Here is a 45,338-nt window from a genome sequence, read left to right as displayed (position 1 = left end):
GCCGTTTGAACGACTGCCGCCGTGGAATTGATGGCCAGCGGCAACGACGCGCTTTTTGGTTACTTTTTGTCGCTCGGACAAAAAGTGACTCGCCGGCTACGCCGGCGAAACGGCGGCGCTGGCCAAAAGCGATATCCGGATCTCAACCAAAACCCGCCGGCTACGCCGGCGAAACAGCAGCGCCCGCCAAGAACGACACCCCCAAATTCGTCGAAGAACCCTTTTTAAGTGCAACATTCCGCTGCTGCGACAAAACGCAACACCATCGTCAGAATCCCCTCAGACCCCCCAGAGTACGTCCACCCCTTCGCGCTGCGAGGCGCGCAGCATGTCAAGGAACGGATAGGCGCGCTGGCCGAGATGCAGCGGCTCTTCTTCGTCTTCGTCGTGCTTGCCGTCGACGGCGGCTTCGGCCGGGTGAGTGCGCTTGGCGTCGGAGACCGCGGCTTCGAGTTTCTGGATCGCGCGCGGCAGTTCTTCCACTGTGATCACCCCTCGCTCTCCAAGATGCTTGCCGATGATGCCCATGAGCGTCACGGCCAGATCTCGCATCATGATCAGGTCCTGCGCGGCGTGGGATTTGAAGGTGATCAGCATGATGTTGTTTCCTTTCACGGACATGCAGAAGGCGGTTTCCCGGGGCGGGGCAACCGCTCGGATTGTGGCTCTTGCGAGCCGCGCGCATGATGTCAGCATAGCACCTGATAAAATTCCGCGTTTCCGAATTCCATTGCCGGTCACGCGGCGCGGCGCGCACTTGCGCACCGCCTTCGGCGTTCCGCACGTGCTGTCTGCCGGTCATTGCCGGCGTGGCCGCCCGGGCCCAACGCACCGCCTGCCCGACTACCGCCCACCAGGGCCTCGACACCCATGCTGCCTGTTCAGACCTCCAATCTTGCCGCTGCGTTCACTGATGCTGTGCGCGCGCTCGCGCCGGCCGATGCGGCCCTGCCCGCCGTGACCTTCGAGCGGCCGAAGGCCGCCGCCCACGGCGACCTGGCGTGCAACATCGCCATGCAGGTGGCGCGCGCGCTCAAGAGCAATCCGCGCGAACTGGCCCAGCGCATCGTCGCGGCGGTGCAGGCCGATCCGCGTGCGGCGGACCTGGTCGCGGGCATGGAAATCGCCGGCCCGGGCTTTATCAACCTGCGCCTGACGCCGGCCGCCAAGGCCGACGTGCTGCGCGCGGTGCTGAGCGAGGGCGATCGCTACGGCGCGCAGGAGCGCGGCATGCACGGCAACGTGCTGGTCGAGTTCGTCTCGGCCAACCCGACGGGCCCGCTGCACGTCGGCCACGGCCGCCAGGCGGCGCTTGGCGACGCGCTGGCCAACCTGCTGTCGTGGCAGGGCTATGACGTGCACCGCGAGTTCTACTACAACGACGCCGGCGTGCAGATCCAGAACCTGGCCGTGTCGGTCCAGGCGCGCGCGCGCGGCTTCAAGCCCGGCGACGCCAACTGGCCCGAAGCCGCCTACAACGGCGACTACATCGGCGACATCGCCGCCGACTTCCTGGCCGGCAAGACCGTGAGCGCGTCCGATGGCGAGCCGGTGACCGCGTCGGGCAACCCCGAAGATGTCGATTCGATCCGCAAGTTCGCGGTGACCTACCTGCGCAACGAGCAGGACATCGACCTGCAGGCCTTCGGCGTCAAGTTCGACCGCTACTACCTGGAATCGTCGCTGTACACCGACGGCCGCGTCGAAGCCGCCGTGCAGGGCCTGGTCGGCAAGGGCAAGACCTACGAGAGCGAAGGCGCGCTGTGGCTGCGCACCACCGACGACGGCGACGACAAGGACCGGGTCATGAAGAAGACCGACGGTACCTACACCTACTTCGTGCCGGACGTTGCCTACCACACCACCAAGTGGGAGCGCGGCTTCACCAAGGTCATCAACGTGCAGGGCAGCGACCACCACGGCACCATCGCGCGCGTGCGCGCCGGGCTGCAGGGGCTGGATATTGGCATCCCCAAGGGCTACCCCGACTACGTGCTGCACAAGATGGTCACCGTGATGAAGAACGGCGAGGAGGTGAAGATCTCCAAGCGCGCCGGCTCCTACGTGACCGTGCGTGACCTGATCGAGTGGTCCAACGGCGGCGATGAAACCATCCGCGGCTGCCTGGACGCCGGCGTGGCCGACTGGCCCGAGCACTTCACGCGCGGGCGCGACGCCGTGCGCTTCTTCCTGCTGTCGCGCAAGGCCGACACCGAGTTCGTGTTCGACGTGGACCTGGCGCTCAAGCAGAACGACGAGAATCCGGTGTACTACGTGCAGTACGCCCACGCGCGCATCTGCTCGATCTTCGAATCGTGGGGTGGCGCCGACTGGGAAAGCCGCCTGTCCGAACTGGCCGGCACCGACCTGGCCGCAGTGACCGGCGCCGACGTCAGCCCGCAGGCACTGGCACTGGGCCAGCGCCTGGCCGAGTTCCCCGAGATGCTGGCGGCCGCTGCCGGCGAACTGGCGCCGCACGCCGTCGCGTTCTACCTGCGCGACCTGGCTGGCGATTTCCACGCGTTCTACAACGCCGACCGCGTGCTGGTCGACGACGAAGCCGTCAAGCGTGCCCGCCTGGCACTGCTGGCTGCCACGCGCCAGGTGCTGCGCAACGGCCTGGCGGTGATCGGCGTCTCGGCGCCGCGCCGCATGTAAGCACGGAAGTCAAGGCACCAGCGTGCGATCGGGCTGGCCGGCGGGGCAGTGTTGCTCCGCAATGTGGCCGGCGCCGCCGCGCGCGGCGCTGGCACTATAATCTCCCGGCAACACCTAAGAGGACTTATGCAACAGCAACGCAAGCGCGACGCGCGCAGTGCCCGCCGCAGCCAGCAGCGCGGGGGAACGTTCCTGGGCCTGGTGCTCGGGCTGATCGTCGGCCTGGCCATTGCCGTGGTGGTCGCCCTGTACATCACCAAGTCGCCGGCGCCGTTCCAGCAGAAGAACGCGCCGCCCCGGCCCAGCGAACCCGGCAACGTAACCAGCAACCTGCCGAGCCCCACGCAATCGCAGTCCCAGCAGGAAGGCCCGACCGACCCGAACAAGCCGCTGTGGAGCAAGACGCCGGCCAAGCCGGTCGGCCAGCCCGCGCCTGAAGCGCAGCCGCAGCAACAGCCGCCCGTGGCCACGGCACCGGAAAGCCGCAGCGGCAATGGCAATAGCAACGGAAACGGCAACGGCGACCGCCAGCCGCCCGTAGCGGTTGCGCGCCCGGCGGAAAAGCCTGCCGAGAAGCCGGTTGAAAAGCCAGCCGACAGGACCGTGGCCAACAACAAGCCAGCCGAGAAGCCGGTGTCGGACCCGATTGCCGAGATCGCCCAGGCGGATGCCAACAAGGTGGGCTACCTGCTGCAGGTCGGTGCGTTCCGCTCGTCGGACGACGCCGACCGCCAGAAGGCCAACCTGGCGATGCAGGGTTTCGAAGCCCGGATTACCGACCGTGACGTCAACGGCGTGAAGATGTACCGCGTCCGCATCGGCCCCTATGCCCGCATCGAGGACATGAACAAGGCGCGCGACCGGTTGCAGTCGGCCGGGTTCGATGCCTCCGTGATCCGCTTCACCAAGCAGTAACGCGCTGTAACCACGAAGCCGGCGGCCCGCTGAACCGGATGCCGCCGCCGCTGTCATACGCTCATCGCCCAAAACATCGCCCAAACCGGAAGGCCGTTCCAAGATGAAGAAACTTGCCGCACTGATTGCTACGTTCGCCGCTGTCGGCAGCCTGTTGATGACTGCCCCCGCCCACGCGGCGCCCGCCGAAGGCAAGGAATACCAGGTGCTGAAGGCGCCGCAGCCTGTGCCGGCGGGCAAGATCGAAGTCACCGAGTTCTTCTGGTACGGCTGCCCGCACTGCTTCGATTTCGAGCCCGAACTCGAAGCGTGGGTCAAGAAGCAGGGCAAGGACGTGGTCTTCAAGCGCGTGCCCGTGGCCTTCCGTGACGACCTGCTGCCGCACACGAAGATCTTCTATGCGCTGGAGTCCATCGGCAAGCTGGACGCCATGCACACCAAGGTCTTCAACGCGATCCACGTCGACCGCAAGCGCATGCTGGACCCGAACGAGATCGCCGATTTCATGGCCAAGAACGGCATCGACCGCAAGGCGTTCCTCGATGCCTATAACTCGTTCTCGGTGACGACCAACGCGCAGCGCGCGAACAAGATCGCCGACGCGTACAAGATCGACGGCGTGCCGACCGTGGTGGTCCAGGGCAAGTACGTGACTTCGCCATCCATCGCCGGCACCAAGACCAGCGCGATCCAGGCCATGGATTACCTGGTGACCCAGGTCCGCGACAAGAAGCTCTGAACGCGATTTCCCGAAGGCCGGTACGATGTCGTACCGGCCTTTTTTCATTTGAGCTTCCGGTAGACCGATGCGCCCCCTGAAAGTCTTCCTCACCGGCGCCTCCAGCGGCCTCGGCCAGGCGCTGGCGCGCGAATATGCGCAGCAAGGCGCCATCCTCGGACTCGTCGCGCGGCGTGAAGATGCCCTGCGCGATCTTGCCCAAAGCCTGCCCAATCCTGGCGCCGTGCACGTCTATGCTGCCGATGTGCGCGATGCCGACGCCATGGCGAAGGCCGCGCAGGACTTCCTGAGCCGCTACGGCGTGCCCGACGTGGTCATCGCCAACGCCGGCGTGTCGGTCGGCACGGTGGCCAGCGAGCGCGAGGACCTCGAAGCCTTCCGCATGGTCATGGATACCAACTGGTTCGGCGTGCTGACCACCTTCCAGCCCTTCCTGCAGCCCATGCGTGACCGGGACCCCGGTGCCGGCGGCTGGCGCGGCACGCTGGTCGGCATTGCCAGCGTGGCCGGTGTGCGCGGGCTGCCGGGCGGCGGCGCGTACAGCGCGTCCAAGTCCGCGGTGATCAAGCTGCTGGAAAGCCTGCGGCTGGAAGAGCGCCGCCATGGCATCCGCGTGGTGACCATCGCTCCCGGCTATATCCGTACGCCGATGACCGCGCACAACCCGTACCGCATGCCGTTCCTGACCGATGCCGACGTGTTCGCACGCAAGGCCGCCAAGGCCATCGGCGCCGGCAGCCGCTTCAAGGTGATCCCGTGGCAGATGGGCGTGGTCGCATCGCTGATGCACGTGATGCCGCGCTGGCTCTACGATGCGCTCGCGGCAAGCGCCCCGCGCAAGCCGCGCGGCGGCGAAGGGGACTGACCATGTGGCGCGACGCCATCGGCCAGCAGCATGCCGCGGCCAGCGGCGATGTGCGCATCGCCTCCCTGGTGCCATCGGTGACGGAGCTGCTGTTTTCGCTGGAACTGGGCGAGCAGATGGTCGCGCGCACGGGTTTCTGCATTCATCCGGAACCGGCCGTGCGTGCCGTGGCCAAGGTGGGCGGTACCAAGGACGTGAAGCTGGACCGCCTGCGCGATCTGGCGCCCACGCACGTGGTGGTCAATATCGACGAGAACCGCCGCGAGACCGTGGAGGAGATCCGCGCCTTCGTGCCCAACGTGATCGTCACGCATCCGTGCGCGCCGGAAGACAATTTCGAGCTGTACCGGCTGCTCGGCGGCATCTTCGGGCGCCAGCCGCAGGCCGAGCGCCTGTGCGCCGCGCTGCAGGCGGAATTGGATGCCATCCGCGAGCGTGCATGGCCTGCGCGCAAGGTGCTCTACGCAATCTGGCAGGATCCGTGGATGACCGTGTCGCGCAACACCTATATCAGCCGCATGCTGGCGCTGGTGAACTGGCAGACCTGGCCCGACGATACGCCGCAGGCTTGCGCGGACGGCGACTGCAGCCGGCCGAACGCGGCGGGAGAGCGCTATCCGAGCTTCCGCTGGAACGACGCGCTGGTGCGCGGGCTCGACGAGGTGCTGCTATCCACCGAGCCCTACCGCTTTACCGAAGACCATGCCGACGCACTCGAGCGCCAGCTCGGCAAGCCGGTGCAGCTGGTCGATGGCGAGATGCTGTCGTGGTACGGCAGCCGGGCCATCGAAGGGGTGCGTTATTTGGCGCGGCTGGCCAGTGGTGGCTGATTGATACTGAGGGCTTCAACTTCGCCCTGGTTTTCTCCCCTCTCCCGCGCGCGGGAGAGGGGCGGGGGAGAGGGCCGGAGTCTCCACGAAGCGAGGCGTCATCATGCTTGCCATGCGCCTGCCCTCTCCCCCAACCCCTCTCCCGCAGGCGGGAGAGGGGAGAAAACAGAATGGTGTCCGGCGCTCAAGCCGCCCGGAAGCGGATCACACCGTCATCACCGATTTCCCGCACCAGCTCGCCCCGATGCCACAGCGCATGCAGGTGTGCGAGCGACTCGCCCATCGCGAACGTCATCTGGTGGATGTCGAACTGGCGCTTGAAGATCACGCTGACGATATCGTGCGCGCAGCACGGCTTTTCGCGGCACGCTTCGAGCGTTTCGGCCAGCCGATCCACATGGTGTTCGCGCAACTGGGCGATGCGCGTGTGCAGGTTGCGGAAGGGGCGGCCGTGCGACGGCAGGATCAGCACGTCTTCGGGCAGGCCTTCGTACTTGCTGAGCGAATCGAGATAGAGCTGCAGCGAGTTGGCCTCGGGCTCCATATCGAACACGCTGACATTGGTCGAGATGCGCGGCAGCACCATGTCGCCGGAGATCAGCACGTTGGTCGCGGCGTTGTACAGCGCCACATGCTCGGGCGAGTGGCCGAAACCGGTGATCACGCGCCAGCCGGAAGTCGCCGGATCGGTGCCGATGGCAACGGTATCGCCCTCCATCAGGCGGCGATACTGCGTCGGCAGGTCAGGCACCAGCGACGGGTAGTAGGTCTTGCGCGCGCGCAGCTTTTCCTGGCTGTCCGGGTCGGTCAGGCCGTGGCGCGCGAAGTGCTCGGCCGCCAGCTCGCCGCCGGCGCTGGAGCCCGCGCCGGTGCCGCTGCCCATCACGCGCGCGCTCATGTAGTCGCCCAGGCTCATCCACAGCCGCACATCGAAGCGCTTGCACAGCCAGTGCGCCAGACCGACGTGGTCGGGGTGGCTGTGCGTGACCAGCACGCGCAACACCGGCAGCCCTTCGAGTTCGTTGGCGAAGATGGTTTCCCAGTGCGCCTTGATGGTGTCGTTGGTGATGCCGCAGTCGATGATGGTCCAGCCGTCTTTGCCGTCCTGGCGGTCGCGCAGCAGCCACAGGTTGATGTGGTCGAGCGCGAAGGGCAGGGGCATGCGCAGCCAGTAGACGCCGGGCGCCACTTCCTGCTTGGCGCCGGGCTCGGGCATGGTGTCCGCGAACGGGTATTGGAGCTGGTGTTCGAGTGCGTTCATGAGGAGTCTCGTGATCGAAGCCCTGCGCCGTGTCGCGCGATGTCACGCTATTTCACGCCCGGGGCAGGCGGGGCTTTCTTGTCTTTGCCGTCACGCGGGCCATGTCGGCCACGCATGCAGGCGCCGGTTGCCAGCCGCAGGCGTTGACGCTAACGTAAACGTCAATTCGTGCGACTCGTCTCCATCTTAAGCCAAAAGTTGACTTCGCAACGAACGACCGTTCACTTACTTTGGGCGCACCATGGCAGCCACACACGTTTCCGGATCCCCCGCCAGCCCGGTCACCTATACGATCACCGACCTTGCGCGCGAGTTCGACGTCACGCCGCGCACGATCCGGTTTTATGAAGACCAGGGCCTGCTCTCGCCCGAGCGCGCCGGGCCTGGCGGTCGCACGCGCGTATTCAACGGGCGCGAACGTACCCGCCTGAAGCTCGCGCTGCGGGGCAAAAGGTTGGGGCTTACTCTCAATGAGATCCGCGAAATCCTGGATCTCTACGAGTCGCCGCGGAACACCGCGCCGCAGCTCGAACGCTTCCTCGATGCGCTGGCCGGGCACCGCGCCGCACTCGAAAGCCAGCTCGAAGACCTGCAGGCGCAGCTCGCCGAGATCGATCAGCATGAGAAGCAGTGCAAGGCTCTGCTCGACGCCCAGCGGGCCCACGGCAATGCTCCGGCCAAGCATGAGCCTGCCTGATGCTGCACTTGTGGCGCGTCGGCGCACCATTACTGATTGACGTTTACGTAAACGTCAATAGAATACTCCGGACAACCTCACTAGGGAGCCGCCATGACGCAGGACCTTGAAGCCGCAGCTGTCCCAGCCCAGCCCGAGCAGTTGTCGGCGGCTCGGGCGGACACCATTGCCACCAGCTTTGCCCGCCAGGGCCTGATGACGACCTTCGGTGCAAGTCTGGCCCGCGTCGAACGCGGCGAGGTCGAGATCGCCATGCCCTGGTCCGAAGGCGTGACCCAGCAGCATGGCTTCTTCCACGGCGGCGTGGTTGGCGCGCTGGCCGACAGCGCGTGCGGCTATGCGGCGCTGAGCCTGGTCGCTGACGGCGAGGCGGGCCTGACCGCCGAATACAAGATCAACCTGCTGTCCCCGGCTCAGGGCGAACGCCTGATAGCCGTGGGGCGGGTGCTCAAGCCCGGCCGCACGCTGATCGTGGCCCAGGGCGATGTCTTCGTCGAACAGCAGGGGCGCCGCAAGCTCGTGGCGACCATGCTGATGACCCTTTGCGTCGTGCGTACGCTCGGACACGTCTGACGCGCACCGCACCGCTGCCAACAAGATCCCAAGGAGACCACCATGACCGAACTGCCTGGCCTGAGATTTGACCTGGGCGATGACATCGAGATGCTGCGCGGTGCCGTGCGCGACTGGGCGCAGGCGGAGCTGGCGCCGCGTGCGGGCGAAATCGACCGCACCGACCAGTTCCCGATGGACGCCTGGAAGAAGATGGGCGACCTCGGCGTGCTTGGCATCACCGTGGCCGAAGAATACGGCGGCGCCAACATGGGCTACCTGGCCCACATGGTGGCGATGGAGGAAATCAGCCGCGCCTCGGCATCGGTCGGACTGTCCTATGGCGCGCACTCGAACCTGTGCGTGAATCAGATCCACCGCAACGGCAGCGCTGCGCAGAAGGCGAAGTACCTGCCGAAGCTGGTGTCGGGCGAATGGATCGGCGCGCTGGCAATGAGCGAGCCCAATGCCGGCTCCGACGTGGTCAGCATGAAGCTGCGCGCCGATTTCAAGGGCGACCGCTTCGTGCTCAACGGCACCAAGATGTGGATCACCAACGGCCCGGACTGCGATGTGCTCGTGGTCTACGCCAAGACCGAACCGGACCTCGGCGCGCGCGGCATGACCGCCTTTATCGTCGAAAAAGGCATGAAGGGCTTCTCGGTCGCGCAGAAGCTGGACAAGCTCGGCATGCGCGGCTCGCATACGGGCGAACTGGTGTTCGAGGACGTGGAGGTGCCGGTCGAGAACATCCTCGGCGGCGAGAACAGCGGCGCCAAGGTGCTGATGAGCGGGCTGGACTACGAACGCGCGGTGCTGTCGGGCGGCCCGGTCGGCATCATGCAGGCTTGCATGGATGTGGTCACGCCGTACATCCACGACCGCAAGCAGTTCGGCCAGAGCATCGGTGAATTCCAGCTCATCCAGGGCAAGGTCGCCGACATGTACACCACGCTGCAAGCGGCGCGCAGCTACCTGTACACGGTTGGCAAGAACCTGGATTCGCTGGGCAGCGACCACGTGCGCCAGGTGCGCAAGGATTGCGCGGCGGTCATCCTGTACACGGCCGAGAAGGCGACCTGGATGGCGGGCGAGACTGTGCAGATCCTGGGCGGCAACGGCTACATCAACGAATACCCGGCCGGGCGGCTGTGGCGCGATGCCAAGCTGTATGAGATTGGGGCGGGGACTTCGGAGATTCGCCGGATGCTGATCGGGCGGGAGTTGTTTGCCGAGACGATGTGATTCTGACGGCGCCTGTCTTGTCGCCCCTGGTTTTTTCCCCCTCCCGCGAAGTGGGGGAGGGGCCGGGGGGGAGGGCAGGAGTTGCCGCAGGGTGAAGGCCGTCATTCTGGCTGGCGCCTGCCCTCTCTCCCAACCCCTCTCCCGCACACGGGAGAGGGGAGCAAATCACCGGCAAGTCGAAAGGTATTCGCAACACCGCACCCCAAATCAAGCCCCGAAACCCCTTTACAATCTCGATAGCCCCCGCCCACCGCCCGACCGTCCACCCGTCCCATGTCCCATTTCCCCAAACTGCTCTCTTCGCAGATTGCCTTCGACGTGGCGCGGACCATGCTGGACGGGTTCGACAAGCATTACCGGCTGTTCCGCGAGGTCAGTCACCAGGCCAAGGTGAAGTTCGAGGCCGGCGACTGGCATAGCCTGCAGCAGATGCAGCGCGACCGCATCGCGTTCTACAACGAGCGCGTGCGCGAAACCAGCGTGATCCTCGAAGACGAGTACGACGCCGAGAATATCGAGGACGAGATCTGGCAGCAGGTCAAGCTGCACTACATCGGCCTCTTGACCAATCACCACCAGCCGGAGCTGGCCGAGACGTTCTTCAATTCGGTCTGCACGCGCCTGCTGCACCGCTCGTACTTCAACAACGATTTCATCTTCGTGCGTCCGGCGATCTCGACCGAGTACATCGAGAACGAGGAGTCGCCGACCAAGCCCACGTTCCGCGCCTACTACCCCGGCAGCCGGCAGGGCATGGCCGAGTGCTTCGAGCGGATCGTGCACAACTTCCAGCTCGAAACGCCGTTCGAGGACCTGCGCCGCGACGTCGCCCATGTCGTGCGCGGCGTGGAGGAGCACTTCGGCGACTTCCGCATCGCGCCGAATTTCCAGATCCACGTGCTGTCGTCGCTGTTCTTCCGCAACAAGACAGCCTTCATCATCGGCCGCATCGTGAACGGCGATCGTACGTACCCGCTTGCAATTCCGATCGTGCATGGGCCGTCGGGCAACCTGACGCTGGACGCAGTGCTGCTCAAGAAGGTGCAGGTGCTGATCCTGTTCTCGTTCACGCACTCGTACTTCATGGTCGACATGGAAATCCCGTCGGCCTACGTGACCTTCCTGCGCGACATCATGCCGCGCAAGCCGCGCGCGGAAATCTATACCTCGCTGGGTTTGCAGAAGCAGGGAAAGAACCTGTTCTACCGCGACTTCCTGCACCACCTGCAGCATTCGTCGGACAAGTTCATCAGCGCGCCGGGCATCAAGGGGCTGGTGATGCTGGTGTTCACGCTGCCGTCGTACCCGTACGTGTTCAAGGTGATCAAGGACTTCTACCCGGCGCCCAAGGAGACCACGCGCGAGCTGATCAAGTCCAAGTACCAGCTCGTCAAGCAGCACGACCGCGTCGGCCGCATGGCCGACACGCTGGAATATTCCAACGTGGCCTTCCCGCTGTCGCGCTTCGACGAGGGCCTCGTGCGCGAGCTGGAACACCACGCGCCGTCGATGATCGAATACCAGCGCGGCAAGGACGGCGGCGAGGAAATCGTGGTGCGCCACGTCTACATCGAGCGCCGCATGACGCCACTGAACATCTTGCTGCAGGAGGGCACCGACGAGCAGCTCGAGCACGGCATCATCGAATACGGCAATGCCATCAAGGAGCTGATCGCCGCGAACATCTTCCCGGGCGACATGCTGTACAAGAACTTCGGCGTGACGCGCCACGGCCGCGTGGTGTTCTACGACTACGACGAGATCGAGTATTTCACCGACTGCAATGTGCGCCGCGTGCCGGAGCCGCGCAATGAAGAGGAAGAAATGTCGGGCGATATCTGGTACACCGTGCGCCCCCACGACATCTTTCCGGAGACGTTCCGTACCTTCCTGCTCGGGAACCCGCGCGTGCGCGAGGCGTTCCTGCGCCATCACGAAGATTTATTCGACCCTGCCATGTGGCAGAGCCATAAAGACCGGCTGCTGGCCGGACATGTTCATGACTTCTTTGCCTATCCCATTTCTGAACGCTTCATCAACCGCTACGGCACGGCCGCGCATGGCACGCCCGTCGCCAGTTTCGCAAGGAGAGTCGCATGAGTGACGCTATCGCCCAGCTGTTCCGCAACAACCGCGAATGGGTCGACCGCGTCAACGCGGAAGATCCGGACTTCTTCATGCGCCTGGCCAACCAGCAGGCGCCCGAATACCTGTGGATCGGCTGCTCCGATTCGCGCGTGCCCGCCAACCAGATCCTGGGCCTGGCGCCGGGCGAGGTCTTCGTCCACCGCAATATCGCCAACGTGATCGCGCACAGCGACCTGAACGCGCTGTCGGTGATCCAGTTCGCCGTGGAAGTGCTCAAGGTGCGCCACATCACCGTGGTCGGCCACTACGGCTGCGGCGGCGTGAAGGTCGCGCTCAAGCGCGAGCGCATCGGCCTGGCCGACAACTGGCTGCGCCATGTGCGCGATGTGGCCGACAAGCACGAGGCCTATCTCGGCACCATCCTGCGCGAGGAAGATGCGCATACGCGCCTGTGCGAGCTCAATGTGATCGAGCAGGTCAGCAACATCTGCCAGACCACCGTGCTGCAGGACGCGTGGGCGCGCGGACAGGCTGTGACGGTGCACGGCTGGATCTATGGCGTCTCCGACGGCCTGCTGCGCGACCTGGGCATGGCCGCAAGCAACAACGACGAGCTGCACGAGCAGCTCGCCGCGGCCTACCGCCAGTTCGGCGATCCGCCGCAGGCTTCGATCCGCTGAACGTGCGCGGCATCGTGTAGTCATCCAGTCAAACACCGTCGTTTCCGTGCCCGTGCGGAACGACGGTGGTGAAGCATACCGATATCAGGAGAACAGACATGCAAGACCCGATCGTCATCGTTTCCGCCGCCCGCACCCCCATGGCAGCCTTTCAGGGTGAATTCGCGTCGCTGACCGCGCCGCAGCTCGGCGCCGCGGCCATCCGCGCGGCGGTGGAGCGCGCCGGCATCAAGCCCGAACAGGTCGAGGAAGTAGTGTTCGGCTGCGTGCTGCCGGCCGGCCAGGGCCAGGCACCGGCACGACAGGCCGCGCTCGGCGCGGGTCTGCCGCTCAGCGTCGGCTGTACCACGGTCAACAAGATGTGCGGCTCGGGCATGCGTGCAGCCATGAACGTCTATGACGGCCTGGTGGCGGGCTCGTTCGACATCGCCGTTGCCGGCGGCATGGAGAGCATGACCAACGCGCCGTACCTGATCCCGAAAGGCCGCGGCGGCTACCGCATCGGCCACGGCATGATCTATGACCACATGATGCTCGACGGCCTCGAAGACGCGTACGACAAGGGCCGCGCGATGGGTACCTTCGGCGAGGACTGCGCCGCCAAGTACGGCTTCACGCGCGAGCAGCAGGACACCTTCGCGATCGAAAGCGTGCGCCGCGCGCAGCAGGCCACCGAGTCCGGCGACTTCCGCTGGGAAATCGCACCGGTGACCGTATCGGGCAAGGGCGGCGACACCGTCATCGACACCGATGAAGGCCCGCGCCGCATCAAGACCGACAAGATCCCGTCGCTGAAGCCGGCGTTCGCCAAGGACGGCACCATCACCGCCGCGTCGTCGTCCTCGATCAACGACGGTGCCTCGGCGCTGGTGATGATGCGCGAATCGACCGCGAAGAAGCTGGGGCTGCAACCGATCGCACGCATGCTCGGCCACACCACCCACGCGCAGGCACCGGGCTGGTTCACCACCGCACCGGTCGAAGCCATGGCCAAACTGTATCGCAAGCTCGACTGGACTACCGACAGCGTCGACCTGTTCGAGATCAACGAGGCTTTCGCCGTGGTGCCGATGGCCGCCATGCACGACCTCAAGATCCCGCGCGACAAGGTGAACATCCACGGCGGCGCGTGTGCGCTGGGCCATCCGATCGGCGCCTCGGGCGCACGCATCATGACCACGCTGATCGGCGCGCTGCGCAAGACCGGTGGCAAGCGTGGCGTCGCCAGCCTGTGCATTGGTGGGGGCGAGGCGACGGCGGTTGGTATCGAGATCGTCTAATCCGATCCTCCATGTTTCTCCCCTCTCCCGCTTGCGGGAGAGGGGCCGGGCGAGAGGGCAGGAGCTGCCACGAAGTTGCCGTCCTGCGCATCGAGACACGCCGGCCCTCTCCCCCAACCCCTCTCCCATAAATGGGAGAGGGCGCCAGACACCCCGATCAGTTGAACCTTGCCTTAGGAGCCCACCCTTGCCAACCGCACTCATCCTCGGTGCCTCGCGCGGCATCGGCCTTGAATTCGTACGCCAGTACCGAGCCGATGGCTGGCGCGTCATCGCGGCGGCGCGTACGCCCGAAGGCGTCGCGGCGCTGAAGGCGCTCGGCGCCGAAGCGCACCAGGCCGACCTGACCGACCCCGGTGCTGTGGCCGGCCTGGGCTGGAAGCTCGACGGCGAGTCGCTCGATGTCGCCATCTACAACGCCGGCGTGCTCGGCCCGCGCACCGAAGGCGCGCAACCGGTCACGCGCGAAGATTTCGACCGCGTAATGCACGTGAACGTGCTCGGCCCGATGATGGCGCTGCCGCTGGTGCTGCCCTACGTCGAAACCGGACAGGGCGGCCATGGTGGCGTGCTGGCGGTACTGTCGTCGCGCATGGGCAGCATCAGCTCCATGGACAGCAACGGCAGCTGGCTGTATCGCGTGAGCAAGGCCGGCGTCAACGCGGCGCTCAAGTCGGTGGCGCTCGACGCGCGCCATGCTACGTGCGTGGCGCTGCATCCGGGCTGGGTGCAGACCGACATGGGTGGCAAGGGCGCCGACATCACGCCGCAGCAGAGCGTGAAGGGCCTGCGCCAGGTGCTGGCGGGCGCCAAGCACCGGGACAACGGCAGCTTCTTCAATTACGACGGCACCCCGATCCCCTGGTAAGCGCGGGCCGGACTCACCTGACAAAGACACGACATGCTGCTGACATCCGAACAGGAAATGATTCGCGACGCCGTGCGCCAGTTCGCGCAGGAAGTGATCGCGCCGCAGGCCGCGCAGTGGGACCGCGACAAGACCTTCCCGAAAGACGTGCACCGCGAGCTGGCCGGGCTCGGCGCCTACGGCGTGGCCGTGCCGGAAGCCTACGGTGGCGCCGGGCTGGACTATCTCTCTCTGGCGCTGATCCTCGAAGAGATCGCAGCGGGCGATGGCGGCACGTCGACCGTCATCAGCGTCAACAACTGCCCCGTGTGCAGCATGATGATGGCGTTCGCCAATGAAGCGCAGAAGCAGCAGTGGCTGGTGCCGCTCGCGCGCGGCGAGATGCTCGGCGCGTTCTGCCTGACCGAGCCGCATGTGGGCTCGGATGCCTCGGCATTGCGCACGACCGCCGTGCGCGATGGCGACCAATACGTGCTCAACGGTGTGAAGCAGTTCATCACCAGTGGCCAGCACGCCGACGTGGCCATCGTCATGGCGGTGACCGACAAGGCCGCCGGCAAGCGCGGCATCAGCGCGTTCCTGGTGCCGACGAATACGCCCGGCTACATCGTCGCGCGCCTGGAGGACAAGCTCGGCCAGCATTCGTCGGATACCGCGCAGATCGTGTTCGAGGATTGCCGCATACCGGCTGCCAACATGCTCGGCGACGAGGGCGCGGGCTACAAGATGGCGCTGTCGGGGCTCGAAGGCGGGCGCATCGGCATTGCCTCGCAAAGTATCGGCATGGCGCGTGCGGCGTTCGACGCGGCGCTGGCCTACGCCAAGGAGCGCGAGAGCTTTGGCCAGCCGCTGTTCCAGCATCAGGCCGTGCAATTCCGTCTGGCGGATATGGCAACGCGCATCGACGTCGCGCGCCAGATGGTCTGGCATGCCGCCTCGCTCAAGGATGCCGGCCGGCCGTGCCTGAAGGAAGCTGCCATGGCCAAGCTCTTTGCCAGCGAGATGGCCGAGAAGGTCTGTTCCGACGCGATCCAGGTGTTCGGCGGCTATGGCTATGTCAGCGACTTCCCGGTCGAGCGCATCTACCGCGATGTGCGCGTGTGCCAGATCTACGAAGGCACCAGCGATATCCAGAAGATCCTGATCGCCCGCGCGCTGGCGTAGCCGCGGGGCGCCGACACGCGTACCATGGGGCTTGGGAAGCACGGCCAGGCGTCCTGGAGGCTTCCCCAAGCCATCCAACTCACGACAGAGGGCCCCCGTACATGACCGCTGCGATCGACTTCTACTTTGACTTCTCGTCGCCGTATGGCTACTTCGCCAGCACGCGCATCGACGAACTGGCACAGAAGTACGGCCGCTTCGTGGCCTGGCATCCGATCCTGCTCGGCGTGGTGTTCAAGACGACCGGCTCGTCGCCGCTGCCGCAGATCCCGCTCAAGGGCGAGTACTGCTGGCGCGACTTCGAGCGCACCGCGCGCTTTCACGACATCGAGTACAAGCGCCCGACGCACTTCCCGCTGCCGACCACGCATGCCGCGCGTGCCATGCTGTGGCTGCAGAACAATCATGGCGCCGATGTTGCCACGGCGTTTGCGAAGTCGGTCTACCACGCGCTGTTCGTGGACGACATCAATATCGCCGAGCCCGCAGAGATTTCGAAGCTGGCCGAGCCGCTCGGCGTGGACGTGCATGCCATGGACGCCGGCGCCACCAGCTACCAGATCAAGGACCAGCTCAAGGCAGAGGTTGAAGTTGCCATGGCCAAGGGCGTGTTTGGCTCGCCCTTCGTCATCATCGACGGCGAACCGTTCTGGGGCTTCGACCGATTCAACCAGATTGAAGACCACCTGAAACGCGGCCGCCAGACCGAGCTGCGCGCCGTGACCAGCGTGGACAGCAACAAGGAAAAGAAACCCGCATGACTGCAGCAGACCGGGCCACACAAAGCCCATCCTCGCGTTTCGACTGTGTGATCTTCGACTGCGACGGCGTGCTCGTCGACAGCGAACCCATCGTCAACCGCGTCCTCAACGAAATGCTCAACGAGCTTGGCATCGCCATCTCGCTCGAGGATTCGACCAAGATGTTCCTGGGGCGCGCGGTGCGCGAGGAACTCGGCAACATCGAGCGTATGCGCGGCGCGCCGCTGCCCGAAAACTGGTTGTCGCACTGGCTGGTGCGGCGCAACCAGGTGCTCGAGGCCGAAGTGCAGAGCGTGCCCTACGTGCGCGAAGCGGTGGCCGCGATTGCCGCGACCGGCATGCCGGTGTGCGTGGCATCGGGCGCGGACCGCATCAAGGTCAAGCTGCAGCTCACGCGCACGGGCCTGGTGGAGTTGTTCCAGCAAGACGAGCGCGAGCATATCTTCTCGGCCACCGAAGTGGAGCGCAGCAAGCCCGCGCCGGACGTGTACCTGCTCGCGGCGCGCACCATGGGCGTGGAGCCGTCGCGCTGCGCGGTGATCGAAGACAGCCCGGCCGGCATCACCGCCGGCGTGGCTGCGGGCATGACCGTGTTCGGCTACGCGGCGCGCAATGATGCCGCCATGCTGCGCGAAGCCGGCGCCCATCACCTGTTCACCGACATGCGCGAACTGGCGGAGCTGCTCGGATGAGTGCAAAGCGACCGCCTCGCGCCACGCCCGCGCCATGCCCCTGCGGCGTGGGTGCGGACTATGCCGCGTGTTGCGGCCGCTATCACCGCGGCGACGCCGTGCCGCCCAATGCCGAGGCGCTGATGCGCTCGCGCTATACCGCGTACGTCATGGACAATATGGACTGGCTCCGGCAGACCTGGCATCCGTCCACGTGCCCGGCCGACCTGTTGCCGGACACGAGCACGCGCTGGCTGGGCCTGACGATCAAGGCCCATTCCCAGCAGGACGATACGCACGCGGAAGTCGAATTCGTGGCGCGCTACAAGGTGGGCGGACGCGCCTGGCGGCTGCATGAGCGCAGCCGGTTCGTGCGCGAGCCGCGCGCGGCCGGCGAGACGCCGGTGTGGCTCTATGTGGATGGCGACATGATCGGGGAGGCATCATGAGCACCGAAGCGAAGGCATCCGGCGACGCGCCGGAGTATCTGCTGTACTGCTTTGCCCAGTCCGGCAATGCCTACAAGGCGGCGCTGCTGCTGGAAACCGTCGGCGTGCAGCGCGGCCGCAAGCTGTGGCAGCCACGCTTCGTCGATTTCTTCAATGGCGAGACCCGCACGCCGGAATACCGCGCCATCAACGTGATGGGCGAGGTGCCAGTGCTGGAGTTCGGCGGGCAGCGCCTGACGCAGTCCGGCGTGATCCTGGAAACGCTCACATCGCGCCTGGATGCCTACGGCGCTGCGAGCGAGGCCGAGCGCGCCGAGGTCCTGCGCTGGCTGCTGTTCGACAACCACAAGTTCACGTCGTACACCGCCACCTACCGTTTCCTGCGCGCGTTTGCCTCGGCGCCGGACCCGACTGTGGTGCAGTTCTTCCGCGCACGCTGCGAAGGCGCGTGGAGCGTGCTGAACGCGCAACTGGCCGGCCGCAGCTTCGTGGTGGGCGACCACCCGACCATCGCCGACTTCTCGCTTGCGGGCTATGTGTTCTTCGATGACGAGATCGGCGTGCACTGGCGCAAGGAGTACCCGCACATCCACGCCTGGACGGAGCGCATGCGCGAGCTGCCGGGATGGAAGCACCCGTATGACCTGATGCCGGGACATCCGCTGCCCAAGCGCAGCGGCTGACGCCTGCCAGCGGCGAACCTCAAGCAAAGATTCCGAGACCAAGCGGCAAGAGACCGGGAACAAACCGGGGAAGAGACCTCAACATGCCCACGCTGGAAACCAAACTCAACGCGCGCTCCGAATCGTTCAAGTCGAATGCCGAAGCCATGCGGGCGCTGGTCGCCGACCTCAAGGCCAAGGTCGCCAAGCTCGCCGAAGGCGGTGGCGATGCCGCGCGCGACAAGCACCTGTCGCGCGGCAAGCTGCTGCCGCGTGATCGCGTGCAGCAATTGCTGGACCCGGGCACGCCGTTCCTGGAGCTGTCGCAGCTCGCCGCGTACGACATGTACGATAACGCCGCGCCGGGCGCGGGCATCATCACCGGCATCGGCCGCGTGGCCGGGCAGGAATGCGTGATCGTCTGCAACGACGCCACCGTCAAGGGCGGCACGTACTACCCGATGACGGTCAAGAAGCACGTGCGCGCGCAGGAGATCGCCGAGCAGAACAACCTGCCGTGCATCTATCTGGTCGACTCGGGCGGTGCGAACCTGCCGAACCAGGACGATGTGTTCCCCGACCGCGATCACTTCGGCCGTATCTTCTACAACCAGGCCAACCTGTCCAAGCAGGGCATTCCGCAAATCGCGGTGGTGATGGGCTCGTGCACGGCCGGTGGCGCGTATGTGCCGGCAATGAGCGATGAGTCGATCATCGTGAAGAACCAGGGCACGATTTTCCTCGGCGGTCCGCCGCTGGTGAAGGCAGCCACGGGGGAGGAAGTCACTGCCGAAGACCTCGGCGGCGCCGATGTGCATACGCGTCTGTCGGGCGTTGCCGACTACTTCGCGCAGAACGATCACCACGCGCTGTCGCTGGCCCGAAACATCGTGCAGCACCTGAACCGCCGCAAGCCTGACCAGATCCGCCTGCATGAGCCGGCCGATCCGCTGTACCCGGTCGAAGAACTGTACGGCGTGATCCCGACCGATACGCGCAAGCCGTTCGATGTACGCGAAGTCATCGCGCGCATCGTCGATGGCTCCGAATTCGACGAGTTCAAGGCGCGCTACGGCACCACGCTGGTCTGCGGCTTCGCGCGCATCTGGGGTTATCCGGTCGGCATCATTGCCAACAACGGCATCCTGTTCTCGGAGTCGGCGCTCAAGGGCGCGCACTTCATCGAGCTGTGCTGCCAGCGCAAGATTCCGCTCGTGTTCCTGCAGAACATCACGGGCTTCATGGTGGGCCGCAAGTACGAGAACGAGGGCATCGCACGCAACGGTGCCAAGATGGTGACGGCAGTGGCCACGGCACAAGTGCCGAAGTTCACGGTGATCATCGGCGGCTCATTCGGTGCGGGCAACTACGGCATGTGCGGCCGTGCGTATTCGCCGCGCTTCCTGTGGATGTGGCCGAATGCGCGCATCTCCGTGATGGGCGGCGAGCAGGCGGCCAGCGTGCTGGCCACGGTGCGCCGCGACGGCATCGAGGCCAAGGGCGGCAAGTGGAGTGCGGAGGAAGAAGAGGCGTTCAAGCAGCCGATCCGCGACCAGTACGAGCACCAGGGCCACCCGTACTACGCGAGCGCGCGGCTGTGGGACGACGGCGTGATCGACCCTGCGCAGACGCGCACGGTGCTTGGACTGGGCCTGTCGGCGAGCCTGAATGCGCCGATCGACGATATGAAGTTTGGCGTGTTCCGCATGTAAGGGCGTCTGAAATACACGCCTCTCGCGATTGTCATGGGTTGTCCTGCTTTGCTGTTTCGATGTCTTTCCCTGCTGCCGGTCATCGGTCTGCTGTTGTATGCGCAGACCGTGGCGCAGGCGCAGCCTCCGGGCACGACACCGGCGGCCCCGTCAGCGCGCGTGCGTTTTTCGGAGCAGGTGGTACTCGTGCCCAAGGCGGCTTCGCCGTTCAGCATCGACCTGGAAGCCACGGTATTCCGCCCGACCGGCGATGGCCCGTTTCCGCTCGTGGTGATCAACCACGGCAAGGCGCCCGGCAAGCCGGCGTTCCAGGGCCGTGCGCGCTTCCCGGCGCAGACAGTCGAGTTCCTGCGCCGCGGGTACGTCGTGGTGCTACCGATGCGCCAGGGCTTCGCGCGCTCGGGCGGGCCTTACATCGGCGGCAGTTGCAACATCGAGATCAACGGCCAGCAGCAGGCCGAGGACGTGGTGGCCGCGCTGGACTACATGGTCAACCAGCCTTATGTCGACAAGGACCGCATCGTGGTAATCGGCCAGTCGCACGGCGGCCTGACGACCATGGCGTTCAGCACGATCTCCTATCCCGGCGTGCTGGGCGTAGTCAACTTCGCCGGCGGCCTGCGCAACCTGAGTTGTGTGGACTGGGAAGACAAGCTGATCGAGACCTTCGGCGACTATGGCAAGGACGCGCGCTATCCTTCGCTGTGGATCTATGGGGACAACGACAGCTATTGGCCAGCGCCGCTGCCTGATCGCATGTTCAATGCGTACAAGGCCAATGCGAAAGGTCCGGCCGCGAAAGCGCGCATGGTCGATGTCGGCGAGTTCGGTGGGGATTCGCATCGGCTGTTCAGCGCGCGCGAGGGCATTCCCATCTGGCTGCCGGAAGTTGGTGCTTTTTTTCGGTCGCTGGGGTTGCCGTTTGATAGTGGGTCTTGATTGGTTGTTGATGATGTTGGGCTGAACGGACTGGTGTTTGGGGGGCTTTATCGTTCTTGGCAGGCGTGGCTGTTTCGCCGGCGTAGCCGGCGAGTCACTTTTGTCCGAGCGACAAAAGTAACCAAAAACGCGTTTTGGTTGCCCCAAAGGGGCGAATTTTTATCGTAGTGTGCTGGGGGTGTTGTACGGGTATGGGCTTCAGAGTCAGTCACGCTGCCTGCCGCGTGGGGCACGACCGTGGTCAGAATTACAGCGCTGATTGAACGAGCCCTGCAAGCGACCGTGGCCCCTGCTGCCAACGGCATCGTGTGATCGCCTTCGGCTGCGCTGCGCGCAGAGCCCTAGTCTGAGCACGCAGGCCCAGGGCAAACCAGGCCCGGGTGAAGATGCCGCGCTTGCATGCGCGCAGAGATAGGAAATTGGGACTCGGGCGCCGGCGACGCTGATGAGCTTGCACCCAGACGACGCCGTGCGCGCAGCGCAGCCGAAGGCGTCCCACCACTGATCTGGTTGAAACGCTGTACCCGAGTCCGTCTTGGGGATCGTCCAAAAGTCGTGCCGCGCGAGGCACAGGTTCTGACTCACATGGCGTAGCAGGTTGGAACGGCCGACCACCATCGCTGGCGTCCAAAGCCGTTTGAACGACTGCCACCGTGGAATTGATGGCCAGCGGCAACGACGCGCTTTTTGGTTACTTTTTGTCGCTCGGACAAAAAGTGACTCGCCGGCTACGCCGGCGAAACGGCGCCGCTGGCCAAGAGCGACACCTCGGTCTCAACCAAAACCCGCCGGCTACGCCGGCGAAACAGCCGCGCCAGCCAAGAACGACACCCCATTCCCAACCACAAAACCCCCTCCGGCTCCGCCAGCAAAATCACCGACCCCCGCCAAAAGAAAATTTTACGTGAAGATAGCGACACGCTGCCCTCAAGATGGGGTCTTCACCGTGCGAAATCAGCCTAAGTCACGTCAACAAGCAGCCAATTCAAAAAAACAGCCTCCATTGCCAACCCCAAACATACATTCCTAACATGATCCTCCCGAACCATTCCGCGGCGCAGCCAAGCACGCATCGCAGATTGGCCAACAAAGGAGGACTCCCTTGGAAAAACAGTCCCTGCATGCCTTGCCGGCTGGCGCCAGCGATTCCCTGGGCCAGCGCAGCAAGCACGCCGTCTGGCACCCCTGCACACGCCTGCGCCCCGACGACACCGGCATGCCGCTCGCCATCGTCCGTGGCGAGGGCCCCTGGCTCCATGACGCCGACGGCCACCGCTATTTCGACGCCACCAGCTCCTGGTGGGTCAACCTGTTCGGCCACGCCAACCCGAAGATCAACGCCGCGCTGGCGGACCAGCTCCAGACGCTTGAGCACGTCATGCTCGCCGGCTGCACCCATGCGCCGGCTGTCGAGTTGGCCGAGCGCCTCACCGCGCTGACTGGCGGCGCGCTCGGCCACGCGTTCTACGCTTCGGACGGCGCGTCCGCCGTGGAAATCGCGCTCAAGATGAGCTTCCACTACTGGCGCAACACGGGCCTGCCAGCCAAGCGCGAGTTCGTCTGCCTGGCTAACGGCTACCACGGCGAAACCGTGGGGGCGCTCGGCGTGACGGACCTGGACGTCTTCCGCGATGCCTATGACCCGCTGATCCGCCGTGCGCACGTAGTGATGTCGCCCGATGCACGCCAGGCCGCCGATGGCGAGACCGCTGCCGACGTCGCCACGCGCGCACTGGCCGCGCTCGAGACGTTGCTGCGCGAACGCGCAGGCCAGATCGCCGCCATGATCGTCGAGCCGCTCGTGCAGTGCGCGGCCGGCATGGCCATGTACGACCCGTCCTACCTCGAAGGCGCACGTGCGCTGTGCGATCGCTACCGCGTCCACCTGATCGCCGACGAGATCGCGGTCGGCTGCGGGCGCACCGGCACGTTCTTCGCGTGGGAGCAATGCCGCGATGCGGACCAGCCGCTGCCCGCGCATGCATGGCCCGATTTCCTGTGCCTGTCCAAGGGCATCAGCGGTGGCTATCTGCCGCTGTCACTGGTGCTGTCGCGCCCGGAAATCCAGCGCGCCTTCATTGCCGATGAACTCGCACGCAGCTTCCTGCATTCGCATTCCTATACCGGCAACCCGCTCGCGTGCCGCGCCGCCGTGGCGACGCTCGACCTGTTCGTGCAGGAGGACGTTATTGCGCAGAATCGCGCGCGCGCGCAATGGCTGGCGGATGCCATGGAGCCGTTCGCCAGCGACGCGCGCCTGCACCGCATGCGCCAGCGCGGGTTGATCTGGGCCGTCGATGTCCGCGACGAGCTGGCCGGTGAAGGCTTCGCCGGGCGCTTCCACCTGGCCGCACGCGCGCGCGAACTGCTGGTGCGGCCGATCGGCAACACGCTGTACGTGATGCCGCCCTACGTATTCGATGCCGAACAGGCGCGCTGGCTGGCCACGCAACTGCAGGCCACGCTGGACGATGTGCTCGGCAACGCCGAGGCCGCCAAGGAGGTTCGCCATGCTGCTTGAACAACTGCGCCGCGCCGCGGACGAACGCCAGGCCCGCGCGCTCACGCGCCGGCGCCGCATTGCGCATTCCGCATGCGCGCCGCACCAGTCCGTGGGCCCGGTGGACGCGCCATCGCCGCAGCCGCTGCTGACGTTCTGCAGCAATGACTACATGGGGCTCGCCAATCATCCCGACGTTGTAGCCGCGCTCGCCGAAGGCGCACGGCTCTACGGCGCCGGCAGCGGTGCCTCGCACCTGGTCAGCGGCCATTCGCTCGCGCATGCGCGGCTCGAAGAGGAACTCGCGCGCTGGTTTGCGCCGTACATTCCGCAAGCGCGCACGCTGTACTTCTGCACCGGCTACATGGCCAATATGGCCGTGCTGACGGCGCTGGGCACCGCGGGCGCGACGCTGTTCTGTGAAAAGCTGAACCATGCCTCGCTGATCGATGGCGCACTCCTTGCGCGCGCCGATGTACAGCGCTACCCGCACTGCAACGCCGCCGCGCTGGACGCGCTGCTGACGGCCAGTTCCAGTCCGCTCAAGCTGATCGTCACCGACAGCGTGTTCAGCATGGACGGCGACGTGGCGCCGCTGGCGGAACTGCTCGCACTGGCCGAGCGCCATGACGCGTGGATCATCGTCGACGATGCGCATGGCTTCGGCGTGCTCGGCGACGATGGCCATGGCGTGCTGCAGGCGCTGGGGCTGAACTCGGAGCGCTTGATCTACATCGGCACGCTCGGCAAGGCCGCCGGCGTGGCCGGAGCGTTCGTCGCCGCGCACGAGACCATCATCGAACATCTGGTCAACACCGCCCGGCCCTACATCTACACCACGGCCGCGCCGCCGGCGGTTGCGCATGCGCTGATGGCGAGCCTTGCAATCATCGAAGGCGAGGAGGGCCGGCAGCGCCGGGCCAACCTGAACCGGCTGATCGCAGAACTGCGCGCCGGCCTCGCGCCACTGGCAGCAGCGGCCGGATGGCAGCTCGGCGACAGTGCCACCGCCGTGCAGCCGCTGATCGTCGGCGACAACGCTGTCTCGCTGGCATTGGCGGCGCGGCTGGAGGCCGAAGGCATCCGCGTTGGCGCAATCCGGCCGCCCACGGTGCCCGTTGGAACAGCGCGGCTGCGCATCACGCTGTCGGCCACGCATACGTCGGCGGACGTGCAGCGCCTCGTCGGCGTGCTGGCAGACGCGGTGCCGGCCGAAGCGAAGCGGGAGGCCGCATGAGCCAGCCTGTCAAGTTCCAGTGTTTCGTCACCGGCACCGACACCGGGGTCGGCAAGACCCACGCCAGCGCCACGCTGCTGCATGCGCTGCACGCGGCCGGCTATGCCGCCGTCGGCATGAAACCCGTGGCCAGCGGCAGCGAATGGCGCGGCGACCACTGGCACAACGATGATGTGGCCGCGCTGCGTGCCGCCAGTTCCGTTGCGGTGCCGCTGGCGCAGACCTGCCCGTTCTTGATGCGCACGCCATGCTCGCCGCATCTGGCGGCCGCGCAGGAAGGCGTGCGCATCACGCGTGCGCCGATCCGCCATGCGTTCGACGCGTTGCGCGAGCAGGCCGATGCCGTCGTGGTCGAAGGTGTCGGTGGCTTCCATGTGCCGCTCGATACCGGCGCGGAGCGCTGGAGCACGGCAGACCTTGCCGAGATGCTGGCGCTGCCGGTCGTCATGGTGGTGGGCATCCGCCTCGGTTGCCTCAACCACGCCGTGCTGACCGCCGAAGCCATCCGCGCGCGCGGCCTGACGCTGGCCGGCTGGATTGCCAACCGCGTCGATCCCGACATGCTGCTGGCCGACGAGAACATCGCCACGCTGCACGACGCGCTCGACGCACCGTGCCTTGGCGAACTGCCGTGGCAACTGGCGCCGGCCGATGCTGCGACACGTCTCGACCTCGCGCCGCTGCTTGCCCATTCCCCCCAATACCAGGCCGAGGCCACAAGCCTCGCCGCATAAACCAGAAGCTGACCATGACCCAAGCCGCTCAAACCGTCGCCACCATCTCCGCCGAAGCCCTGCGCCAGACCGCGCGCAACAGCCATGCACTGCCTGACGACGCGCGTTGGCGCGTCGACGACGTGGCCGCGCTGTTCGCGCTGCCGTTCAACGACCTGCTGTTCCGTGCGCAGCAGGTGCACCGCGAGAACTTCGACGCCAACACCGTGCAGCTGTCCACGCTGCTGTCGATCAAGACCGGCGGCTGCGAGGAGGATTGCGGCTACTGCCCGCAAAGCGCGCACCACGACGCCGGCGTCAAGGCCGAGAAGCTGATGGCGCTCGATGAAGTGCTCGACGCCGCCCGCGCCGCCAAGGCCAACGGCGCCACGCGCTTCTGCATGGGCGCCGCCTGGCGCAGCCCCAAGGACCGCCACCTGGAGCCGGTCATGGACATGGTGCGCGAGGTCAAGGCGATGGGCCTGGAGACCTGCGTCACGCTCGGCATGCTGAAGGCCGAGCAGGCCCAGCAGCTGAAGGACGCGGGCCTGGATTATTACAACCACAACCTGGATACCTCGCCCGAGTTCTACGGCAAGATCATCACCACGCGCACCTATCAGGACCGGCTCGATACCATCGGCCATGTGCGCGACGCCGGCATCAACGTCTGCTGCGGCGGCATCGTCGGCATGGGCGAATCGCGCGAGGCACGCGCCGGGCTGATCGCGCAGCTTGCCAATATGGACCCGTATCCGGAATCGGTGCCCATCAACAACCTGGTGCAGGTCGAAGGCACGCCGCTGGCCGGTACCGAGGCGCTGGACCCGTTCGAGTTTGTCCGTACGATCGCCGTGGCCCGCATCACGATGCCGGGCGCGATGGTGCGCCTGTCCGCCGGCCGCGAGGCGATGGACGAGGCGCTGCAGGCGCTGTGCTTCATGGCCGGCGCCAATTCCATCTTCTACGGCGAAAAGCTGCTGACCACGGGCAACCCGCAGGCGGACCGCGACCGCGCGCTGCTGGCCCGCCTGGACATCCGTGCGGAAGGCTACGCGGGCTAATAGTTAAGAAATCTCCACGTGAGGAGCTCCCCGCCGTAAGATCCCGATAACGGGGTTAAAAGGAGGGAGCTCATGTTCAGCAAGATCCTGATCGCCAACCGCGGCGAGATCGCGTGCCGCGTTGCCGCCACCTGCCGCCGGCTGGGCATTCGCACCGTCGCGGTGTATTCGGACGCTGATGCCGATGCCCGCCATGTCGCGTTCTGCGATGAGGCCGTGCATATCGGCGGCGCCGCGGCACGCGACAGCTACCTGCGCGCCGACCACATCATCGAGATGGCGAAGGAAACCGGGGCGCAGGCGATCCACCCCGGCTACGGCTTCCTCTCCGAGAACGAAGCCTTTGCTGAAGCCTGTGCCGCGGCGGGCCTCGTCTTCATCGGTCCGCCGGCTTCCGCCATCCACGCGATGGGCAGCAAGAGCGCGGCCAAGCAACTGATGGAAAAGGCCTCGGTGCCGCTGGTACCGGGCTATCACGGCGAACACCAGGACGCCGGCCTGCTGCGTCGCGAGTCCGACCGCATCGGCTACCCGGTGCTGCTCAAAGCCAGTGCCGGCGGTGGCGGCAAGGGCATGCGCGTGGTCGAGTCGGGCGATGCGTTCGAAGCGGCGCTCGCCTCGGTCAAGCGCGAGGCGTCGGCCAGCTTCGGCGATGACAAGGTACTCGTCGAGAAATACCTGACGCGTCCGCGCCACATTGAAATCCAGGTGTTCGCCGATACGCACGGCAACTGCGTCTACCTGTTCGAGCGCGACTGCTCGGTGCAGCGCCGCCACCAGAAGGTGCTGGAAGAAGCGCCCGCGCCGGGCATGACCGCAGAGCGCCGCCGCGCGATGGGCGAAGCTGCGGTCGCCGCCGCGAAGGCGGTCGGCTACGTCGGCGCCGGCACGGTCGAGTTCATCGCGAATCAGGACGGCTCGTTCTATTTCATGGAGATGAACACGCGCCTGCAGGTCGAGCATCCTGTCACCGAGATGATCACCGGGCAGGACCTGGTCGAATGGCAACTGCGCGTGGCAGCGGGCGAGCCGCTGCCGCTGAAGCAGGACCAGCTCCGCATCGACGGCCACGCGCTTGAAGCGCGGATCTACGCCGAAAACCCCGACAAACAGTTCCTGCCCTCGACGGGCACGCTGCGCTTCCTGCGCACGCCCCCTGCCGTGCAGTTCATGCGCGGCGGCGATGCGCATGGCCCGGCTGGTGTCCGCATCGACGCCGGCGTGCGAGAGGGCGACACGATCAGCCCGTACTACGACCCGATGATCGCCAAGCTGATCGTCTGGGGCAAAGACCGCGACGAGGCCCTGGCGCGCATGCGCCAGGCACTGGCCGCGTACCACGTGGTGGGGCTGTCGACCAACGTGGCCTTCCTGCAGCGGCTGGTGAAATCCGAAGCGTTCCGCACGGCCGACCTCGACACGGGCCTCATCGAGCGTAACGAAGCGACGCTGTTCCCGCAGCCGGCGCCGGTCGGCATGGAGATCATCGCGCTGGCCGTCGCCGCGCTGCTCGATCGTGAAACCCGCGAGCGCCATATCGACGCCGCTGACCAGCATTCGCCGTGGACCCATGCCGGCGCATGGCGGCTGAACGGCGGCGCCACGCGCACGCTGCGTTTTGCCTATGGCAGCCACACGCTCGACGTGACGCTGACTGCAAACGCGCGGGGCAGCACGCTGATCTACGCGGACCAGGCGGCGCCGTTCAAGGCCGCATGCCAGGCCGACGACATCCGCGTCGATCTTGGCACGCGCCGCGCGCATGGCCAGGTCCATGTGGAACGCGATGATTTCCACGTCTTCAACGCCGGCCGCCATGCGGTGCTTGGCTGGCTCGATCCGCTTGCGCATGCAGGAGAGACCGAGGGCGAGGGCGGCAAGCTGACCGCGCCGATGCCGGGCAAGGTCATCGCCGTCATGGTGGAGCCGGGCAGCACCGTCACGCGCGGCACCCCGCTGCTCGTAATGGAAGCGATGAAGATGGAGCACACCATCAGCGCACCGGCGGACGGCGTGGTCAGCGAGATCCTGTTCGGCGTGGGCGAGCAGGTGACCGAAGGGGCGCAGTTGCTGGCATTTGCGACTGGCGAAAGCTGAGCCGCCGGCGGGAGCGGGGCGATTGCCGGCCACGGGCCGGCACCGTCCCGCGACCTCTGCGAAAATGCAGGCATCCCGCCACAGACACCCCGGAGTTCCCATGAAGTTGCAGTTGTACGTGCCCGATGGCCGCTATGAACCCTGGATCGAAGGCTTCGCGCAGGCGCTGCCCGAAGCGCAGTGCGTGACCTGGGAAGACAGCCGCGGCGAACCGGCGGACTACGCCGTGGTCTGGCGCCCGCCCGTGGAAATGCTGCGCGGCCGTGCGGACCTGAAGGCGGTGTTCAACCTCGGCGCCGGCGTGGACGGCATCCTGCGCCTGCGTGACCAGGATCCGGATGCGCTGCCCGCGGGCGTGCCGATCGTGCGCCTGGACGACGCCGGCATGGCCGCCCAGATGGCCGAATACGTGACCCATGCGGTGCTGCGCTATTTCCGCCGGCTGGACGACTATGCGGCACAGGAGCAGGCTGGCAACTGGAAGTTCCTCAAGCCGCACCGCCGTGAGGATTTCACGATCGGCGTGATGGGCGTCGGCACGCTCGGCACGCATATCGCACGCACGCTGGCCGGGTTCGGCTTTCCGTTGCGCGGCTGGAGCCGCACCGCGCGTGCGATCGAGGGCGTGGTGGGCTTCCATGGCGATGCCGGCCGCGTGCCGTTCCTCGACGGGTTGCGCGTGCTGGTCAATGTGCTGCCGCTGACGCCGGAGACCGAGAACATCCTGAACGGCGAGCTGTTCGGCAAGCTGGCGAAGGGCGCCTACGTGATCAACGTCGCGCGCGGCCAGCATCTCGCCGAAGACGATCTGCTCGCGGCCGTGCAGGCAGGGCAGATCGCTGGCGCGACGCTCGACGTATTCCGCACCGAGCCGCTGCCGGCGGACCACTCGTTCTGGCAGGAGCCGCGCATCACCATCACGCCGCATATCTCCGCGCTGACGCTGCGCGAGGACAGCATCGCGCAGATTGCCGGCAAGATCCGCGCGCTGCGCGCGGGCCAGCCGATCGCAGGCGTCGTCGACCTGCAGCGCGGCTACTGAGCCCAGCCATCCAGGACAAGAACAGACATTGGAGACAGCCATGAACGTGCCCAACTACGTGAAGATCGTCGAAGTCGGCCCGCGCGACGGCTTGCAGAACGAAAAGGCGATGGTGCCGACCGACGTCAAGGTCGCGCTGATCAACCAGCTCACCGATGCCGGCTTCGTCAATATCGAGGCCGCTTCCTTCGTCTCGCCCAAGTGGGTACCGCAAATGGCCGACGGCGCGGACGTGATGGCGCGCATCCAGCGCCGTCCCGGCACGCTGTATTCGGTGCTCACGCCCAACATGAAGGGCTTCGAAGGCGCGGTGGCATCCGGTGCCGATGAGGTCGTGATCTTTGGCGCCGCGAGCGAGGCGTTCTCGCAACGGAACATCAACTGCTCGATCGCCGAATCAATCGCACGCTTCGAGCCGGTGGCTGCGGCAGCGAAGGAAAAGAACATCCGCCTGCGCGGCAGCATCTCGTGCGCGCTGGGCTGCCCGTATCAGGGCGAGGTGCCCGTGAGCGCCGTGGTGGATGTGGTGCGCCGCATGCGCGAACTGGGCTGCGACGAGATCGATATCGCCGACACCATCGGAGTCGGCACGCCCGGCAAAGTGCAGGATGTGATGCGCGCGGTGTCGGCCGAGTTCGCGATGGATCGCCTGTCGGGGCATTTCCACGATACGTATGGCCAGGCGCTGTCGAATATCCTGGCGAGCCTGGAAGTGGGCATCTCGATCTTCCATGCATCGGTGGCGGGTCTGGGCGGCTGCCCGTACGCCAAGGGCGCGACCGGCAACGTGGCGACGGAGGACGTGCTGTACATGCTGCATGGCCTCGGCATCCATACGGGGATCGATCTCGAAGCCGTGGTGCGTGCGGGGGACTACATTTCGCAAGCCATCGGCCGCACCAACAGTTCGCGCGTGGGCCGCGCGCTGCTGACCAAGTGGGCAGCAGCCAGCGAAGCCGCGCCCGCGTGCGCGTGAATCCACGACACCAAAGAATTCAGGAGCAAGCATGAGCCAGTCCGCTGACCAGGGCAGCGCCACCCCGTCCGAAGCATTGCCGGAGTCCGCACAGCGCGTTGCCGGCCTGCTGGCCGGGATCGGACATGACCGTCCCGTGGTGATGCTGCCGGCCACCGGCAAGACCTCGGCCGAGGCTGCCGCCGGCCTCGGCTGCAGCGTGGCGGAGATCGCCAAGTCGATCATCTTCCGCCGCGTCGAAGACGATGCGCCGGTGCTCGTGATCGCCAGCGGCAGCAACCGCGTGGATGAAGCCAAGGTGGCGGCGCGCGTGGGCGCGCTCGGCAAGGCCGACGCGAAGTTCGTGCGCGAGAAGACCGGCTATGCGATCGGCGGCGTCTGCCCGATTGGCCACGCCGTGGCCCCGGTGATGCTGCTGGACCAGGACCTGTTCCGCTATGAAAGCCTGTGGGCTGCCGCGGGGCATCCGCACGCTGTCTTCAACCTGACGCCGCAGCAACTGCAGCAGATGACCGGCGCCGAGGTGGCCGACGTGGCGCAGGGGGCGGCGGCATGAGCCCCGAACTGCGCCCGGGCCTTGCGTTCACTTGGGAGTACACCGTACCGCCCAAGGCCACCGTGCCGCGTCTTTATGACGACATCGCGATGTGCACGGAGATGCCCGACGTGCTGGCCACCGGCTACATGGTCGGCATCATGGAGTGCGCGTGCCTGCAGGCGCTGCGCGACTACCTCGACTGGCCGCGCGAGCAGACGCTCGGCACGCTCGTCAGCTTCTCGCACCTGGCCGCCACGCCGCCGGGCATGACCATCACGGTCAAGGGCCGGCTCGTCGAGGTGGACGGGCGCAGGCTGCGCTTTGAGGTGAGCGCCTGGGATGGCGAGGACAAGATCACCGAAGGCGTACACGAACGCCACGTGATTGACGCCGCGCGCTTCAACCAGAAGGTTGCCGCGAAGGCCGCCCGAGCGTCCGCGGCAGCCGGCTGAGAGCATGGCGTTGGCAGCTTCCCTCATCAAGGACATCACGCGCCGCGCACGCTGGGCCGAAACCGCGCGACCGGTGCCGTCGCCATGCCGCAACGTCTGCCGCATGGACGCGGCCAGCGGCTATTGCGAAGGCTGCCTGCGCACCATCGAAGAAATCGCTGGCTGGTCGGGCATGGCGGACGACGACAAGCGCGGCGTCTGGGCGCAACTGCCGCAGCGCGCCGCCTGGCTCGCCGAATAGGAGACCATCGATTTGAGCGACAACACGCCCCCGCAACTGCCGGCCACGATGCGCGTTTTCGAACGCGGCTGGCTGTCGGCCAACAACATCCTGTTCATCGACGGCGACGATACGGCGCTCGTGGACAGCGGCTATGTCACGCACGCGCCGCAGACGGTGGCGCTGGTGGAATCGGCGCTGCAAGGGCGTCCGCTCAAGCGGCTCATCAATACCCATCTGCATTCCGATCATTGCGGCGGCAACGGGGCGCTGCAGGCGCGCTGGCAGCCGAAGACATGGATCCCCGGCGCCGAGGCGGCTGCCGTTTCGGCATGGGATGTCGATGCGCTGACCTACAAGGCCACCGGCCAGGAATGCGACCGTTTCACGTTCGATGCACTGCTGCATGACGGCGACACGCTGCGCCTCGGCGGCATCGACTGGCAGGTCGTGGCCGCGCCTGGGCATGATCCGCACGCGGTGATGCTGTTCGCGCCGCAGTCGCGCATCCTGATCGCCGGTGATGCGCTATGGGAAAACGGGTTTGGCGTGATCTTTCCCGAGTTGGAGGGGGAGAGTGGATTTATCGAGCAGGCGGCGGTGCTGGAACGGATCGCCGAACTGGATGTGTGCATGGTGATTCCCGGCCACGGCCGGCCCTTCACTGATGTCGCCGCAGCGGTCGAGCGCGCTCGCGGCCGGCTCGCCTATCTTGGCAAGGACCCGCAACGCAACGCGAGTCATGCGGTCAAGGTGCTGGTCAAATTCAAGCTGCTTGAGGCGCAGCGGATGCGGCGTGATGCGCTGCTCGGCTGGATGGAGGCTGCACCGCTGATGCGGGCGATTCACCAGCGCTTTATGGCTGAGCAATCGATGGACGAAATTCTGTCGCAGACGCTGAGGGCACTTGCCGGAGTCAAGGCGTTGGTGGTCGAAGGTGACGTGGTTACCAATACCGACTAGGACGTGCGCGCAGCGCAGCCGAAGGCGTCGCACCACTGACCTTGTTGGAACGCTGTACCCGAGCCCGTCTTGGGGATCGTCCAAAAGTCGTGCCGCGCCAGGCACAGGTTCTGACTCACATAGCGTTAGCAGGCTCGAACGGCCGACCACCGTGGCGGGCATCCAAAGCCGCTTGAACCCCTGCCGCCGTGGAATGGATGCCAGCGGCAACGACGCGTTTTTCTGCCTACTCTTTTGTCGCTTGGACAAAAGAGTAGGTCGCCGGCTACGCCGGCGAAACAGCGGCGCCCGCCAAGAACGAAGCCACCCCCAAATCCATTCCTCAGAACGTCGTCCTGAACCCCACCTTCACGCTCCTGCCCGGTAGCGGCGCAATATCCCTCAAAATCGAAGACGCATTCCGCGCCTCCTGGTTCGTCAGGTTATCCCCGCGCAGGTAGACCAGCGTCTGGGTCCCGGCAGTCTTGAACTTGTACGTCAGCGCAAGGCTGAGCAGCGTATAGGCATCGGTAGGCGTGTCATTCACCGGCACGCGCGTCTGCTTGGCTGCATAGGTCACATCCACGCGCGCCCCCCAGGGCCCCGCGCCATAGACCAGCGCGCCACCCAGACGGAGAGGCGCCAGCCGCGGCAGCGGCTCCCCGGTATCCCGGTTTTCCCCACGCACATAGTCCGCTCGCGCCTCGAAGTCCAGCGTATCGCTCGACGTCAGCATCTTCTGGAACAGCCGCGCCTTGCCTTCGGCTTCGAAGCCGTACAGCGTGGCCGGTACGCCGAGGTACTGGAACTCGGGCAGCGAGCCCGGACTGCCGGAGGCGACGACGTCGCCAGCCTCGTCGCGCGAACGGCCCGTCGACGTCAGCGCGAGGTAGTTGGCGAAGCGGCTGTAGTAGCCCGATACGCCTGCACTGTGCGGGCCATACTTGTAGCGCAGGCCGAGATCCACCGAGGTGGCGCGTTCTTTGTTGGCGTTGGGGTCACCGAGCTCCCAGGCGCCGGTGGCCACGTGCGGGCCGTTGGCGTACAGCTCGTAGAAGGTCGGTGCGCGCTCGGTGTACGACACATTGCTGGTCAGCGACCACAAAGAATTCAGCTTGTAGAGCAGGCCCGCCGATGCGCTCGTGGCGTTGAAGTTGCGGCTGGCGTCGCTGAAGCGGTCATTGCCGTTCGCACTGGCCTTGATGTTGCTGTGGTCCAGCCGTCCGCCGAAGTTGAGCTTGAAGTCGCCAGCGCTGTCGAGCGGCAGTTCTTCGAAGACGAACAGAGCGGCGTTGTCGGTATTGGTGCTCGGCACGAAGGCTTCTTCGCCAAGTGCGGAGAACTGCGTGTGGCCGAACTGCGTGCCGACGACCCCGCTCATCCTGCCGATCTTCGCGTGCTTGGCCTCGAAGCGCGCGTCCCAGCCCTGGTTCTTGAAGATGGTGCCGACCTCGCCGTCTTCGATTTCCTTGTGCTCGTAGTCGGTGTAGCTGAACTTGCCCTTGACCGATTCGATGATGCCTGACGTGCTGGCCTGCAGGTTGCGCGCTTCGCCTTCGAGCGCAAAGCGGTCCTGGCGCATCTTCAGACGGACGTCGTCTTCGGCCGGCGTGCCGTATTCATTGCGGTAGGCACTGTAGTTCGCGCCGATGAAGCCGTCGGCCCACGTGTACGAGCCGCCCAGCGAACCGCCGTCCTGTTGCGCGCTGGTGTTGGGCAGGCGGCCGCTGGCTTCGGTCTCGCCCTCGGGCAGCGGCTGGCTTGCGCGCAGGCGGTCGCTGCGCGCGAAGCCGGGGATATGCAGGTCGCTGGTCTTGCGCGCGAAGGCGTCCGCATGGATCGCGAACTGGCCGTTGCCGGCCTCGACCAGCGCGCTGGCGTTACGCGCCACGTCGCCGCCGGCGGTGGCGCTGGCATCGACCGCGCCGCCGATGCCTTCGATCGGCTCCTTCGGGATGCGGTTGTCGATCACGTTGACCACGCCGCCAATGGCATTGCCGCCGTACATCAGCGCAGCGGGGCCGCGCACGACTTCAATACGCTCGGCCACGAGCGGATCGATGGGCACGGCATGGTCATACGACAGCGTGGAGGCATCGACCGAGGAGCCGCCGTTCTGCAGCACCTTGATACGGTCGGCATCGAGGCCGCGGATCACGGGGCGGCTGGCGTTCGGGCCGAAGTAGCTCGACGACACGCCCGGCAGCTTGTCGAGCGTTTCGCCGAGCGTGCTGTTCTGGCGCAGCGACAGCGCGTCGCCGCTCAGTGAGGAGACTGGCGCGACCATGTCATTGAGTTCACTGCCGAGCGGATTTGCCGTCACCACCACTTCCTTGAGGGTGGCGGCTGCGGGTGCGGGTGTCGAGGCAGGTTCGCTGGCGGACTGGGCGAATGCGCCGGTGGAGACGATCAGGGCAGCAAGGGCTGCCAGCGGCGTGCGCCGCTGCATGGGGTGTTGCAGGGTAGAAGACATGGCTCGCGAATCGATGCGATGGCAATCGGGCGAACGGCCGCACCGGGCCGGCATGGCGCTGAGCCCACACGACGAAGTGCGGGATCGCGGACAAGGCGGGCAGGCGTGGACGCGCGCGTTCGTACTGCGGACCGGCGGCATGGCCGCGGCCCGGGATCAGGCGAAGGCGGGCGTGTGCGCCGGCGGCGCGCGCGAGCGGAAGGGGTGGGCGGAGGGAAGGTCGGGCCAGCGCCAGGCCAGGTTGGCCGGCTTGACCGGTTTGCCGAAGACCAGCGTCAGTGCTGGCATCTGGCTGCAATGGGTGTCGGCGACCGTGGCGCCATCGAACAGTACGCACGAGTGGCCGGCCAGCTTCTGCGCGAGCGGGTCCGCGTCGCCATGGTCGGCCGTGCCCGTCTCGGCCGCCATGGCCGACAACGGCGTGCCCATCAGGCCGCCGTGCACGACGCGGTGCGTCAGGCCCGCATGCTGCGCCAGCAGCAGGCTCAGCGCCAGCCACAGGGCCATCCACAGCCCCGGACCTCGTGCGCGCAGGCGGGCGCAGTGCCCGCTGATCTCAGTGATCATGCGGGTGGCCACAGTCGCAGTCGCCACCGTGTTGGTGATCATGGCCATGGTGATGATGACCATGGTCGTGATCGTGGTCCTCGTCGTCGAAGGCGTCTTCCCATGCGGGGAACGAATCGGCATACGCGATCCACGCTTCGGGGCCGGCCGCCATCTCGGCATCGGTCAGCAGGCAGGCGTCGAGGCAAGCCTCAAGCGCGGCGCGATCGAGGTCCACGCCGATCAGCGCGAGTTCCTGGCGGCGGTCGCCATAGGCGGCCGGCTGGCCTTCGTCGAGCATGTCGGCTTCGAGCGCGGCACGGTCGGCCGCATCGGTCGGCCATTCGGAAGCATCGAGCGCTGCCCACCACGCACCAGCCGCCGCGGGGCGGCACACGCCGCCGGCTTGTGCCCAGTCGCCCGCGATGCCCATGCGGCTCGCGAGCCAGAACAGGCCCTTGGAACGCAGCACGCTGCCATGCTCGCGCATCCACTCGGTGTGGATCAGGTCGGCAAAGCGCGCGGGATGGAACGGACGGCGGCGGCGGTAGAGGAAGCCACCGATGCCGTGCGATTCCGGCAGGCTCTCGCCGCGCTGCAGCGCCAGCCAGCCCGGGGCGCTCGCGGTGTCTTCAAAGTCGAACTGGCCGGTGCCGAGCACGCGTTCGGCGGCAATCTTGCCGAAGCTCGCAGGGACAATGTCCGCGCGCGGGTTGAGCGCGCGAAGGATTGCCTCGAGCCGTGCCAGCGCGTCCGCGTCGACGAGATCCGACTTGTTCAGCACGATCACGTCGGCGAATTCGACCTGGGCGATCAGCACGTCGACCACGGTGCGGTCGTCGTCCTCGATCCCGTTGTCCTGCGCATCGTCGCTGCCGTGCAGGAACTCGGCATCGTTGACGTCGCGCAGGAATGTGGAGGCATCGACAACGGTCACCAGCGTGTCGAGGCTCAGCGTTGCGTTGCCGCCGTGCTCGTCCTCGAACAGCACGGCCTCGGCGATGGCCATCGGATCGTCCGTACCTGCGGTTTCCAGCACCAGATGGTCGAAGCCGCCACGGGCGGCCAGTTCGCCAGCCTCCGGCAGGCTGCCGGCCACGCCCACGCGCTTGCCGACGGTCGTGGCAAGGACGTGCTGCAGCAAGGTGGTCTTGCCGGCACCGGTATATCCGGACAGCACGGTGACGGGCAGGCGATCGGCCATGGCGATGTGAAAGCGAAAGAGGGCGCCCGGTCAGATGCGCCCGTTATTGCAACAAAGTTGCGACTGTACCAGAAAGGGCCTTCGCCCGACAGCCGGCAGGCTCCCCATCATGGTAGTGCCGTCGCCGCGCCGCGACAAAACAAAACGGCCCGGATAACCGGGCCGTCAGGGTGTCGTGCGCCGGCGGTGCCGGCACGCGGATCAGTCGCTGATCAATCGCCGAACAGCTTCTGCCGCAGTTCGCGCCGTTGCTGCGCTTCGAGCGACAGCGTGGCGGTCGGACGGGCCAGCAGACGCGGCACGCCGATCGGCTCGCCGGTTTCCTCGCACCAGCCATAGTCGCCGGACTCGATGCGGGTCAGCGACTGCTCGACCTTCTTGAGCAGCTTGCGCTCGCGGTCGCGGGTGCGCAGCTCCAGCGCGTGCTCTTCCTCGATGGTGGCGCGGTCCGCCGGATCCGGCACGATGACTGTTTCGCGCAGGTGTTCCGTGGTCTGATCAGCGTTTTTCAGGATGTCGTCGCGCAGCTGCTCAAGGCGATGCTTGAAGAAAGCGAGCTGCGCTTCGTTCATGTAATCCTTGTCGCTCATCTTCAGGATTTCAGCTTCAGTCAGAAGTTTGTTGCTGCTCATGGTTGCTGCTGATTCTCTTGTTGATCCGACCGGCGGCGTCTGTGTCCGCTCGGGTGCTGTGTCCACGTGCTTGCGCGGGGCGGACGTTTCACTCTGGCTGGCTGCAGTCTTGCTGCTTCGCGGGCCTCCCTTGGCCTCGCCCGCGCCGGCGTGTGCCGTACTGCCGCGGGGAGCTGGCGCAGCCTTCACAGACTGCGCCTTGAGCGTCTCTGCCGCGGCACTACCTGTCTTGCTGCGGCTTTCTTTCGTCTTTGTTGCGGCTGTCATGGGGACACCTCTCTCTCGCGTCGGTATGGAACGGCGCGTGCTGGTACCCCAAGCGGAGGGCGGTCTCCGCACGAAGCCCTGCGACCGCACCTGCCGGCGGTCTGCCTCGTGCTGACGACAACCGCCGCCCTGCGGCCCACCGTGCTTCAGTGGACCATACCGGCGGCGGGAAAAAGGTGCGCCGCCAGTATCAAATCCGGCCTATTGTACTTGAACAAATTTTTCCAAGATACGGAAAAGGCCTAGCCATGCCTTCGGTGTTTCCCCGGTACCCCGAACGGGGGACATGCCGGAGCCGACGCGGAGCGAGGGAGCCGCCGTGGGGCGGCTGCCGCACTCAGGCCAGGCAGTTGCCCAGCCCCTTCAGAATGGCATCGCGGGGCAAGTCCACGCCGATGAACACCATCTTGGTGCCGGGCGTTTCATCTTCCCACTTGGCACCGACGTCGCTGCCCATCAGTTGGTGGACCCCCTGGAACACGACTTTCCGGTCCACACCTTCCATATATAGTACGCCCTTGTAGCGCAAGAGTTTTTCCCCGTAGACGGCCAGGATGCCGGACAGGAATTCCTCGAGCTTGCCGTAGTGGAACGGCTTGTCGCTGCGGAAGACGAACGACGCGATGCGGTCGGTGTGGTGGTGGTGATGGTGGTGGTCGTGGCTGTGGTCATGGCCGCAGTCCGTGCCGCAATGCTCGCCGTGCTCATGGTCGTGATCGTGGCCATGAGCGTGATCGTGCCCGTGGTCATGATCGTGGTCGTCGGCGCTCAGGAACTCCGGATCGATCTCGAGCTTGGCATTCAGGTTGAAGCCGCGCAGGTCGAAAATGGTGTCGATCGGGGTCTCGCCGAAGTTGGCCTGGCGGATCGGCGCGCGCGGGTTCATGTGCAGCAGGCGGTGGCGCAGATCGGCCACCTCGGCCTCGCTGACCAGGTCCGACTTGGTGATGAAGATCGCATCGGCAAAGCCGACCTGGCGCTGCGCCTCTTCCTGCTTGTCGAGCTGCAGGTGGGCGTGCTTGGCATCGACCAGCGTGATCACCGCGTCCAGCAGGTAGCGCGATGCGATCTCGTCGTCCATGAAGAAGGTCTGAGCGACCGGTCCCGGATTGGCCACGCCGGTGGTTTCGATGACCACGCGGTCGAACTCGATCTCGCCGGCGTCGCGGCGAGTCATCAGCGTCGACAGCGCCTGCACCAGGTCGCCGCGGATCGTGCAGCAGATGCAGCCATTGCTCATCTGCACGATCTGTTCGCGGCCGTCCTGGACCAGGATCTCGTTGTCGATGTTTTCTTCGCCGAACTCGTTCTCGATCACGGCGATCTTCATGCCGTGCTGCTCGTTGAGGATGCGCTTGAGCAGCGTGGTCTTGCCGCTGCCTAGGAAGCCGGTCAGGATCGTGACCGGGATCAGTTTGGACATGGGTGGATTCTCCGGGGGAATGGGGGCCTTGCGCCGGGCAGGGCGTCAGGTTGCGCTGTCGGGGTGTCGAGCCACCCGCGCGCCGCATTCGGCGCACACGCCGTTCACGGTCAGCTCGACATGTTCGATGGCGAAGCCGCTGGGCACGCGCGGCGCGGCCGGCTGCGCCGGCATGCCGACGTCATCGAGGCAGAACGTGCGGTCGCAGCGCGTGCAGTGGAAGTGGCTGTGCTGGCGATGCACCTCGGCACGCGCGGCCTCGTGCTCGACCAGGCTGAAGCGGAACACGCGGTCGTTGCCGGCGCGTTTCTGCGCCACGCCTTGTTCCACCAGCCAGTCGAGCACGCGATAGACCGTGACGCGGTCGATGGCCTCGCCCTGTCCGGGCAGACGGTCGATCACGGCCTGGTGGGTCAGCGCCTCGTTGCTGCCGATCAGGCAGGCGAGGATGCTGAGCCGCGGCTGCGTCACGCGGGCACCGAGACGGCGCAGGCGCTCCTGCGCGGCTTCGAGGACAGCCGGCGCCGGTCGGGTATCGGGCTGGCTCGGGGTAAGACGGGTCATGCGGGGGATTTAACCATAGGCATCGCGCTGTTGCAATTCAGTTGCGTGTGGGGTTATTGGGGGCGCTGGTCCGAGCCGGAAGGTTGCCCGCGCGGCACACCAGGTGCGTGGTTTGCGCCTATGATCGGCAAGGAACGTCCGTCGCCACCCAGTCCTTCCAACGGCCCAGACCGGAGACTAGCGATGCTGAACGATGCAAGCGCGCTGCTGTTCCCCAACTTCGAACCCTTCAGGCGCCGCGTGGGCGACATCGAGATCGCCGGCGTGCAGGGTGGTTCCGGCCCGCCGTTGCTGCTGTTGCACGGGCATCCGCAAAGCCACCTGATCTGGCACAAGGTGGCGCCCGTGCTGGCCGACCACTTCACGATCATCGCCACCGACCTGCGCGGCTACGGCAGCAGTTCGGCGCCGGCCGGCAACGCCGGGCACGAGAACTACAGCAAGCGCGCCATGGCGCAGGACCAGGTCGACGTCATGGCCGCGTTCGGCTTCCGCCGCTTTGCGCTGTGCGGCCACGACCGCGGCGCGCGGGTGGCGCACCGCCTTGCCGTGGACCATCCGCAGGCGGTCGAACGGCTGATGCTGCTCGATATCGCGCCGACGCTGGACATGTACGAGCGCACCAGCATGGCATTCGCCGCGGCTTACTGGCACTGGTTCTTCCTGATCCAGCCCGCGCCGTTCCCCGAGACGCTGCTCAACGCCGAGCCCGACTTCTACCTGAACAAGCTGCTTGGCCTGCGCCATGCGGGCGTGTCGCCGTTTTCTCCCGATGCGATGGCGGCCTATGCTGCGGCCATGCGCGAGCCGGCGCGCGTGCATGCCATGTGCGAGGACTATCGCGCGGCCGCCACCATCGATCTGGAGCATGACCGCGCCGACCGCGAAGCCGGGCGCCGGCTGGAGATGCCGGTACGCGTGCTGTGGGGCGAGCACGGCGTGGTGGCCCGCTGCTTCGAGCCGCTGGCGCTGTGGGAAGCGCTTGGCCGAAGCGTCACCGGCAAGGCGCTGGACTGCGGCCACTACATTCCGGAGGAATCGCCGCAGCCGCTGCTGGAAGAGATGCTCGCCTTCTTCCGCTAGCCTCTCCTGCCGTCCGGCCGCTTCCGCCGCATTGCACCCCGATGCGCGCGGGTTAGCCCTGATTCCGTCTGGATGTCTGCAATTGCTAACATCGACGCCGCCCCAGGCCGCTATATCAGGCGCGCGGGCGGCGCTGCCAGACATCCCATTGTCGATCGCGCAACGGGACACCCCCCCGCGGCTTGCGCACAGACCGCGTCATGACACGCGGCATCCGGCACCGGCGGCGCTTTGCAGACGGAAGCAGGAACAGGAGAGTACTATGAAACGAGTTGCAAAACTGGTCGCCGCAGTCGTGGCAGTGGGCGCCATGGGCGCATATGCCGGCGCGCAGGCGCAGGAGTTTCCGGGCGGCAAGCCGATCTCGGCCGTGGTGCCGTTCTCGGCTGGCGGCCCGACCGACAAGGTGGCGCGCGAGCTGACGGCGATCATGTCCAAGCACCTGGGCACGACCGTTGTGATCGAAAACCTCGGTGGTGCCGGCGGCACCATCGGCGCCAAGAAGGTGGCGCAGTCCAAGAACGACGGCCACACGATCCTGATCCACCATATCGGCATGGCCACGGCCCCGGCGCTGTACCGCAACCTGGGCTTCGATCCGCTCAAGGACTTCGAGATGGTCGGCGAAATCGCCGACGTGCCGATGATCATGGTCGGCAACAAGCAGCTGCCGCCGAGCAGCTTCAAGGACCTGCTGCCGTACATCAAGGCCAACGCCAGCAAGCTGTCGCTGGCCAATGCCGGCATCGGTTCGGCTTCGCACCTGTGCGGCCTGCTGTTCCAGAGCGCGATCCAGACCGAGCTGACCACCGTGCCGTACAAGGGTGCGGCGCCGGCGCTGACCGATATCCTGGGTGGCCAGGTCAATCTGCTGTGCGACCAGACCACCAACCTGGCTGGCCACCTCAAGGCCGGCTCGGTCAAGCCGTACGCGGCCATGCAGGCGCGCCGCGTGGAAGCGTTCAAGGACGTGCCGACCGCGCAGGAACAGGGCATGCCGGGCATCGAGGTGAAGGTCTGGCACGCCATGTACGCGCCCAAGGGCACGCCGAAGGCCGTGATCGACAAGCTGTCCGCTGCACTGCAAAAATCGGTGACCGACCCGACCTTCCGCGCCAAGATGGCCGAGCTCGGTGCCGAAGCGGTGCCGGCGCAGCGCGCCACGCCGGATTCGCTGCGCACCTACCTGAGCGCGGAAATCAACAAGTGGACCCCGGTGATCAAGAAGGCCGGCGTCTATGCCGACTGAGTGATGCGAGGGGCGCCGGGCCAAGGCTCGCGCGCCATCCTGCCGCAAAAGAAAAAGGCCATGCCGCTGTGCATGGCCTTTTTCTTTTGCGGTCTTCCGAACCGCGGCGGATGCTGCGGCGTCCTATATTGGTCTGATTGCGCACCACCGGCCGGCGGCGTGCCCGGGTCGGCTCTTGAAACCGGCGCCATGCGTCGCCACCTAGCCTCCTGACACATTCACGGAAGCCACCATGGAACAGTATCACGGCACTACCATCGTCAGCGTCCGCCGCGGCAATCAGGTCGCACTCGGCGGTGATGGTCAGGTCACTCTCGGCAATATCGTGATGAAGGGCACCGCGCGCAAGGTGCGCCGCATCTACAACGGCAAGGTGCTGGTCGGGTTTGCCGGCAGCACGGCCGACGCGTTTTCGCTGCTGGACCGCTTTGAAGCCAAGCTGGAAAAGTACCAGGGCAACCTGACCCGTGCCGCGGTGGATCTTGCCAAGGACTGGCGTTCAGACCGCGCGCTGCGCCGGCTGGAGGCGATGCTGATTACCGCCGACCGCGACACCACGCTGGTCATCACCGGCAACGGCGACGTGCTCGATCCCGAAGGCGGCATTGCCGCGATCGGCTCGGGCGGCTCGTACGCGCAGTCGGCCGCCAAGGCGCTGGTGGAGAACACCGAGCTTGGGCCGAAGGACGTGGTCGAGAAAGCGCTGACCATTGCCGGCGAACTCTGCATTTACACGAACACCAACTTCGTCATCGAAACGCTGGAATGAGCGCCGGCCGGCCCGCGCACGGGCCGACGCGCCCCACTGAACGCTGAACGGACACCATGTCGCATACCATGACCCCGTCGGAAATCGTTTCCGAACTCGACAAGCACATCATCGGCCAGAACAAGGCCAAGAAGGCCGTGGCCGTCGCGCTGCGCAACCGCTGGCGCCGCCAGCAGGTGGCCGAGCCGCTGCGCCAGGAAATCACGCCGAAGAACATCCTGATGATCGGCCCGACCGGCGTCGGCAAGACCGAGATCGCGCGCCGCCTGGCCAAGCTGGCCGACGCGCCCTTCATCAAGATCGAGGCGACCAAGTTCACCGAAGTCGGCTACGTCGGCCGCGACGTGGACACCATCGTGCGCGACCTGGCCGAGATGGCCATCAAGCAGACGCGTGAGTCCGAGATGAAGAAGGTGCGCACCAAGGCCGAAGAAGCGGCCGAGGACCGCCTGCTCGACGTGCTGCTGCCGCCGCCGCGCGACATCGGCTTCTCGCAGCCGGAAGAGAAGGATTCCAACACGCGCCAGGTATTCCGCAAGAAGCTGCGCGAAGGCCAGCTCGACGACAAGGACATCGAACTCGAAGTCGCCGCCGGCCTGCCGAGCATGGACATCATGGGTCCGCCGGGCATGGAGGAAATGACCGAGCAGATCCGCTCGATGTTCGCCGGCATGGGGCAGGGCAAGAAGCATCGCCGCAAGATGAAGGTGAAGGAAGCCTTCAAGCTGCTGATCGATGAAGAGGCCGCCAAGCTCGTCAATGACGAGGAGCTCAAGCACAAGGCCATCGCCAACGTCGAGCAGAACGGCATCGTGTTCCTGGACGAGATCGACAAGATCGCCAACCGCAGCGAAATGGGCGGCGGCGAAGTGTCGCGCCAGGGCGTGCAGCGCGACCTGCTGCCGCTGGTGGAAGGCACCACCGTGAGCACGAAGTACGGGATGATCAAGACCGACCACATCCTGTTCATTGCCTCGGGCGCGTTCCACCTGGCCAAGCCGAGCGACCTGATCCCCGAGCTGCAGGGCCGCTTTCCGATCCGCGTGGAACTGGAATCGCTGTCCGTGCAGGACTTCGAGGCCATCCTGACGCAGACCGATGCGAGCCTGACCAAGCAGTACCAGGCGCTGCTCAAGACCGAAGAGGTCGAGCTGCAGTTCGCGCCGGACGGCATCCGCCGCCTGGCCGAGATCGCGTTCTCGGTCAACGAGAAGGTCGAGAACATCGGTGCCCGCCGCCTGTACACGGTGATGGAGCGGCTGCTCGAAGACCTGTCGTTCCACGCGAGCAAGTCGTCGGGCGAAACGGTGACGATTGATGCGGCGTATGTGAACGAGCGGCTGGGCGATCTTGCCGTCAACGAGGATCTGTCTCGTTACGTGCTGTAAGCGGGTCGCGAGATCGCAATCGGGAAGGGTGCACAGCAGTGCACCCTTTGTTGCTTTATGGGCCAGCGCGAATAGTCGGCCCAGGCGCTGATGGGCTCGCCAGCACCGGGCCGTGTCGTTCCCCGGCCTGTTCCTTTACTGGCCTGGCTCAACCACGCGCCTTGCATTTCCTATGATGGAAAGGCGCCCGATCTGCGACGCAGTGGTGGCGCAGGCAATTGAGGTCCAGCGGCAACTGGCTGTTCGCGAACGATGCGCTCGGGGCCGGGTATGCCGGATGGTTCCTCTTCTCGCGGCGCCTGGAAAATCGCGGAAAAGCGGTTCTCCAGGCATGTCAGGAGACTTCCATGGACGTCAACCAGAAACAAACCGTGATCGCCCTTAACCAGCTGATCGAGGTCGACATGGACAGCGAACGGGCCTGCATGGCCGGTGCCCGCGACGTGCGCAATGCGGAGCTTCGCGACATTCTGACCAGTACCGCGGATACCTGCCGCGCCTCGGCCAGGGAGTTGCAATCGATGGTCAGCGCCATGGGCGGCGAACCTTCGGACCGAGGCAGCATGAACGCCATGTTCGCGCGTGGCTGGATGGCTTTCCGCCATATGCTTTCGCCCAACGATGACGACGCGGTGCTGGGGATGTGCGAGCGTGAGGAAGAGGCGGCCAGGCGCCAGTATCAGTCTGTACTGATGAAGACGCTCCCGCCGGATGCTACGGCTGCGGTGCAGCGGCAGTATGAAGCGCTGCGGCAGCATCATGATCGGTTGCATGCGATGCGGGGGATGCAGATTCATTAGAGTGAGGGGGGTGTTCTTGGCGGGCGCTGCTGTTTCGCCGGCGTAGCCGGCGAGTCACTTTTGTCCGAGCGACAAAAGTAACCAAAAACGCGTTTTGGTTGCCCCAAAGGGGCGAATTTTTAT

The 45,338-nt window shown here is 66.0% G+C and carries 43 protein-coding genes; 35 read left to right on the top strand and 8 right to left on the bottom strand.

Annotation, left to right across the window (positions count from 1 at the left end; translation table 11 throughout):
- Nucleotides 1-279 precede the first annotated feature (279 nt).
- Nucleotides 280-597 (bottom strand): DUF1840 domain-containing protein, encoded by a 318-nt coding sequence (locus tag KHO41_RS34870; RefSeq protein ID WP_211957787.1) that lies wholly within the window; start codon nucleotides 595-597, stop codon nucleotides 280-282.
- 273 nt (nucleotides 598-870) lie between these two features.
- Here KHO41_RS34870 and argS point away from each other — a divergent pair, with 273 nt between their 5' ends.
- The 5 genes from argS (at nucleotide 871) to KHO41_RS34845 (ending at nucleotide 6,007) form a co-directional block, all read left to right on the top strand.
- Nucleotides 871-2,658, top strand: a complete 1,788-nt coding sequence (gene argS, locus KHO41_RS34865) for an arginine--tRNA ligase (protein WP_211957786.1) — start codon at nucleotides 871-873, stop codon at nucleotides 2,656-2,658.
- Nucleotides 2,659-2,784: 126 nt separating this feature from the next.
- Nucleotides 2,785-3,573 (top strand): SPOR domain-containing protein, encoded by a 789-nt coding sequence (locus KHO41_RS34860; protein ID WP_211957785.1) that lies wholly within the window; start codon nucleotides 2,785-2,787, stop codon nucleotides 3,571-3,573.
- A gap of 103 nt (nucleotides 3,574-3,676) precedes the next feature.
- Nucleotides 3,677-4,312: a thiol:disulfide interchange protein DsbA/DsbL gene (locus KHO41_RS34855; protein ID WP_211957784.1), complete on the top strand. Its 636-nt coding sequence runs from the start codon at nucleotides 3,677-3,679 to the stop codon at nucleotides 4,310-4,312.
- A gap of 67 nt (nucleotides 4,313-4,379) precedes the next feature.
- The gene (locus tag KHO41_RS34850; protein WP_211957783.1) at nucleotides 4,380-5,177 is read left to right on the top strand and encodes an SDR family oxidoreductase; all 798 of its coding nucleotides are present in this window, start codon (nucleotides 4,380-4,382) and stop codon (nucleotides 5,175-5,177) included.
- A 2-nt stretch (nucleotides 5,178-5,179) separates the two neighbouring features.
- The gene (locus tag KHO41_RS34845; RefSeq protein WP_211957782.1) at nucleotides 5,180-6,007 is read left to right on the top strand and encodes a helical backbone metal receptor; all 828 of its coding nucleotides are present in this window, start codon (nucleotides 5,180-5,182) and stop codon (nucleotides 6,005-6,007) included.
- Nucleotides 6,008-6,191: 184 nt separating this feature from the next.
- Here the strand turns inward: KHO41_RS34845 and KHO41_RS34840 are convergent, their stop codons facing one another.
- On the bottom strand, nucleotides 6,192-7,268 hold the full coding sequence (locus KHO41_RS34840) for an MBL fold metallo-hydrolase (RefSeq protein ID WP_211957781.1): 1,077 nt from the start codon (nucleotides 7,266-7,268) through the stop codon (nucleotides 6,192-6,194).
- Nucleotides 7,269-7,509: 241 nt separating this feature from the next.
- Between KHO41_RS34840 and KHO41_RS34835 the strand changes: the two genes are divergently transcribed.
- The 25 genes from KHO41_RS34835 to KHO41_RS34715 all read left to right on the top strand — a co-directional run bounded on the left by KHO41_RS34835 (nucleotide 7,510) and on the right by KHO41_RS34715 (nucleotide 32,838).
- Nucleotides 7,510-7,965, top strand: a complete 456-nt coding sequence (locus KHO41_RS34835; protein ID WP_211957780.1) for a MerR family transcriptional regulator — start codon at nucleotides 7,510-7,512, stop codon at nucleotides 7,963-7,965.
- A 93-nt stretch (nucleotides 7,966-8,058) separates the two neighbouring features.
- Nucleotides 8,059-8,538 carry a PaaI family thioesterase gene (locus KHO41_RS34830; RefSeq protein WP_211957779.1) on the top strand — a complete coding sequence of 160 codons (480 nt, stop codon included), beginning with the start codon at nucleotides 8,059-8,061 and terminating at the stop codon, nucleotides 8,536-8,538.
- 42 nt (nucleotides 8,539-8,580) lie between these two features.
- Nucleotides 8,581-9,762 carry an isovaleryl-CoA dehydrogenase gene (locus tag KHO41_RS34825; RefSeq protein WP_211957778.1) on the top strand — a complete coding sequence of 394 codons (1,182 nt, stop codon included), beginning with the start codon at nucleotides 8,581-8,583 and terminating at the stop codon, nucleotides 9,760-9,762.
- Between the two features lie 273 nt (nucleotides 9,763-10,035).
- Nucleotides 10,036-11,862, top strand: a complete 1,827-nt coding sequence (aceK, locus tag KHO41_RS34820) for a bifunctional isocitrate dehydrogenase kinase/phosphatase (RefSeq protein ID WP_211957777.1) — start codon at nucleotides 10,036-10,038, stop codon at nucleotides 11,860-11,862.
- The gene (gene can, locus KHO41_RS34815; RefSeq protein WP_211957776.1) at nucleotides 11,859-12,530 is read left to right on the top strand and encodes a carbonate dehydratase; all 672 of its coding nucleotides are present in this window, start codon (nucleotides 11,859-11,861) and stop codon (nucleotides 12,528-12,530) included. Before aceK ends, can begins: the two co-directional genes overlap by 4 nt.
- A gap of 98 nt (nucleotides 12,531-12,628) precedes the next feature.
- The gene (locus tag KHO41_RS34810) at nucleotides 12,629-13,810 is read left to right on the top strand and encodes an acetyl-CoA C-acetyltransferase (protein WP_211957775.1); all 1,182 of its coding nucleotides are present in this window, start codon (nucleotides 12,629-12,631) and stop codon (nucleotides 13,808-13,810) included.
- Between the two features lie 187 nt (nucleotides 13,811-13,997).
- Nucleotides 13,998-14,678 carry an SDR family oxidoreductase gene (locus KHO41_RS34805; protein WP_211957774.1) on the top strand — a complete coding sequence of 227 codons (681 nt, stop codon included), beginning with the start codon at nucleotides 13,998-14,000 and terminating at the stop codon, nucleotides 14,676-14,678.
- A gap of 33 nt (nucleotides 14,679-14,711) precedes the next feature.
- Nucleotides 14,712-15,842, top strand: coding sequence for an acyl-CoA dehydrogenase family protein (locus KHO41_RS34800; RefSeq protein WP_211957773.1), 1,131 nt, complete (start codon nucleotides 14,712-14,714; stop codon nucleotides 15,840-15,842).
- A gap of 101 nt (nucleotides 15,843-15,943) precedes the next feature.
- The gene (locus KHO41_RS34795; protein WP_211957772.1) at nucleotides 15,944-16,603 is read left to right on the top strand and encodes a 2-hydroxychromene-2-carboxylate isomerase; all 660 of its coding nucleotides are present in this window, start codon (nucleotides 15,944-15,946) and stop codon (nucleotides 16,601-16,603) included.
- The gene (locus tag KHO41_RS34790; RefSeq protein ID WP_211957771.1) at nucleotides 16,600-17,295 is read left to right on the top strand and encodes an HAD family hydrolase; all 696 of its coding nucleotides are present in this window, start codon (nucleotides 16,600-16,602) and stop codon (nucleotides 17,293-17,295) included. The genes KHO41_RS34795 and KHO41_RS34790 overlap by 4 nt, the downstream gene beginning before the upstream one ends.
- Nucleotides 17,292-17,723, top strand: a complete 432-nt coding sequence (locus tag KHO41_RS34785) for a YchJ family protein (RefSeq protein ID WP_211957770.1) — start codon at nucleotides 17,292-17,294, stop codon at nucleotides 17,721-17,723. Before KHO41_RS34790 ends, KHO41_RS34785 begins: the two co-directional genes overlap by 4 nt.
- On the top strand, nucleotides 17,720-18,406 hold the full coding sequence (locus KHO41_RS34780; RefSeq protein ID WP_211957769.1) for a glutathione S-transferase family protein: 687 nt from the start codon (nucleotides 17,720-17,722) through the stop codon (nucleotides 18,404-18,406). Before KHO41_RS34785 ends, KHO41_RS34780 begins: the two co-directional genes overlap by 4 nt.
- An 83-nt stretch (nucleotides 18,407-18,489) precedes the next feature.
- Entirely contained in the window at nucleotides 18,490-20,097 is a 1,608-nt protein-coding gene (locus KHO41_RS34775) for a carboxyl transferase domain-containing protein (RefSeq protein ID WP_211957768.1), read from the top strand.
- Nucleotides 20,098-20,130: 33 nt separating this feature from the next.
- The gene (locus KHO41_RS34770; protein ID WP_211957767.1) at nucleotides 20,131-21,036 is read left to right on the top strand and encodes a dienelactone hydrolase family protein; all 906 of its coding nucleotides are present in this window, start codon (nucleotides 20,131-20,133) and stop codon (nucleotides 21,034-21,036) included.
- A gap of 1,102 nt (nucleotides 21,037-22,138) precedes the next feature.
- The gene (gene bioA / locus KHO41_RS34765; protein WP_211957766.1) at nucleotides 22,139-23,557 is read left to right on the top strand and encodes an adenosylmethionine--8-amino-7-oxononanoate transaminase; all 1,419 of its coding nucleotides are present in this window, start codon (nucleotides 22,139-22,141) and stop codon (nucleotides 23,555-23,557) included.
- Nucleotides 23,547-24,773, top strand: a complete 1,227-nt coding sequence (bioF, locus tag KHO41_RS34760; RefSeq protein WP_211957765.1) for an 8-amino-7-oxononanoate synthase — start codon at nucleotides 23,547-23,549, stop codon at nucleotides 24,771-24,773. The genes bioA and bioF overlap by 11 nt, the downstream gene beginning before the upstream one ends.
- Nucleotides 24,770-25,507 carry a dethiobiotin synthase gene (gene bioD / locus KHO41_RS34755; protein WP_211957764.1) on the top strand — a complete coding sequence of 246 codons (738 nt, stop codon included), beginning with the start codon at nucleotides 24,770-24,772 and terminating at the stop codon, nucleotides 25,505-25,507. The genes bioF and bioD overlap by 4 nt, the downstream gene beginning before the upstream one ends.
- 14 nt (nucleotides 25,508-25,521) lie before the next feature.
- Nucleotides 25,522-26,550, top strand: coding sequence for a biotin synthase BioB (gene bioB / locus KHO41_RS34750; protein WP_211957763.1), 1,029 nt, complete (start codon nucleotides 25,522-25,524; stop codon nucleotides 26,548-26,550).
- Between the two features lie 72 nt (nucleotides 26,551-26,622).
- A complete protein-coding gene (locus KHO41_RS34745) occupies nucleotides 26,623-28,647 on the top strand; it encodes an acetyl/propionyl/methylcrotonyl-CoA carboxylase subunit alpha (RefSeq protein WP_211957762.1) in 2,025 nt (674 codons plus the stop codon).
- Between the two features lie 100 nt (nucleotides 28,648-28,747).
- Entirely contained in the window at nucleotides 28,748-29,689 is a 942-nt protein-coding gene (locus KHO41_RS34740) for a 2-hydroxyacid dehydrogenase (RefSeq protein WP_211957761.1), read from the top strand.
- A 40-nt stretch (nucleotides 29,690-29,729) separates the two neighbouring features.
- Complete coding sequence (locus tag KHO41_RS34735) at nucleotides 29,730-30,665, top strand: hydroxymethylglutaryl-CoA lyase (RefSeq protein ID WP_211957760.1); 936 nt, start codon at nucleotides 29,730-29,732, stop codon at nucleotides 30,663-30,665.
- 31 nt (nucleotides 30,666-30,696) lie between these two features.
- Entirely contained in the window at nucleotides 30,697-31,221 is a 525-nt protein-coding gene (locus KHO41_RS34730) for a YbaK/EbsC family protein (protein WP_211957759.1), read from the top strand.
- Complete coding sequence (locus KHO41_RS34725; RefSeq protein ID WP_211957758.1) at nucleotides 31,218-31,655, top strand: thioesterase family protein; 438 nt, start codon at nucleotides 31,218-31,220, stop codon at nucleotides 31,653-31,655. The genes KHO41_RS34730 and KHO41_RS34725 overlap by 4 nt, the downstream gene beginning before the upstream one ends.
- 4 nt (nucleotides 31,656-31,659) lie before the next feature.
- Nucleotides 31,660-31,896 carry a DUF1289 domain-containing protein gene (locus KHO41_RS34720; protein WP_211957757.1) on the top strand — a complete coding sequence of 79 codons (237 nt, stop codon included), beginning with the start codon at nucleotides 31,660-31,662 and terminating at the stop codon, nucleotides 31,894-31,896.
- A gap of 48 nt (nucleotides 31,897-31,944) precedes the next feature.
- The gene (locus KHO41_RS34715) at nucleotides 31,945-32,838 is read left to right on the top strand and encodes an MBL fold metallo-hydrolase (RefSeq protein ID WP_376989923.1); all 894 of its coding nucleotides are present in this window, start codon (nucleotides 31,945-31,947) and stop codon (nucleotides 32,836-32,838) included.
- A gap of 322 nt (nucleotides 32,839-33,160) precedes the next feature.
- Here the strand turns inward: KHO41_RS34715 and KHO41_RS34710 are convergent, their stop codons facing one another.
- The 6 genes from KHO41_RS34710 to KHO41_RS34685 all read right to left on the bottom strand — a co-directional run bounded on the left by KHO41_RS34710 (nucleotide 33,161) and on the right by KHO41_RS34685 (nucleotide 39,926).
- On the bottom strand, nucleotides 33,161-35,290 hold the full coding sequence (locus tag KHO41_RS34710) for a TonB-dependent receptor (protein ID WP_211957755.1): 2,130 nt from the start codon (nucleotides 35,288-35,290) through the stop codon (nucleotides 33,161-33,163).
- A gap of 156 nt (nucleotides 35,291-35,446) precedes the next feature.
- Nucleotides 35,447-35,857, bottom strand: a complete 411-nt coding sequence (locus tag KHO41_RS34705) for a hypothetical protein (protein WP_211957754.1) — start codon at nucleotides 35,855-35,857, stop codon at nucleotides 35,447-35,449.
- Entirely contained in the window at nucleotides 35,847-37,040 is a 1,194-nt protein-coding gene (locus KHO41_RS34700; protein ID WP_211957753.1) for a GTP-binding protein, read from the bottom strand. The genes KHO41_RS34705 and KHO41_RS34700 overlap by 11 nt, the downstream gene beginning before the upstream one ends.
- 212 nt (nucleotides 37,041-37,252) lie before the next feature.
- Nucleotides 37,253-37,939: an RNA polymerase-binding protein DksA gene (gene dksA, locus KHO41_RS41450; protein WP_244874170.1), complete on the bottom strand. Its 687-nt coding sequence runs from the start codon at nucleotides 37,937-37,939 to the stop codon at nucleotides 37,253-37,255.
- Nucleotides 37,940-38,276: 337 nt separating this feature from the next.
- A complete protein-coding gene (locus KHO41_RS34690; RefSeq protein WP_211957751.1) occupies nucleotides 38,277-39,362 on the bottom strand; it encodes a CobW family GTP-binding protein in 1,086 nt (361 codons plus the stop codon).
- 45 nt (nucleotides 39,363-39,407) lie between these two features.
- Nucleotides 39,408-39,926 carry a Fur family transcriptional regulator gene (locus tag KHO41_RS34685; RefSeq protein WP_211957750.1) on the bottom strand — a complete coding sequence of 173 codons (519 nt, stop codon included), beginning with the start codon at nucleotides 39,924-39,926 and terminating at the stop codon, nucleotides 39,408-39,410.
- Between the two features lie 183 nt (nucleotides 39,927-40,109).
- Between KHO41_RS34685 and KHO41_RS34680 the strand changes: the two genes are divergently transcribed.
- The 5 genes from KHO41_RS34680 (at nucleotide 40,110) to KHO41_RS34660 (ending at nucleotide 45,215) form a co-directional block, all read left to right on the top strand.
- The gene (locus KHO41_RS34680; protein WP_211957749.1) at nucleotides 40,110-41,009 is read left to right on the top strand and encodes an alpha/beta fold hydrolase; all 900 of its coding nucleotides are present in this window, start codon (nucleotides 40,110-40,112) and stop codon (nucleotides 41,007-41,009) included.
- A gap of 262 nt (nucleotides 41,010-41,271) precedes the next feature.
- Nucleotides 41,272-42,258, top strand: a complete 987-nt coding sequence (locus KHO41_RS34675) for a tripartite tricarboxylate transporter substrate-binding protein (protein ID WP_140949620.1) — start codon at nucleotides 41,272-41,274, stop codon at nucleotides 42,256-42,258.
- A gap of 232 nt (nucleotides 42,259-42,490) precedes the next feature.
- The gene (gene hslV, locus KHO41_RS34670) at nucleotides 42,491-43,027 is read left to right on the top strand and encodes an ATP-dependent protease subunit HslV (RefSeq protein ID WP_140949621.1); all 537 of its coding nucleotides are present in this window, start codon (nucleotides 42,491-42,493) and stop codon (nucleotides 43,025-43,027) included.
- 56 nt (nucleotides 43,028-43,083) lie between these two features.
- Nucleotides 43,084-44,415: an ATP-dependent protease ATPase subunit HslU gene (hslU, locus tag KHO41_RS34665; RefSeq protein ID WP_211957748.1), complete on the top strand. Its 1,332-nt coding sequence runs from the start codon at nucleotides 43,084-43,086 to the stop codon at nucleotides 44,413-44,415.
- Nucleotides 44,416-44,762: 347 nt separating this feature from the next.
- Nucleotides 44,763-45,215 carry a PA2169 family four-helix-bundle protein gene (locus KHO41_RS34660; RefSeq protein ID WP_211957747.1) on the top strand — a complete coding sequence of 151 codons (453 nt, stop codon included), beginning with the start codon at nucleotides 44,763-44,765 and terminating at the stop codon, nucleotides 45,213-45,215.
- Nucleotides 45,216-45,338: the final 123 nt, after the last annotated feature.

Origin of the sequence: Cupriavidus numazuensis (genome assembly GCF_905397435.1) — a bacterium.
Taxonomy (GTDB): domain Bacteria; phylum Pseudomonadota; class Gammaproteobacteria; order Burkholderiales; family Burkholderiaceae; genus Cupriavidus; species Cupriavidus numazuensis.
This window is presented reverse-complemented; position numbering and strand designations above follow the sequence as displayed.

What these genes read in the sequence shown, in the direction of transcription:
- KHO41_RS34770 (WP_211957767.1), top strand. Translation starts at nt 20,131, where the DNA reads ATGGGTTGTCCTGCTTTGCTGTTTCGATGTCTTTCCCTGCTGCCGGTC.
- hslV (WP_140949621.1), top strand. Translation starts at nt 42,491, where the DNA reads ATGGAACAGTATCACGGCACTACCATCGTCAGCGTCCGCCGCGGCAAT.
- KHO41_RS34825 (WP_211957778.1), top strand. Translation starts at nt 8,581, where the DNA reads ATGACCGAACTGCCTGGCCTGAGATTTGACCTGGGCGATGACATCGAG.
- KHO41_RS34675 (WP_140949620.1), top strand. Translation starts at nt 41,272, where the DNA reads ATGAAACGAGTTGCAAAACTGGTCGCCGCAGTCGTGGCAGTGGGCGCC.
- KHO41_RS34780 (WP_211957769.1), top strand. Translation starts at nt 17,720, where the DNA reads ATGAGCACCGAAGCGAAGGCATCCGGCGACGCGCCGGAGTATCTGCTG.
- KHO41_RS34710 (WP_211957755.1), bottom strand. Translation starts at nt 35,290, where the DNA reads ATGTCTTCTACCCTGCAACACCCCATGCAGCGGCGCACGCCGCTGGCA.
- KHO41_RS34845 (WP_211957782.1), top strand. Translation starts at nt 5,180, where the DNA reads ATGTGGCGCGACGCCATCGGCCAGCAGCATGCCGCGGCCAGCGGCGAT.
- KHO41_RS34775 (WP_211957768.1), top strand. Translation starts at nt 18,490, where the DNA reads ATGCCCACGCTGGAAACCAAACTCAACGCGCGCTCCGAATCGTTCAAG.
- KHO41_RS34715 (WP_376989923.1), top strand. Translation starts at nt 31,945, where the DNA reads ATGCGCGTTTTCGAACGCGGCTGGCTGTCGGCCAACAACATCCTGTTC.
- KHO41_RS34705 (WP_211957754.1), bottom strand. Translation starts at nt 35,857, where the DNA reads ATGATCACTGAGATCAGCGGGCACTGCGCCCGCCTGCGCGCACGAGGT.
- KHO41_RS34855 (WP_211957784.1), top strand. Translation starts at nt 3,677, where the DNA reads ATGAAGAAACTTGCCGCACTGATTGCTACGTTCGCCGCTGTCGGCAGC.
- KHO41_RS34745 (WP_211957762.1), top strand. Translation starts at nt 26,623, where the DNA reads ATGTTCAGCAAGATCCTGATCGCCAACCGCGGCGAGATCGCGTGCCGC.
- KHO41_RS34860 (WP_211957785.1), top strand. Translation starts at nt 2,785, where the DNA reads ATGCAACAGCAACGCAAGCGCGACGCGCGCAGTGCCCGCCGCAGCCAG.
- KHO41_RS34830 (WP_211957779.1), top strand. Translation starts at nt 8,059, where the DNA reads ATGACGCAGGACCTTGAAGCCGCAGCTGTCCCAGCCCAGCCCGAGCAG.
- KHO41_RS34840 (WP_211957781.1), bottom strand. Translation starts at nt 7,268, where the DNA reads ATGAACGCACTCGAACACCAGCTCCAATACCCGTTCGCGGACACCATG.
- can (WP_211957776.1), top strand. Translation starts at nt 11,859, where the DNA reads ATGAGTGACGCTATCGCCCAGCTGTTCCGCAACAACCGCGAATGGGTC.
- KHO41_RS34870 (WP_211957787.1), bottom strand. Translation starts at nt 597, where the DNA reads ATGCTGATCACCTTCAAATCCCACGCCGCGCAGGACCTGATCATGATG.
- KHO41_RS34720 (WP_211957757.1), top strand. Translation starts at nt 31,660, where the DNA reads ATGGCGTTGGCAGCTTCCCTCATCAAGGACATCACGCGCCGCGCACGC.
- KHO41_RS34810 (WP_211957775.1), top strand. Translation starts at nt 12,629, where the DNA reads ATGCAAGACCCGATCGTCATCGTTTCCGCCGCCCGCACCCCCATGGCA.
- KHO41_RS34800 (WP_211957773.1), top strand. Translation starts at nt 14,712, where the DNA reads ATGCTGCTGACATCCGAACAGGAAATGATTCGCGACGCCGTGCGCCAG.
- bioF (WP_211957765.1), top strand. Translation starts at nt 23,547, where the DNA reads ATGCTGCTTGAACAACTGCGCCGCGCCGCGGACGAACGCCAGGCCCGC.
- bioB (WP_211957763.1), top strand. Translation starts at nt 25,522, where the DNA reads ATGACCCAAGCCGCTCAAACCGTCGCCACCATCTCCGCCGAAGCCCTG.
- KHO41_RS34790 (WP_211957771.1), top strand. Translation starts at nt 16,600, where the DNA reads ATGACTGCAGCAGACCGGGCCACACAAAGCCCATCCTCGCGTTTCGAC.
- KHO41_RS34700 (WP_211957753.1), bottom strand. Translation starts at nt 37,040, where the DNA reads ATGGCCGATCGCCTGCCCGTCACCGTGCTGTCCGGATATACCGGTGCC.
- aceK (WP_211957777.1), top strand. Translation starts at nt 10,036, where the DNA reads ATGTCCCATTTCCCCAAACTGCTCTCTTCGCAGATTGCCTTCGACGTG.
- dksA (WP_244874170.1), bottom strand. Translation starts at nt 37,939, where the DNA reads ATGACAGCCGCAACAAAGACGAAAGAAAGCCGCAGCAAGACAGGTAGT.
- KHO41_RS34785 (WP_211957770.1), top strand. Translation starts at nt 17,292, where the DNA reads ATGAGTGCAAAGCGACCGCCTCGCGCCACGCCCGCGCCATGCCCCTGC.
- hslU (WP_211957748.1), top strand. Translation starts at nt 43,084, where the DNA reads ATGTCGCATACCATGACCCCGTCGGAAATCGTTTCCGAACTCGACAAG.
- KHO41_RS34850 (WP_211957783.1), top strand. Translation starts at nt 4,380, where the DNA reads ATGCGCCCCCTGAAAGTCTTCCTCACCGGCGCCTCCAGCGGCCTCGGC.
- bioD (WP_211957764.1), top strand. Translation starts at nt 24,770, where the DNA reads ATGAGCCAGCCTGTCAAGTTCCAGTGTTTCGTCACCGGCACCGACACC.
- KHO41_RS34690 (WP_211957751.1), bottom strand. Translation starts at nt 39,362, where the DNA reads ATGTCCAAACTGATCCCGGTCACGATCCTGACCGGCTTCCTAGGCAGC.
- KHO41_RS34795 (WP_211957772.1), top strand. Translation starts at nt 15,944, where the DNA reads ATGACCGCTGCGATCGACTTCTACTTTGACTTCTCGTCGCCGTATGGC.
- KHO41_RS34660 (WP_211957747.1), top strand. Translation starts at nt 44,763, where the DNA reads ATGGACGTCAACCAGAAACAAACCGTGATCGCCCTTAACCAGCTGATC.
- KHO41_RS34685 (WP_211957750.1), bottom strand. Translation starts at nt 39,926, where the DNA reads ATGACCCGTCTTACCCCGAGCCAGCCCGATACCCGACCGGCGCCGGCT.
- KHO41_RS34740 (WP_211957761.1), top strand. Translation starts at nt 28,748, where the DNA reads ATGAAGTTGCAGTTGTACGTGCCCGATGGCCGCTATGAACCCTGGATC.
- KHO41_RS34835 (WP_211957780.1), top strand. Translation starts at nt 7,510, where the DNA reads ATGGCAGCCACACACGTTTCCGGATCCCCCGCCAGCCCGGTCACCTAT.
- argS (WP_211957786.1), top strand. Translation starts at nt 871, where the DNA reads ATGCTGCCTGTTCAGACCTCCAATCTTGCCGCTGCGTTCACTGATGCT.
- KHO41_RS34680 (WP_211957749.1), top strand. Translation starts at nt 40,110, where the DNA reads ATGCTGAACGATGCAAGCGCGCTGCTGTTCCCCAACTTCGAACCCTTC.
- KHO41_RS34735 (WP_211957760.1), top strand. Translation starts at nt 29,730, where the DNA reads ATGAACGTGCCCAACTACGTGAAGATCGTCGAAGTCGGCCCGCGCGAC.
- KHO41_RS34725 (WP_211957758.1), top strand. Translation starts at nt 31,218, where the DNA reads ATGAGCCCCGAACTGCGCCCGGGCCTTGCGTTCACTTGGGAGTACACC.
- KHO41_RS34730 (WP_211957759.1), top strand. Translation starts at nt 30,697, where the DNA reads ATGAGCCAGTCCGCTGACCAGGGCAGCGCCACCCCGTCCGAAGCATTG.